Below are 55296 nucleotides of genomic sequence, written 5' to 3' on the forward strand. Positions count from 1 at the left end.
CCGGTATCTGGTTCTTGCCCTCCAGCCGTTCGCGCACGACACGCAGATGCATCTCGCCATGGCCCGACAGCACGGTTTCGGCCGAGTCCTGGTTGTGACGCAGGCTGAGCGACGGGTCTTCCTCGGCCAGCCGCTGTATGGCGGCCGACATCTTCACTTCGTCCTTGCGCTCCTTGGGGCGCAGTGCGAAGGCGAAGACCGGTTGCGGCGGCTCGAACTGGAACAGCTGTTTGGCGCCGCCCTTGGCCGAGCTCAGCGTCTGGCCGGTCTTGACCTCATCCAGCTTGCCCAGCGCCACCGTGTCACCGGCCTTGGCGATGGTCAGCTTGGACTGGTCCTTGCCGAGCATCCGGTAGATGCCGGAGACCTTGGCCGTGTCGCCGCCGGGCAGCCAGAGTTCGGAACCGTCGACGACCTGACCGGACAGGACGCGCGACACCGACAGCTTGCCGCCATGCGGCGTGTGGATGGTCTTCATCACCTGGACCAAGGTCGCGGCGCCGTCGGGTGCGCCGAGCCGCTTGCGGGTCGCCTCGATGTCCGGCGCGTCGTGGCGGATCGCCTTCAGGAGGCGCAGCACGCCGTTGCCCTTCTCGGCGGTGCCGATCAGCACTGGCGTTACCGCGCCGTCGCGCAGATCGGCGGCAAGGTCGTCGAAGATCGCGTCCTTGGGTGGCTCGATCTCCTCGAGCAGCTGTTCCATCAGATGGTCGTCATGGTCGGCCAGCGTTTCCAGCATGGAGAAGCGCGCCTCCAGTTCGCGCGCCTTGTCGTCGCCCGGTATCTGAGCCACCTCGCTTTCGGCATACTCGCGATAGATGTAGGCGCGCTCCAGCGCCAGATCGATCGAGCCGATGACGACGCCATCCTTGCGCAACGGAATCTGGCGCAACAGCAGCGGCACCGCGCTGGCCGGCTGCAGCATCTTCAGCGTGTCGCGCACGCCGGCGATTGCCTTGTCGACCTTGTTGAGGAACAGGATGCGCGGCACGCCGAGATCGTCGAGCTTGCGCATGATCAACTGCAGGGCGGGGATCTTCTTTTCGTCGGCCTCGGCTACGACCACCGCGAGGTCGCAGGCGGCCAGCACCGGCTCGGCCTCGAAGGAAAATTCGATGGAGCCGGGACAGTCGACGAAGGTGATCTGCTCGCCCATGAATTCAGCGGTGGCGATTGTCGCCTCGACGCTCATGGCGTGGGCGCGCGCCTCGGGCGAATGATCCGAAACGGTATTGCCTGATGAAACGGGATTTTGTCGGGGAATTGAGCCCGTACGGGCCAGTATGGCTTCGAGAAGTGTCGTCTTACCGCTTGCAAAGGGACCGACTATGGCAATGCATTTCGGTCCCGTGCGTCGTCCTCCGGCGCGAGTACCCATAACTGACCTCCACTCAGGCGTTTCCCGTAGGACCGACTGGCATGCATGGTTCAGGCGTGGTCAATCGGTCCTGAGCGGCGGCCGGCCTGTTCGACCGTCGCGGGCGGGGTTCTTTTCAAGTGCCACCTGCCCAAAGCCATCGTCCCACTTGTTTGCCGGCAGGGCAAGAAAAATAGAAATCTTCGCTGTGGCCTCAGGCGCTCAGCGCCAAGGGTTCGGCGTGGACGGCGCGCAGGGAAGCAACCTTGTCGCGCGGTGCCGGCCTGCCGAAGAAATAGCCCTGGAACCGATTGCAGCCGGCGGCCTTGGCGAGGGCGAACTCCTCTTGCGTCTCGACGCCTTCGGCGACGATAGTGACGTCCTGGATGCGCGCGATCTGCGCCAGCGCCGAAACGAAGATCTGCGCCACCTGGTCATGGGCGAGGCTGCGGATGTAGGAACGGTCGATCTTGATGCTGTCGATGGGCAAGGTCTTCAGATAGTTGAAGCCGCAATGGCCGGTGCCGAAATCGTCGAGCGCGATGTGGAAGCCGAGGCCGCGCAACGCTTCGAGGCGTCGCAGGATCTCGGGCGTCGCGGCGGTCGCCACCGTTTCGGTGATCTCGATGACGAATTGCGCGGCGGAACGGCCGGTCTCCTTCAACACGCGGTCGCACATGGTGACGATCTCGTCGCGCTTCAGCTGTTCGCCGGAGACGTTGATCGAGATGCGGCGACCGGGGAGGAAGTGGCCGATGTCGGCGCAAGCCCGCTTGAACACCCATTCGCCGAGCATGTCGATCAGGGTCGAGCGCTCGGCGATCGGAATGAATTCGGCCGGCGAGATCAGGCCGCGAACCGGATGGCGCCAGCGGATCAGCCCTTCGAAACCATAAGCGGATCCGTCCGGGTTGACGATGGGCTGGTAGTGCAGTTCGAGTTCGCCGAGATAGACGGCCGCACGCAGTTCCCGTTCGATCAGGCGGCGGTAGCGCTTGTCGGACAGCATCTCCTCGTCGAACACGGTGACGCGGCCACGGCCCGCCGCCTTGCTTTCATAGAGCGCCAGGTCGGCAACCAGCATCAGTTCCGTCGTGTTGGAGGCATGTGTCGGCGCCAGTGCCACGCCGATGGAAATGGAGAGCGGGATGGTCTTGCCCTCATGCGATTTGCCGGCCCGCATGGTGTCGAGCAATTGCCTGACATCCTTGTTGATGGCGGCGAGATCGCCGTGGGGAATGATGACGCCGAACTCGTCGCCGCCGAGCCGTCCGACCAGGCCGCCGGCAAAGATGCGCTCTGACGTCTTGACCAGATATGCCAAGGCGAGGTCGCCGAACTGATGCCCGAACGTATCGTTGAGCTGCTTGAAATGATCGACGTCGATCAGCAGCAAGGTCGCATCGCGCCGGTCGCGCATGCTGCCGAGACTGTCATGAAGCGCTTCCAGGAAATAGCGGCGGGTCATCGCCCCCGTCATCGCGTCCCTGGTCAGGAAATGATGTTTTTCCGCCTCGGCGACGGCCGCCGACCGCAAGCGATGGACGACGCTGCTGCGCATATACATCAGCGCCAGCAGGGCCAGGCCGGTGGCCAGGATCGAGACGGTGAAGGAGGCGCCCGAGGGCAGGTTTTGCGAGATGTCGAAAGCGCCGAGCACCGCGGCACCGATGCTGATCAAAAGCAACAATTGAATGCCGCGATAGATGCGGCCGCTGTGGTCCCTGATCGTCGCCAGTATGCTCATCTCATCACCCCTACACCCCGCCGGCAAGGGCTAGAGGGCAGGCGTTAAAAAGCCCTTGAGGCGGCCACGCCTGGTCGGCGATTTGGCCGCCAGTCCCGGTGATCGAACGTTCATGGTTAAGAAGCCTGCCGCGGATGCCGTCAGGATGGCGGAGAAGGTTGATCGCAGTTGCACGGCGCGGCATATCGGAGGAAGGTGCCGGCTTGCGCCAATGTCATTTGCGCCAACGCCCGGACAGGCGGTGTTCTGCCGCCAGCCGGTCAGAGATCAAGGACCATCGACCATGAAGATCATTGCCTGTGGCAGCGTGCCAACCGTCATAGCGCCCGAAAAATACTTCACCGGCCGGGTGCTGCAGACGCCCATCATCGAGAAAGAGGCACCGGCGCGGCTACGGGCCACGCTGGTCAGCTTTGAGCCGGGCGCGCGCACCCACTGGCATACGCATCCGCTTGGCCAGACGCTCTATGTCACCGTGGGCGCCGGGCTTGCCCAGACATGGGGCGAACCGGTTCAGGAGATCAGGGCCGGCGACGTCATATCCTTTGCGCCAGGCGAAAAGCACTGGCATGGCGCGGCGCCGAAATCGGCGATGACGCATATCGCCATGCAGGAGGCGCTCGACGATGTCCATGTCGATTGGCTGGAGCCGGTCAGCGGCGAGCAGTATGGCAAGTGATGTTATCTGGCCAATACGAAAAACCCGGCGTCGAGCCGGGTTTTCATTGATTGCGATGCCATGCGCCGATCAGGTCAACGAGGCGGTAAAGCGCTGGATGCGCGTGCAGGCTTCCTCCAACAGCGTCTCCGAGGTGGCGTAGGAGATGCGGAAGTTGGGGCCAAGGCCGAAAGCCGAGCCGAACACCACCGCGACACCCTCGGCCTCGAGCAGCTCCGAGCAGAAAGTCTCGTCGGTGTCGATCAGCTTGCCGGCCTTGGTCCTCTTGCCGATCAGCTGGGCGCAGGAGGGATAGACATAGAAGGCGCCTTCCGGCGACGGGCAGGTTATGCCGCGCGCCTGGTTGAGCATCGACACGACGAGGTCGCGCCGCCCTTGAAAGATCGCCTTGTTCCTGGCGATGAAGTCCTGCGGGCCGTTGAGCGCCTCGACGGAGGCCCACTGCGCGATGGTGCAGGCGCCCGATGTCTGCTGGCCCTGGATCATGTCCATCGCCTTGATCAGCGCGACCGGACCGGCTGCATAGCCGATGCGCCAGCCGGTCATGGCATAGGCTTTCGATACGCCGTTCATGGTCAGCGTGCGCTCGTAGAGCTTCGGCTCGACCTCGGCGATGGTCTTGAAGACGAAATCGCCATAGGTCAGGTGCTCGTACATGTCGTCGGTCAGCGTCCAGACATGCGGATGCTTCAACAGCACATCGGCCAGCGCGCGCAGTTCGGCTTCCGTGTAGGCGGCGCCAGACGGGTTCGACGGCGAGTTCATCAGCAACCATTTGGTCTTCGGCGTGATCGCCTTTTCCAGCACGGAAGCGGTCAGCTTGAAGCCGTTGTCGATCGAGGTGTCGGCAAACACCGAGGTGCCGCCGCAGATCGCCACCATCTCGGGGTAGCTGACCCAGTAGGGGCGGGGGATGACGACCTCGTCGCCGGGGTTCAGCGTCGCCATGAAGGCGTTGAACAGGATCTGCTTGCCGCCGGTGCCGACGATGGTCTGCTCGGGCTTGTAGTCGAGATTGTTCTCACGCTTGAATTTCTTCGCGATCGCCTCGCGCAGCGGCACAATGCCCGAAACCGGCGGATACTTGGTCTCGCCACGACGGATCGCCTCGATCGCCGCATTCTTGATGTTGTCGGGCGTGTCGAAATCCGGTTCACCGGCGCCGAGGCCGATAATGTCACGGCCGGCATTTTTCAGCTCGCGCGCTTTCTGCGTCACCGCGATGGTGGCAGAAGGCTTCACGCGGGAAAGGGTGTCCGCAAGAAAGGCCATGACCAGATATCTCCAAACTAGGTCGGCGCGGGCCGGGAGCGGCCGCGGCGCTTCTCATGTCGCATGATTTCGCGCAGTGCAAGCATTGTCGGCTGATCCAGGTCTCAAGGAGCTGTGATCGGCAACAATAAATTCATTAACAGACGGTAGAGGCTTGAGTGGCAGGATCGCAATCCAATTGCGGAGCGAGGAACCGTGTCGCGCAGCGTCGGGCTTGCCCACATCATCCGTCAGGACGACGGCACCTCCACCGGTGTCTGGGGCATCTACACGCTGCAAAGCGCCTTCCAGCCGATCTTCGCCTTCAACGAAGGCAAGCTGTCGGTGGCCGCGTTCGAAGGGCTGATCCGGCCGTTCCGTGACGGCGAGCCGCAATCGCCGATGAATTTCTTCTCGACCTGCCCGGCCGCCGACCGTCTGCACATCGAGGCGCTGACCAGGACGCTGCATCTTCTGAACGCCGGCGCCTGCCTGCCGCAGGAGGCGTCGATCTTCGTCAATTTCGATCCGTCGGTGTTCACCGAACGCACCGTTGCCGACGCCGCCTTGCGCGAAATGCGGCTGGTGCTGCATGAGGCCGGCATCGATCCGCGCCGTGTCGTCTGCGAGGTGACCGAGCAGCGGTCGGCATCGCAGGAAACCCTGCACAACTTTGTCGCGGCGCTGAGAGCCAACGGCTTTCGCATCGCCGTCGACGATTATGGCGCCGACGATTCCGACATCAACCGCATCAAGGAGCTGAAGCCGGATATCGTCAAGTTCGATGCCTTCTGGATCACGCAACTGATGGAATCCGGTGCCGGCTTCGCGTTGCTGACCACCATGGTGAAAAGCTTCGAGGAGCAAGGCATCCGCACGGTATTCGAGGGCATCGAGGAGGGCTGGCAATTGGAGCTTGCCGAGAAGTCAGGGGCGTCGATGGTGCAGGGTTTCGTGCTGGCGCGGCCCGAACTGGCGCCGACCAGTTTTCGCGTCTTCGGCAAGACCAGGCAGGCACCTGTCGTTGCTGCCGTCGGCGACACGCCTGCTCCAGCCCCGGCACCGCATTCGGCGCGGCCGGTGAAGGCGTTCGGGCGCAGGGTGGCGTCATGAGGCCTGAACGGCGGCGCAATGTCGGCGATGCGATCCAGGTCGACGAAGTCGGCATCGAATACGGCATCTATGGCGAGTTCCGGCTGCGCAGCGCCTATCAGCCGATTTTGGCGCCGCGTGGTCGGTTCCTTCATGCTGTCGCGGTCGAAGCTCTGATCGAGCCGCACCGTGCCGGCCGGCCCGGCGCACCGCGGGTTTTCTTCGAAAGCATTGCCGCCTCGGACCGGCTGTTTGTCGAGACCATGTGCCGGGCGCTGCATCTCAGGAATTTTCGCAACATCGGCGTCGACGGGCTCGATCTGTTCTTCAACTACAATCCGCTGATCAACGACCATCCCGGGCGAGCGTTGGCCGAGATCCGGCTGATGACCAGGCATCTCGCCGATTTCGGCCTCGCGCCGGCCATGCTGGTCTGCGAAATCACCGAACAGGCCGCCGATGACGCGCTTCTTGCCCGGTTGGCGCGCGAAATGCGGCGCGACGGCATCCGCATCGCCATCGACGATTTCGGCACCGGGCACTCGACCGAGGAGCGGGTGAGCCTGCTCAGGCCCGATATCGTCAAGATCGACGGCACCTGGTTCGCCGAGTTCTGCCGCCACGCTGCCGCCGAGCGGTTCTTCCGCCCGCTGGTTTCCAGCCTGCATGACCGTGGCGCCAAGGTGCTGGTCGAGGGCATCGAGCAGCCCACCCATCTGCGCGTCGCGCTCGAAGGCGGCGTCGACCTGCTGCAGGGTTTTCTTCTCGCCCGCCCCGCGCTTGCCGGCACGGTATTCGAGGAAAAACCGCTGGTCATCGATACGCTGCTGGGCAGGGACAACAAGGTCGTGCCCCTTTTTGGCTAGGGCATGCCGACGATTGGTGCCGTGAGCGCCCTTGGACGCTTTGCATCAGCGGCGCTGATGGTCGTACCAAAACAAATCATTGGTTGAGGACGCCGCCGCTGCGATAGTTGCGCCAGTGGAGACAGCGCTCGGGGGAATAGCCATGATACTGTACAGCATGATCGACAGCGGCAATTGCTACAAGCCGCGCCTGCTGATGGCCAAGCTTGGCCTTGCGTTCACCACTATCGAGGTGAGCTCGCACACCGGCGACACGCGCAAAGCCGATTTTGTCGCCAAGAACCCGAACGCCATGGTGCCGCTGCTCGAACTCGATGACGGCCGGCGGCTGGCCGAATCCAATGCCATCCTGCTCTATCTCGCCGAAGGCACGCGCTTCCTGCCGGTCGACAGATATGAGCGCGGGCTCGCCTACCAATGGCTGTTCTTCGAACAGTACAGCCACGAACCCTACATCGCCGTGCGCAAGGCGCTGCTGACCTTTCCAGAAAGAGCCGCGGATGCAACGCCGGAGCGGCTGGCGGTGACGCTGGAGCGCGGCAACAAGGCGCTCGGCGTGATGAACAAGCATCTGGAAAACAACGCCTTCTTCGCCGGTGGCGCGCTCAGCGTCGCCGATATCGCGCTCTATGCCTATACGCATACGGCAGAGCAGGGCGGCTTCCAGCTCGACGCCTATCCGGCGGTGGCGGCGTGGCTGAAAAGGGTGGAGGCCGATCCGGGGCATGTGCCGATCGAGTGGGTGGGATAAGCAACGCCGACGATTGGCGAAAGCCGTACCACAGCGTCCTTCTCCCCGTCTCTATACGGGGAGAAGATGGCGGCAGCCAGATGAGGGGCGGCGCCAACCTTTCCTAGTCAGTACTATACTAAATGGGCAGTTCTGAAGCGTCGGCGCTGCCCCTCATCGCCCTGCCGGGCACTTCTCCCCGTATAGAGACGGGGAGAAGGATGCTGTATCGCCGGCAGCGCTCAACCCCAGACAGCAAAAAGGCGGGATAAATCCCGCCTTCCCATGCTTGGTAGCCTGATCGGGAGCGTCCGGTCCGGGCTGGCAGCTATCTGCTGATCCAGCTTGTCGGGTCTTTCCGCTCCAGCGCGCTTCTCGCGCGACTGTCAGTACATCCGTGACTTGCCGCGCGCCCCGAACTCTCGCCCGGCGCGCGCACTTCGCAAAATCAGGCTGCCTTGCTCAGAGATCCAGCGGACGACTTGCCAGTGCGGCGGTCCTGCTCGATCTCGAAGTTGATCTTCTGGCCTTCGACCAGGGTCGACAGTCCAGCACGCTCGACAGCGGAGATGTGGACGAAAACGTCCGCGCCGCCCGCGTCAGGCTGAATGAAGCCGAAGCCCTTGGTGGCGTTGAACCACTTGACCGTTCCAGTTGCCATTTTAGATAGTCCTTCAACATTTGCTTTAGTTTGACCAGACCGAGGTCCAGCCGGTGTGCATCGAGATTTTGGAGATAGACGTCAGCAAACGCGAAGATCGCGAGGCCCGGATCGATCGGCCGAAATATCAATGGAACGCATATAGGCTGGTTTCGCATAAAAAACAAGACTGCGTGAGAAAGCCGTGATCGCGGCGCTGCCCAACGGCTGCCCCAATCTGCTGAAAACGTTGCGACAGATCACGCTGTCCTCGAGCGGCGGATCAGGGGAGAGGACCATGAAAACCATTCTGCTTGCCGCCTGCCTGACGCTGGTGGCCGCCGAGGCGCAGGCGGTCTCGCGCTACGATCCGACCCGCATGAGTTGCGGCAAGGTTCAGGCGACGATCGCCCGGCAGGGCGCCGTCATACTGCGCTACCAGTCGACACGTGTGCCGGGATTGCCGCTCTATGACCGCTATGTGCAGAGCCAGCAATTCTGCACCATGGGCGAGGTGAGGACGCGCGCCTACGTGCCGAGCGCCGACACCAAGTCCTGCCCGGTCTACAATTGCAAGCGGCCGGACAATGACCGGCATTTCCGCCGGCGGTTCTTCCATAACAATTAAGGGCTTCTCAACCGGCAGCGATTGCTCTCAATCTCGAATGTGTTCCATGAGCATGGACACGAACTGCGTCACTTTTTGTGGGCGAAAGCGCGCCGCCGGATAAACCACGTGAATGCCGCCCGAGGGCAGCTCCCAGTCCGGCAGCATATGGACGAGGCGACCCTGCGACAGATAATCGACGACGAGATAGTCCGGCAAAACCGCCACCCCGCCGCCGGCCAGCGTGGCTTCCAGTACCGCCGGGGTTGAGTTGATGGAGAACGCCTCGCGCATGGTGACGGTGCGAGGCTCAAAATCATCTCGCGTGAAGCTCCAGGTAAAGGGCTTGCGCAGCACGGCATTGGCAACGAGCGGCAAGGGAGAAAGATCTTCTGGCTTGTCCACCCTGACCCCGGCGGCGAAATCCCGCGACGCGACCAGAATTTGCCGGAAAGTGCCTATGCGGCGGGCCTGCTGGCTGGAGTCTTCAAGCCAGCCAACCCGGATGGACAGGTCTATCTTGTTGCCGATCAAATCAATTATGGCATCGGAAATGAACAGTTCGACGCCGCAGGCAGGAAATTTCTGGCGAAAGCGGGCGGCGATCGGGGCCAGCACGATCGCGCCATAGTCATTGGATGCGGAAACGCGCAGCACACCAGCCACTTCGGTATTGATCTCGCCGACCTCAGCGACTGCCTCTTCAACATCCCGCAGGATCAGAACGCAGCGTGCGTGCAAAAGGCGGCCTGCTTCGGTCGGCTCGAGCCGCCGCGTCGTACGCACGAGAAGCGCGGTCTTAAGCTCGGTTTCAAGGCGGGCGACCTGTTGGCTGACGACGGCTTTCGTGATGCCAAGTCGCTCGGCTGCCCGGGTAAACGAGCCTGCGTCGATCACGGTGGCAAAATAGGCGAGGCGGTTGAGGTTGATTGGTTCCACGTGACGCCTCAGATTGTAAGCTTATGCCATACAGTGTGTATTATTATAGACAATTTATCAATTAATCCAGTGGAGGTACCTTCCGCGCTGTTCGCTCAACCAGAGACGGACCCGCGGACTGCCATCGCGGCCTGACCTCATTCACGCACCGGAGATATTCCATGTTCACGAGGAGACAGATCATGAAGACCTCATTGGCCCTTGGCGCAACCGCCGTTTTCGCCCCCATCGACAGCAGCCAGGCCGCCAGCGCCAAGCTTGGCTGGAAACATTTCCCGGCAGGTCCAAACGGCTTCTTCCGTGCTCCGGTGCTGCTGTCGGGACCGAGCGAAGCCCTGTTGATCGACGGCGGCTTCACCTATCCGGACGGCAGGGCGCTCGCCGATGCCATCAAGGCAACCGGCAAGAAGCTGACCACCATCTACGTCACTCAGTCCGATCCCGATTACTACTTCAGCCTGAAGCCGGTGCGGGAGGCCTTCCCGGAAGCAAAAGTGATCGCTGCCTCCACCACGCTGGACGCCATCAAGGGCAATGTGGAAAAGAAGCTCGCCGTCTGGGGCCCACAATTGAAGGAAAATGGTCCGCAGGCGCTGTCCGACATCGTCTTCCCGGAGGCCTTCGACGGCGCAAAGCTGACCGTCGATGGCGAGACTGTCGAGATCGTCAATGCGGAACAAGGACTAGCCAACCGCCGATATCTGTTCGTGCCGTCGCTCAATGCCGTTTTCGGCGGGGTGATGATCTTCTCGGGCGTTCATGTCTGGACCGCTGACACGCAAACCAAGGAAAGCCGCGCCGCTTGGGTCAAGACGCTGGATGCGATCGCTGCCCGCAAGCCCGCCGTCGTGGTGCCTGGCCACATGGCCCTCGATGCCGCGATCGGTCCTTCGGCCGTGGAGTTCACCAGGTCCTATCTGCTCGCCTTCGAGGAAGAGCTGGACAAGGCGGCCGACAGCGCCGCGTTGAAGGCAGCCATGGAGGCCCGCTTCCCCGGCCTCGGTATGGGTGTAGCCCTCGATATCGGATCCAAGGTCGCCAAGGGCGAGATGAAGTGGGGCTGAGATGGCGACGAACCTCGATTTGATCCGCAGAACCTACGAGGGAACTTCCGAGGAGAACGGCCGCAATCTGCTGGCCGTTCTTTCCCCCGATATCGAATGGACCGAGGCGGAAGGATTCCCCTATGCCGGCACCTATGTCGGTGTCGACGCCCTGATGCAGGGTGTCTTCAAGCGGCTTGGCTCGGAATGGACCGGGTATCACGCCGACGTGCACAGCTTCATTGCCGATGGCGAGCGGGTGGCGGCCTTCGGCGTGTATTCCGGTACGTACAAGGCGACAGGAAAATCCATGACGGCTCCCTTCGCTCACCTCTACGAACTGCGGGACGGCAAGATCATCCGTATGCGGCAGTATGTCGATACGGTGCTCGTCGCGCGCGCACTGACCTGACAACCACACAACCCAAGGAGACATCGATGCTGCAACTTAAATCCTTTGCGGCCGCTGCTTTCGCAGTCGTGGCCCTTGCCGCCGTCGCAAATGCGGGAACACCAAGCCCGTCAAGGCAGTGCAGCAACAGGAACTAACCCAGAAAAACAAGGCGCTCGTCCTGAAGGCCTATCAAGCGCTGTTCGGCGATCATGATCTCACCGCGCTGGACCGTTATTGGGCCGAGGCTTACATTCAGCATAACCCGACGATGACGGATGGCCGAGACTCGGTCAAAAAGCTTCTCAAAAGCGTGGGAGTTGCTCATTGGCCGAAACAGACGGTCGACTTCAAGCGGGTGGTCGCCGAAGGCGACCTCGTCATGACCCAGGTCGTTCAGCCTAAAACAGCTGACACGCCCGAAACCGTCATCATGGATATTTTCCGCGTTAAAAACGGTAAGATCGCCGAGCATTGGGACGTGATGCAGCCAGTGCCTGCCAACCCGGCCAACAAGCGCCCGATGTACTGATCCAGGCTTCTAGTCCGGCACCGGCAACCACTCAAAACCCGAAGGAAACCTGCGCCGGTGGCGGCGGGCCGACGCGCACGCCTTCCATGGCCAGCATCTTCTCCTTGGTGACCGAGCCGCCCGGCGCCGAGAAGCCGCCGATCTTGCCGCCGGCGGCAAGGATGCGATGGCAAGGGATGACCAGCGGCACCGGATTGGCGCCAAGCGCCGCCCCGGTCTCACGGGCGAGCCCTGCATGGCCGGCGGTTTTTGCCAGCTCGCCATAGGTGGTAGTTTCGCCGAAGGACAGTTTTCGCGCCGCGTCGTAAATGGCGAGGCGGAAATCGTCGACGCCGTCGAGATCGACCGGCACGCCGGAGAAATCGACGTCCTCGCCCGCCGCATAGGCTTTGATCGCTGCGATCAGCTCGACCACCCATGGCGGCTGCGCCGTGGAGGCGGAAACGCCGCCATGGCGCAGCAGGCGCCGCTCCACCGCCTCGCGGCTGCGTTCGGGCAGGCAGAGCCGGATCAGGCCCTTTTCGCTCCACGCAATGCCCATGAAACCGATCACTGTTTCTAACACTGCGTGGCCGGCCGTGATCGAAGCTGTCGTGTCCATCATGCGTTCCTTTCCGCAAAGTGGCGAAAACCGGGATTCGTCCCAGTACATATCCAGAACAATATGGCATCACCGCCCGCGTCTCGCCACCCGAAAACCACCTGGTAGCCCCGATTGCCGGTCATGAATCGCTGGTGTAAGGGATTTCTTAACAACCCGACAAATCGGACCCGAGCGCGGCTTGCCAGCAAAACTCAACCTTATCGCGATCGGCGTGATCCTGGCCGCCGCCGGCATCAGCGGCTGCACGTCGACCTCGCAGATGAAATCTGCGCCTGCTCTTACCGAAACCGCGACCGTCGCCGGCACTGACGCCGGCTTCACCGTGCCGCTGCCGGAGACCGTTTCGGTGCTGCCGGAATCATCCGGTATTGCCCCCGTTCAGACAGCCGAGCTGCCGCTCGATCCCACCGCGCAACCGGCGGCAGTGACCGCCGCCTTCGCCGGTTCGACGCCGGCGGCACCAGCCGTGCCCGCCGTGATGACCGCCAATGCCTGGCAGGCGCCGCCGCCGGCAAATGCGAGCGAGCCGGTCAAGGCGGCCGAGAGCTATACGACCGCGGGGCTCGTCATGCCGGCGACCGCCAAGGGCGACCGGATGCCCGGCGTCCAGCAGGTCGCCTATGTCGTGCCGCAGAATCCGGCCGCCCTGGTGCAGGGTCCGGTCGGGCCGACGGAAGAACACGCGACGGGCGTGCGTGGCGATGTCGAGCGGCTGATCGAGAAATATGCCGCACTCTACCAAGTGCCGGTGGACCTGGTGCGCCATGTCGTCAACCGCGAGAGCACCTTCAACCCGAAAGCCTACAATAATGGCCATTGGGGGCTGATGCAGATCAAGCACGCGACGGCGCGCGGCATGGGCTATGACGGACCGGCCAAGGGCCTGTTCGACGCCGAGACCAATCTGAAATATGCGGTCAAATATCTGCGCGGCGCCTGGCTGGTGGCGGGCGGCAATGCCAAGAAGGCCGACTGGCTCTACCAGACCGGCTACTATTTCGACGCCAAGCGCAAGGGCCTGCTCGAGGCAACCGGCCTCGGTGTCGACCGCAAGCGCCGCCGCCTGCAGCCCGACGCCTGAGCGCGATGCCTGAACCGCGCCCGCCGGCTCTGAACGACATCCGGCTGCGCAAGATCCTCGACGAGACGCTGGTTCCGCCGCATTGGCCGGACGGTTTTGTCATGCGTAGCTTCGAGCCCGGTGATGCGCTGCCCCTGCATGCGCTGTTGACCGAGGTGTTCGACGACGGTGCCGATGGTCCGTTCGACGAGTGGTGGCCGCGTATCGCGGACGATCCCGAATTCGACCCGGCACTGTGCTTCCTCGTCATCGACGCCAAGGGCCGGCTGGCGGCGGCGGCGCTGTGCTGGACCCGCGCCTTCGTGAAGGACCTTGCCGTTCATCCCGAGGCGCGTGGCAAGGGTATTGGCGAGGCGCTGATGTGGCACGCCTTCGCCATTTTTCACGAACGCGGCGCCGATCATGTCGACCTCAAGACCAACACGGTCGAGAATCCCGCCGCCGTCCGGCTCTACGAGCGGCTGGGGATGATGCCTGTCGCCTGGGAAGGCTAAAGCGCGTCGCGTTTGAACGGATTCAGGCGACGCGCTTTAGGTCTTTGTTTTTAGGCATGTCGTTTTCCCAAAACCGAGGTCACTTTTGGGCGACATGCATTAGGGTGTGCTGATATTCAGGTGATACCGGCCTGAAAAGCGACGGTTCCCTGCGCTTCCCCGTTCTACTGCATCGCAGTAGAACGGTGCTCATGTACTTCAAGTACGCTCCGCTCCGGTTCTCGGTATCAGCCGCTTTCGACTCGGCCTGACCTGAATCTCAACACACCCTAATGCATGTCGCCCCACGCAGGAATGGCGTGATTTGGGAACCCAAAGCGCTGCTTCGCATTCAATGGAAGGTGGGGTCTGACAAGCTGCCGGCGCGTGGGAGGATTTTCCGTCGCCGACCGCAGAGGACATCCACCATCATGAAGCTTTTTCACGCACTCCTGGCGCTCGGCGTCGCCACCATGCTGGTTGGCACGCCGGCGCGGGCCGTCGAGCTGTCGATCGTGTCGGGCGATACCGGCGACGGCATCAAGGTGCTGCGCGAGATCCTCGACCGTTACGAGAAAGACAGCGGCAACAAGGTCAGCATCGTCGTCATGCCGACGTCCGGGACCGACCAGTTCGGCCAGTACCGGCTTTGGCTCGCCGCGGGAAACAGCGACATCGACGTCTACCAGACCGATGTCATCTGGGCGCCGCAGCTTGCCAGCCAGCTCGTGGATTTGACCGCAGCGACCAAGGACATCGTAGCTGAGCATTTCCCATCGATCATCCAGTCGCAGACCGTCAATGGCAAGCTCGTCGCCTTGCCGATCTTCACCGATGCGCCGGCGCTCTACTACCGCAAGGATCTCCTCGACAAATATGGCGCCAAGGCGCCAGCCACCTGGAAGGAACTGGCAGACACCGCCAAGCTGGTCATGGACAAGGAGCGTGCGGCCGGCAATCGGGATATCTGGGGCTTCGTCTTCCAGGGCAATGCCTATGAGGGGCTGACCTGCGACGCGCTCGAATGGGTGATGTCGAATGGCGGCGGCCAGATCATCGAGCCGGACGGCTCCATCTCCATCAACAACCCAAAAGCGGCGGCGATGCTCGATATGATCAAGGGCTGGGTCGGGACCATCGCGCCTCCCGGCGTACTCGCCTACCAGGAAGAGGAATCGCGCGGCGTCTGGCAGACCGGCAACGCGGTCTTCATGCGCAACTGGCCCTATGCCTATGCACTCGGCAACGGCGAGGGCTCGCCGATCACGGGCAAGTTCGACGTGGCACCGCTGCCGGCCGGCACCGGCGAAGGCGCCCGAGCGGTCGCGACCCTGGGCGGCTGGAACCTCGCCGTCTCCAAATATTCGAAGCATCCGGATGCCGCGATCGAGCTGGTCAAGTTCATCGCCTCGCCCGCGATGCAGAAATACCGGACGCTGAAGACGTCCAACCTGCCGACTATCCAGGCGCTCTATGACGATGCCGACATCGCCAGGGAACAGCCGATTGTTCCGCGCTGGAAGCGGATCTTTCTCAATGCGGTGCCGCGCCCCTCGGCCGCGACCAGGATCAAATACAACGAGGCGTCGAGCCAGTTCTGGAACGCCGTTCACAACACGCTCTCGGGCGACGGCACTGCCGCCGACAATCTGGCCGACCTCGAAGCGATGCTGACCAAGCTGAAGGGCCGGGGCTGGTGACGCGACGATGCCGGGGCATCCGCCCGGCGGGACCACAACGAGCGGGTGCGAGATGACAAGAATGAAACCGCTACCTGAAACAGCCAGGGCTGCGCACTCGCCGTTGACGGCACAGCGCGTTCGCTCGGCGTGGCTTTTCCTGGCGCCAATGCTTCTGGTGCTCGCCGCGGCGGCCGGCTGGCCGCTTGCCCGCACGGTCTATTTCAGCTTCACCGACGCCTCGCTGGCCGACCTCGACGCGCGCCAATGGGTCGGCTTTGCCAATTACTTCTCGGTGCTGCACATGCCGAGCGGCCGCAACCTCTACGATGGTCTGCTCGTCGACCCGGTCTGGTGGCGTGCCGTCTGGAACACGGTGCGTTTCACTGTGATTTCGGTGACCTGCGAGACCACCCTCGGCATGATCGTTGCCCTGGTTCTCAATGCCGAATTCCCAGGCCGCGGCATCGTCAGGGCGGCGATCCTGATCCCTTGGGCTATCCCGACGATCGTCTCGGCGAAGATGTGGCAATGGATGCTCAACGACCAGTTCGGCATCATCAACGTCGTGCTGCTCAACCTCGGCCTGATCAGCGGCAAGATCGCCTGGACGGCCAACGCCGACACGGCGATGGCGGCGGTCCTCATCGTCGATATCTGGAAGGCGACACCGTTCATGACGCTGCTCATCCTGGCCGCGCTGCAGATGCTGCCGAGGGAGATCATAGAGGTCGCCAGGCTAGACGGCGCCAATCCGTGGCAGATCTTCTGGCGGGTGACCTTGCCGCTCATCCGCCCGGCGGTGATGGTGGCCGTGATCTTCCGCGCGCTCGATGCACTGCGCATCTTCGACCTGATCTATGTGCTGACGCCCAACAATGTGCACACCAAGTCGATGTCGGTGTTCGCCCGCGAGAACCTGTTCGAGTTCGACAAGTTCGCCTATGGCTCCGCCGCCTCGACCTTGCTCTTCCTGATCCTCGCTCTGCTCACCATCGTCACCATCCGGATCGGCCGGATAAGCCTGGACGGAGGCCGCTGATATGTGGATCCTGAAGCGCACGGCCTTTTACCTGCTGGTCGGGGGGATCGTCTTCGTCGCGGTGTTCCCGTTCTACTACGCCATCGTCACCAGCCTGAAATCGGGGACCGATCTGTTTCGGGCCGATCTGTGGCCGACGACGATCAGTCTCGCAAACTACAAGAGCGTGCTGACCGAGGGCAGCTTCGTAAGAAACCTGTTGAACTCGCTCTTCGTCTCCGGCGCGGTCGTCGGGCTGTCGCTGTTGCTCGGGGTCACCGCCGCCTATGCGCTGGCACGTATTCGATTCCGCGGCCGCTCGGCCCTGCTGTTCACAATCCTGTCGGTGTCGATGTTCCCGCAGGTGGCACTGCTGGCCGGGCTGTTCGAACTGGTCCGCATGTTCGGTCTCTACAATTCGCTGTTCGCGCTGATCTTCTCCTACATGATCTTCACCTTGCCGTTCACCGTCTGGGTGCTCACCACCTTCGTCCGCGATCTGCCGGTCGAGGTCGAGGAGGCGGCGATCCTCGACGGCGCGACGCCGTGGATCATCATCACGCGTGTCTTCCTGCCGCTGATGTGGCCGGCGCTGGCGACCACCGGCCTGCTGGCCTTCATCGGCGCGTGGAACGAGTTCCTGTTTGCGCTGACATTCACCTCCAACAACGCACAGCGGACCGTGCCGGTGGCGATCGCGCTGCTCTCCGGCAACTCGCAGTTCGAGATCCCATGGGGCAACATCATGGCGGCATCGGTGATCGTCACGGTGCCGCTGGTGGTGCTGGTCCTGATCTTCCAGCGCAAGATCGTCTCCGGCCTCACCGCCGGCGGGGTTAAAGGGTGAGGAGTGGTCGGCGAAGTTCTCAGATGTCCGGCGCGTTGCCGATCTTCCGCTTGAGATCAATTGCCCAGGCATTGTCGGCCACCACTTGCGGGCAGCGCAGGGACGCCGGCGCTGCGACCCAAGGCGCCGGTCGCTCCATGTCGATTGGCGTCAGCGGGTTTTCCAGCGCATTGTGAACCGCTTCACATAGGCGGCCGCCGGCCAATGCTAACGTTGCGTCACTACACCATTTCAGCCGATCCGGGATCGTCGATTGGCTGGGCACAGGAGGAGGCTGCACCGGCTTGCGTCAGCTCCTCCATGGCGGGTTCCGGGGCGGGTTTCGGAACCCGCCTTCTTGCGCGATCTTCTAGATATCCGGTGCGTTGCCGATCTTCTTCTTCAGCTCCAGCGCCCAGGCGCGGCCCTCGTCGCCGCCCCACAGCAGCCAGGCGATATAGCCGGCCGACGGGTTTTGCTCATTGCCGTAGTTCTTGCCGCGCTTGTCGATCTCGTGGCGGGCGAAATAGCTGACCATACGGCGGATGGTGGAGGGGGCGAGCTTTTCGCGGTTCTTCAGTTCGGTGGCGCGGGCGACGCCAATCTCGGTGCCGCCACGGCCAAATTCTTCGCGCAGCCTGAGGCCCTTGGCGGCATTGTCGGCCACCACTTGCGGGCAGCGCAGGTCGATCTCGCCGTCGTGCATTTTGTCCCCCAGGCTGGGCAGGCTTTAACCCGCGGTGAGAATGCGGGAAAGCCGGACGGGTTCCACATCCGAGGAATTCGGAAAGAAACTGTCCACCAAGGCGGCAGGTCGCACCTTGCCTGCACTCATCCGGTTGCTAAGCTTCGCCCGCGTGGGGCTTTGCTAGAACCGGAGGAAATATGATGCGGCTTCTGCTCTCCAGCCTTGCCACCCTGATACTTGCCGCTCCGCTCTTTGTCGGCGCCGCACGAGCCGCCGACGACTGCGCCAATGCGCAGGACCAGGCGACCATGGACGAATGCGCCGGCAAGGATTTCGACGCGGCCGACAAGAAGCTCAACGAGGCCTACAGGCAGATCGCGGGCCGGCTGAAGGACAATGCTGGGTCGAAGAAACTTCTGGTCGATGCACAGCGCGCCTGGGTCGCCTTCCGCGACGCCGAATGCGCCTTCCAGGGCGGCCCACCCGAAACCGCCGGCAGCGTCCGTCCGATGGTGGTCGCCAATTGCCAGGCGGGGCTCACCAACCTCAGGCTGAAGGATTTTCAGGGCTATCTCCATTGCGAGGAAGGTGTCCTGGACTGTCCGGTGCCGGCGGCGCAGTAGCGTACTCCGACGCTCGGGAAGGTTTGGCCCGTCATCGCCGCGCGCGTGCAAGAATGTCGGAACCGATCGTCGCCAAACGTCCTTGGGTCGCAGAGCAACCGCGCCGGTACGCCGGCGCCGCGACTTGAAGGAGCCGACCATGATCACCTTTCCCAACGAATCCGCCAGATACCGCACCGCGCGCGAAAAACTGCTGCGCAAGGAAATCGAGCTGCGCCGCGTCATGGAGGAGGTCGCCGAGGCTCGGCGCGCGCTGCCGCCGGGCGGGCTGATCCGCCAGGACTATGAGTTCGACGCGCTGGATACCGAGGGAAGGCCCGCCAAGGTCAAATTTTCGGAGCTGTTCGCGCCGGGCAAGGACAGCTTGATCCTCTACAACATGATGTTTCCGCGCCACCCGCAGGAGACGCGCGAGGTTGCAACCAGCGGCGGCACGGCGAAGCTCGCCCGGCCGGACCAGCCATGCCCGTCCTGCACGGCGTTGCTCGACCAGTTCGACGGCGCGGTCGGCCATCTCGAAGCCGCCGGCCTCAATTTCGCTGTGGTGGCCAAGACCGCACTCGAAAACCTGGTCACGCTCGGCCGAGACAGAGGCTGGCGCAACATGCGGCTGGTGTCGTCGGCCGGCAACAGCTTCAAGCGCGACTACAATGCCGAGGATGCCGACGGCGCGCAGATCCCGCTGCTGTCGGTGTTCCATCGCGACGCCGACGGCATCCGCCATTTCTGGTCGTCGGAGCTCGGCTTCGCACCGTCGGAGCCCGGCCAGGACCCGCGCGCCATCGGCACCTGCGAGATCCTGTGGAATTTGATGGATTTCACGCCGGAAGGGCGGCCAGAGTGGAACGAGCAGCTGCAGTATGGGGAGGCGTGTTGCCACTGAGGGGCCGGGCGAAGCGCAACCTCACCGCATCTGCCGCGTTGGACCTTCGAGGATCCAACACGGAGAGTATCGATGAGACGCCATCTCACCATTGCCACGCTGGCCCTTCTGGCCGGCGTGCCCGCGGCTTTCGCCCAACAGTCCTTGCCTGCCGACGTGCCACCGGTTTCGGGCAACAAGGTCGACACCGAGACGTTCTCCAGGTCGCTGGTCAGCGCCAACCGCTTCAAGATCGAGAGCAGCAAGCTGGCCGAGGAGAAGGGTGTCGCCGCCGACGTCAGGGAATTCGCCGCGCTGATGGTCAAGGACCACACCAGGGCCGGCCAGGATTTCGTGGCAGCGCTGGAGAGGAGCCAGACCACCGCGTCGGTGACCCCGGAAGGCCCGCCGCTGCTGCCGAAGGACCAGGCGATGCTGGACCAGCTCAAGGCGCTGGATGGCGAGGCCTTCCAGGCCAAATACATCACCTTGCAGACCGAGGCGCACAAGCAGGCGGTGGCGCTGTTTTCCACCTACGCGCGATCGGGCGACGACCCGGCGCTGAAGGAGTTCGCCAAGAAGACGCTGCCGACGCTGAAGATGCATGAGAAGCGTCTGAGGGATGTGGCGGCGGCGCATTAACGCGTGCCAATATTCAGGTGATGCCGGCCTGCAAACGATGGTTTCCGCTCCGGTTCTCGGAAACCATCGTTTTAGGCTCGGCCTGACCTGAATCTCAACACACGTCGGCGGCCATTGTGAGGGAAGGCACCCATGCCCAAGATCGACCTGTCCGCCGTGCCCGTCCGCAAAGGCTCCGGCTACCCTGCGCCCTTCGATGCCCCCTGCGCCACCCGCACGCGTCGCCGCCTGGGCGATGCCGGTGGCCTCACCGATTTCGGTGTCAACCTGATGACATTGCCATCAGGCGGCTGGTCCAGCCAGCGCCACTGGCACAGCCATGAGGACGAGTTCGTCTATCTGCTGGAGGGCGAACTGACGCTGGTCGAGGATGGCGGCGAGACGCTGCTCAGGGCCGGCGATTGCGCGACGTTTGCCAAGAACAGCGGCAACGGTCACCACCTGATCAACCGGTCCGCCACGACCGCGCTTTATCTGGAGGTCGGCTCGCGCTTTCAGGACGATGTCATCACTTGCTCCGACATCGACATGATGAGCCCGAGCTCCGACGGGCGTTTCCTGCACAAGGATGGCACGCCGTATCCGGGGCAGGGGTGAGCCCTGGACTATGGTTCGGCGCTGGCGTTCCACCGGCGGAAGGATAAGCTCCCGGCAATTACAGGATGGCGCCAAGGCCCCCTCATCCGACCGCTTCGCGGCCACCTTCTCCCCGAGGGGAGAAGAGGGAAGCGTTGGCGCTGCAAGTTTCCTCTCCCCTCGGGGAGAGGTCAGCCGAGCGAAGCGGAGGCTGGGTGAGGGGGCTTGCGCGACGATCCTGCAAACCCAGGGAGGAGTGCCATGAAGAAGGAAATCATCGAAGTGCCGGTGCTGTCGGCCGCCGTGCGCGCGCTCGGCGTGCCGCTGTCGCTGGTGACCAGGGCCGCGGGGCTGGTCTTCGTCTCCGGCACGCCGCCGCTCGACATCTCGACCGGCAGGCTGGTCAAGGGCGACATCGAAACGCAGACCGAAGCGTCGCTGAAGGCGCTGAAGCACTGCCTGGAAGCGGCCGGCACTTCGCTGGACAATGTGGTGATGGTGCGCATCTACGCCGTCAATTCCGGCTTCTACAACGCCATCAACCGTGTCTATGCCAAGCATTTTCCCGAAAACCCGCCATCGCGGACCTTCGTGCCGGTGGCGTCATGGCCGATGGAGTTCGACATCGAAATCGAGTGCGTGGCAACGGCTTGAACCCTGGACCATGCGTCGGCGCTGGCGTTCCGCCAGTGCCGGGATAAGCTCCCGCCAATTGAAGGTTGGCGCAAAGGCCCCCTCATCCGACCGCTTCGCGGCCACCTGTGCCTGGGCGAGTCACTTGCCTCGCCCGTCCTTCGGACCCCCGAGGGGAGAAGAGGTTGCGTTGGCGCTGGTTGGCGCCCGACGCTGACGGGCTCCTCTCCCCTCGGGGAGAGGTCAGCCGAGCGAAGCGGAGGCTGGGTGAGGGGGCCTTGGCGCCAGCCCATCTAAACCAGAGGGAGGATCACCATGAAGAAAGAAATCATCGAAGTGCCGGTCATGTCGGCCAAGGTGCGGGCGCTCGGCCTGCCCTGTTCGACAGCGGTGAAGGCCAACGGCTTCGTGTTCATTTCGGCGACGCCGCCGGTGGACATGGTGACCGGCGAGATGGTGCGCGGCGACATCGAGGTGCAGGCCGAGGCGTCGCTGAAGGCGCTGAAACATTGCCTGGAAGCGGCCGGCACCTCGCTGGACAATGTGGTGATGGTGCGCATCTACGCCGTCAACTCCGGCTTCTACAACGCTATCAACCGGGTCTATGCGAAGTACTTCAGCACGAACCCGCCGGCGCGGAGTTTTGTGCCGGTGGCGTCATGGCCGATGGAGTTTGATATCGAGATCGAGTGCGTCGCGGTGGCGTGAGCTGGGTCTCCCTTCTCCCAAGGCTGGGTCAGGTTCGTACCGGATTCGGCCTTTCTGATTTGCGACACGCATGCCCTTCAACGCAGTCGCCGTTTGCCTGCGCTGTGCAGCGGCGTTAGGTTGCCCACGGGTGGTCCGGTGCCTCCACGCGCCAACGCGACTGCTCGAGGAAGCTGGAACCATGAGCACGAGCCCACTACGCGTGGCGGTCGTTGGTGGCGGGATCGGCGGCGCCGCCACCGCTGCCGCCCTGCTTCAACGTGGCATGGACGTCCGTCTCTACGAGCAGGCGGCGGTGCTGGCCGAGGTTGGCGCCGGCGTCGCGATCCAACCGAACGGTGTGCGGATGCTTCGGCGGCTCGGCCTCGGTGACGAGTTGATCCGTTCGGGTGCCAGATGGATCGACCCACAGTTTCGTCGCGCCGATGGCTCCTATGCGGCTGCGATGTGGCCGCCCGAGCTTGCCGGCCAGATCGAGTTTTACGGCATGCACCGCGCCGATTTGCTGGCAATGTTCGTCGACCGGCTACCTGCCGACATCGTCAAGGCTGGCCACAGATGCATCGCCTTCGAGCAGGATGATGATGAGGCCGTCATCACTTTCGCCAATGGTGTGCGCAGCACGGCCGACGTCGTGATCGCGGCTGACGGCATCCATTCGACCCTTCAGCAGTTCGTCGTCGCTCCGTCCGCCCCGCTCTATTCGGGATCGGTCGCCTATCGAGGGGTGATATCGGCGGCTGGTGTCTCGTGGTCGCCAGGAGCGATGCGCAACTGGCTCGGTGCAGGCAGGCATTTCCTCGTCTTCCCGGTGCGCGCCGGACAGCTCATCAACTACGTCGGCTTCGTCACGACCGATGAGCCGATGAAGGAGTCATGGTCGGCACGGGGCGATCCCGCCGCCCTTGCCCGGGAGTTCGCCGGCTGGGATCCAATGGTCGAGACGATCATTGCCCAGGTGAAAGCGACGTTTCGGTGGGGCCTGTTCGATCGCGAGCCACTCGCAGCCTGGACGCGCGGGCGCCTGACCCTTTTGGGTGACGCCGCCCACCCGATGCTGCCGCATATCGGGCAAGGAGCCAATCAGGCGATCGAGGACGCCGTTGCCTTGGCGACGGTGCTGAGCCACGCAGACCGCAAGTCAGCCCCACGGGCGCTGCTGCTCTACGAGCAACTGCGGCGCGAGCGCACTGCCGGCGTCCAGCGCATGTCGCGCGTGAGTGGTGCTCGCTATGACGCCTCTAGCGGCGACTTGCATAGCCGCGACCGCAAGCTTGACGCCCAGCGGCAGGAACGCGCCTGGGTCTGGAATTACGACGCCTATGCCGAAGCCGAGGCCGCCGCCGCGTCGCTCTAAAGCGCGTCGCGTTTGAGCGGATTCAGGCGACGCGCTTTAGGTCTTTGCTTTATGCATGTTGTTCTCGCAAAACCGGGGCCACTTTTGCGCGATGCATTAGGCAAAATACTCCTGCAACGGCCTCACTTCGAGGCTCCCCGCCTTCAGCGCCGCAATCGCTTCCGCCACCGCGGCCGCTCCCGACAGCGTCGTGTAATACGGCACCTTCTGCATCAGCGTGGCGCGGCGCAGTGACTTCGAATCCGACACCGCCTTCTGGCCATCCGTCGTGTTGAAGACGATCTGCACCTGGCGGTTGCGGATGGCGTCTTCGATGTGTGGGCGGCCTTCCAGCACCTTGTTGATTTTTTGCGCGTCGACACCGTTTTCGGCGAGGAAGCGGGCCGTGCCTGATGTGGCCAGCACCTTGAAGCCGAGGCCGGCGAGGCGCTTGACTGCCGGCAAGATGCCTTTCTTGTCCTCGTCGCGCACCGAAACGAACAGCGTGCCGGAGCGCGGCAGGTCGACGCCGGCGCCCAGCTGGCTCTTGGCGAAGGCCAGCGCGAAGTCGCGGTCGAGGCCCATGACCTCGCCGGTCGAGCGCATTTCCGGGCCGAGCAGGATATCGACGCCGGGGAAACGGGCGAAGGGGAACACCGCTTCCTTGACCGCGATGTGACCGGGGTTCCTGGGGTCTGGCATGGCGCCGTAATGGGCGAAGGCGTCTTCCAGTGTCTCGCCGGCCATGATGCGGGCCGCGATCTTCGCGATGGGACGCCCGATGGTCTTGGCGACGAAAGGCACGGTGCGCGAGGCGCGCGGGTTGACCTCCAGCACATAGACCGTGCCGTCCTTGATCGCGTACTGCACGTTCATCAGCCCGCCGACATTGAGCGCGCGGGCCAGGGCCGCCGTCTGGCGCTCCAGCTCGTCGACCAGCTCCGAAGGCAGCGAGTGCACCGGCAGCGAGCAGGCACTGTCGCCCGAATGGATGCCGGCCTCCTCGATATGCTCCAATATGCCGGAGACGAAGGTCGACTTGCCGTCGCACAGGCAGTCGACATCGACCTCGATGGCGCCACTGAGATAGGTGTCGAACAGCAGCGGGTTCTTGCCCAAGAGCGTGTTGATCTGGCCGGTCTTGTCGTTGGGGTATTTCTGCTTGATGTCCTCCGGCACCAGGCCGGGCACGGTGTCGAGCAGATAGGATTGCAGCATGCTCTCATCATGGATGATCTGCATGGCGCGGCCGCCAAGCACATAGGACGGGCGCACGACCAAGGGGAAGCCGAGCTCGCCGGCAACGAGGCGGGCCTGCTCGACCGAATAGGCGATGCCGTTCTTCGGCTGGGTCAGACCGAGCTTGTGCAGCAGCTTCTGGAAGCGGTCGCGGTCTTCGGCCAGATCGATCATGTCGGGCGAGGTGCCGAGGATCGGGATGCCGGCTTTTTCCAGCGCATCGGCGAGCTTCAGCGGTGTCTGGCCGCCGAACTGGACGATGACGCCGACCAACTCGCCCGACGCCTGCTCGGCGCGCAGGATCTCCAGCACGTCCTCCGCCGTCAGCGGCTCGAAATAGAGCCGATCGGAGGTGTCGTAGTCGGTCGACACGGTCTCGGGGTTGCAGTTGATCATGATCGCTTCGTAGCCGGCGTCGCGCAGCGCAAAGGCCGCATGGCAGCAGCAATAGTCGAACTCGATGCCCTGGCCGATGCGGTTGGGGCCGCCGCCGAGGATGACGACTTTTTTCCGCGACGAGACCTGCGCCTCGTTGGCCAGCGCGCCGGCGAACGGCACTTCATAGGTCGAGTACATGTAGGCGGTGGGCGAGGCGAACTCGGCCGCGCAGGTGTCGATGCGCTTATAAACCGGATGAACGTCGAGCTTTTCGCGAATCTTCGCAATCACTTCGACGTCTGTTTTCGTCAATGACGCGAGGCGGGCGTCCGAGAAACCCATCGCTTTCAGCATGCGCAGATTGACGGCGTCCTCGGGGATGCCGTGCTCGCGGATGCGGGCCTCCATGGCGACGATGCCGGCGATCTGCTCGAGGAACCACGGGTCGATCTTGCACATGGCGTGCACGTCTTCCAGCGAGGTGCCCATGCGGATTGCCTGCGCCACCATGCGCAGCCGGTCGGGCGTCGGCGTGCCGAGTGCGGCGCGAATGGCGTTGCGGTCGTCGGCGTGGTTGGCGGTCGCGGCACCGTAGCCGAGGCCGGGGATCTCGATCTCATCAAGGCCCGTCAGGCCGGTCTCCAGTCCACGCAGAGCCTTCTGCAGCGATTCCTGAAAGGTGCGGCCGATGGCCATGACTTCGCCGACCGACTTCATGGCGGTGGTCAGCACCGGCTCGGCGCCGGGGAATTTCTCGAAGGCAAAACGCGGGATCTTCGTCACGACGTAATCGATCGACGGCTCGAAGGAGGCAGGCGTGGCGCCGCCGGTGATGTCGTTCTCCAGCTCGTCCAGCGTGTAGCCGACGGCGAGCTTTGCGGCGATCTTGGCGATCGGGAAACCGGTCGCCTTCGAAGCCAAGGCAGATGAGCGCGAGACGCGCGGGTTCATCTCGATGACCACCAGGCGGCCATCGGCCGGGTTGACGGCGAACTGCACGTTGGAGCCGCCGGTCTCGACGCCGATCTCGCGCAGCACCGCGATCGAGGCGTTGCGCATCATCTGGTATTCTTTGTCGGTGAGCGTCAGAGCAGGGGCGACGGTGATCGAGTCGCCGGTGTGCACGCCCATCGGGTCGATGTTCTCGATCGAGCAGACGATGATGCAATTGTCCGCCTTGTCGCGGACGACCTCCATCTCATACTCCTTCCAGCCGAGCACGCTCTCCTCGATCAGCACTTCGGTGGTCGGCGAGGCGTCGAGGCCGGACTGGACGATTTCGTAGAATTCGGCGCGGTTGTAGGCGATGCCGCCGCCGGTGCCGCCCATGGTGAAGGACGGGCGGATGATGGCGGGCAGGCCGACATGGTCGAGCGCTTGTGCTGCGATCGCCATGCCATGGCTGATGTAGCGCTGCTTGCGGTCGCCTTCGCCGAGGTTCCAGCGGGTTTCCAGTGCGTCGAGCGCGGCGTCGAGATCGGCGGGGGCCTCGGCCTTGACCGCGGCGCGCTCGGCCTCATGCGTCTTGCGGTCGGTGTTCTTGACGTCGGTGGCGTTGGCCAGCATCGACTTCGGCGTTTCCAGCCCGATCTTCTTCATCGCCTCGCGAAACAGCGCGCGGTCCTCGGCCTTGTCGATGGCCGTTGCATCGGCGCCGATCATCTCGACATTGTAGCGCTCGAGCACGCCCATGCGGCGCAGCGACAAAGCGGTGTTGAGCGCGGTCTGGCCGCCCATGGTCGGCAGCAGCGCGTCGGGCCGTTCCTTGGCAATGATCTTGGCGACGACTTCAGGCGTGATCGGCTCGATATAGGTGGCGTCGGCCAGTTCCGGGTCGGTCATGATGGTGGCCGGGTTGGAATTGACCAGGATGACGCGAAAACCCTCTTCCTTCAGCGCCTTGCAGGCCTGGGTGCCGGAATAGTCGAACTCGCAGGCCTGGCCGATGACGATGGGGCCGGCCCCGATGATCAGGATCGACTTGATGTCAGTGCGTCTTGGCATGTCATAGGTCCGTTTGGCGGGCGGCTTGCACAAAAAACCGGGACGGGAAGACCCGGCCGGTTGTGCTCGCGATTCTGGTATCAGGCTAGGAGGGCCTTATAGGGAAGAGTTTTGCGGGATGTAACCCCGAAAATGAGGGATTGGGCAGTAGGGCAGTAGGGCAGTAGGGCAGTAGGGCAGTAGGGCAGTAGGGCAGTAGGATGGCTTCGTGCGCCTTCTAAAACATACTGCCTTACTGCCCTACTGCCTTACTCCCCTAAATTCTAATCCCCCAGCGCCAGCTGATCCGTGATCTCGAAGCGTTCGGACACGCCGACGCGGATCATGTTCAGGCTGCCTTCGCGGGTGAAGCGGAAGTCGCTGGGCGCGTCGGAGCCTGCCGGCTGGCCGGCGACGAAGGAGATGATACGCGTGCCGCCGTCTGGCCAGGTGATCGTGACGTCGGCCTTGTCGCTGCCCTTGCGCACGACGCTGACCGCGCAACGCGTCATCGGTTCGCCGACATAGCGGGCACACGGAATTTCATTGGCGGCATGGCCGGACGGCGGTTCCAGCCGCGCGACGGTCTGCGAGTCAGGTGGCGGGGCAGTGGATGCCCGGGCCGCGACCGGCTCTTCGATCTCGCCGGTCGTCGGGTTTTCCTGCGCAGCGAAAGCCAGGCCGTAGGCATCCTGCATGGCCGTCCGGCCGATTTCGGCGGCTGATTTCTGCGTGCTTTCGGCGCCGGTCACCGGATCGGCGCCGCCAAGCCGCGCCGTCAGGTCGGGCGGTGGCTGTGGCTGTGCAGGGATATCCGAGCCGGTGGCGACAGCATCCGCGCTGTTTGCCGCGGCCGGCGCATCGGCCGGTTTTGTCTCGCCTTCGACATAGGGGGCCGGATTGAGCGGGATGAGGTAGCGCGCCGGCGCCCATCCGCTGGCCTTCGGATCGTCGGATTCAACCTTGCACCACTGATGGCCGTCAATGTCGTTGCAACCGAGATTTTTCACACGCGCACCACTGGCCAGGCGTGTCTCGGTCTTGCCGATCGGCGATGGCTTGGTGCGGAGATTGAGAAGATCATCCGGCGCCAGGCCGGTCACGATGGAGATGACGAGTTCCGGCGCCTCTTCGGCCATCTCTTCAGCCATAGTGGGGGCAATGGCCAGCCATGCCGCCATCAGCAGCGGCACAGCAATCAGCGCATGCAGGGTTGTTCGGAGCGTAACTGTGCGCCTCATCATTTGGCCGTGCGCGGATACTCAAAGACACCATGCCGCGACGGATCGAGCCCGCCGCATGCCCGGCCGGTTTTATAAGGGACGACGCGTCGCCATGTAAGTCCGAAAATTCGACCGCCGTTTCGCCCGTGCCAGCCCAGCCCGCCAGACCGTGAGCAAGCTCAGCCTGAGGCATGAGCAAGCTCAGCCTGACATAAATCCGGTCCTGAGCCCGTGAGCCCATTCCGGCCGGCCCGCTTGTTCGGCCTGTCTGGCCGCGGCCTCATGGTCGTAGTCGACGGCGATGGCCTCGAAGCGGTCGGGCTGACCCGCGCCGCCCAAGGTGACGATGCCATAGCGCGCATGCGGCGAGCCCTGCTCGGAAACATGGGCCGGCGGCGTCGAATCGTCGTAGGCAGGGCAGCCGATGCTACCCGGGTTGAAGATGACGGGACCGTCGGGGATGCGGATCAGTTCCGGGCGGTGGCTGTGGCCGCACAGCGCGATGCGGTAGGCGGGGTCGAGCACCTTCAGCCGGCGCCGGATTGCCGCCAGCGGCGCGCGCACCAACTGGCCATTGACGATCGTATCGGCGAGATATTTCTCGTCGTGGTCGGGGCGGGCGTGGAAGGCGATGACGCAGGGAGTGATCTCCAGCGTCAGCGGCTGGGCGAAAAGCACCTGGCGCTGTGTCTCGGTCAGCCGCTCCTGCGCATAGACATCGGAGGCCCACATGGTCTCGTCGGCCGGGTCGGCGGCGACGCGGCGGTCGTGGTTGCCGCGCACCGTCGGCAGGTTCAGCGCCTGCAGCCGCGCAAACGTCTCGCGCGGCCACAGCGGGCCGGACACGCTGTCGCCGAGATTGACGGTCAGATCGGCGCCGCCGCGCCGCCGCAGATCCTCCAGCGCAGCGTCTAGCGCCAGCACATTGCCATGGATATCGGCGAGGACGGCGATGCGCATAAGAGGAGCTCCGGTGGTGAGGCAGCGTTTCCTCTCCCCCGTTTTGCGGGAGCGAGGAACATCCTCAGGCGTGGATTTCGATGTCGTGGCCGCCGACCGCCGGCAGGGCCGGATCGTCGCCGGCGGCGGCGATGACGCTGTCGAGCAGGCCGGGGAAGCGGGCGTCGAGATCGGCGCGGCGCAGCGTGATCATGCGGTTGGTTCCGACCACCTCGGCGCGGGTGACGCCGGCCTCGCGCAGTTTGGCCAGGTGGTAGCTCAGATTGGTCTTCGAGCCGAGATCGAGGAACTGGCTGCAGTTCAGCGGCACGCCTTGCTTGCTGGCGAGATAGCGCACGATGGCGAGCCGGGTCGGGTCGCCGAGCACGCCAAGCACGATCGGCAGGCTGATCTGGTCCGTATTGGGGTGTGGCAAGGTCATGGCTCGAAACTAAGCACAGTCGGGGCCGATTTCAACGCATCCGTCCTTTTGTGCCCGTACACACTGTTTCTCCGCTTCGCGACCGTGCTGACCGACCGTGCTGACACAGGGCTGTCAGGAGGGTTCTGCTATTTTCCCCTGACTTCATTGACATCATGCCCTGTTATGTCCAATTGTTCAATAACTTTTGAACTAAGGATATCAGCCATGGACAAGCGCCTCTTCTGGCTTGCGCTCGGATCGTTCACGATCTCGACCGAAGGCTTTGTCATCTCCAGCCTTCTGCCCGATATCGCGGCGGACGCCGGCATCTCCATTCCGCTGGCCGGCACGCTGATCACCGCCTTCGCACTCGCTTACGCGGTCGGTACGCCGATCCTGGCGACGCTGACCGGCGAATGGGACCGGCGCCGCGTCATCCTGTGGACGCTGGTGTTCTTCGTGCTCGGCAACATCGCCGCCGCCCTGAGCTCCTCCTTCGAACTGCTGCTGATCGCGCGCATCGTCATGGCGCTGTCGTCGGGCCTGTTCGCGGCAACCGCGCAAGGCACCGCGGTGGCGCTGGTCGATGACCATCACCGGGCGCGTGCCATCGCCGTCGTCGTGGGCGGCACGACAGTGGCCGTTGCGGTCGGCGCACCGCTCGGCGCCCTTGTTGCGGCCTTCGCCGGCTGGCGCGGCACCTTCTATGCCATCGCCGGGCTCGGTGCGCTTGCCGGTGCGATCCTGTGGTACCGACTGCCGCAGGGCATCGTTGGCACCAGGCTGCCCTTGAAGCGCAGGCTGGCGGCTGCGATGCGTCCAGGCGTGATGCCGATCCTTTTGACGACAGTGCTGGCGCTGATCGGCGCCTTCACCGTCTTTGCCTATGTCGCGCCATTGGCCATCGAGGGCGGCGGGCTCAGCCAGATCGCGCTGCCCGGCATGCTGCTCGCCTTCGGCGTCGGTGCCGTCATCGGCAACATTGCCGGCGGCCAGGCAGCCGATCGGTTCGGCGCGACGCATACCGTTGGCTGGTCGCTGGCGCTGAGCGCCGCCATGCTGGTCTTGCTGTCGGTCATACCGGCCTTCCTGCCGCACCATATTGCCGGGCCGGCGCTGATGGCGATGATGGTGCCGTGGGGCATCGTCGGCTGGGCGTTCCCACCAGCGCAGGCGAGCCGCATCATCAAGCTGGCGCCCGATGCCGCCCCGATCGTGCTGTCGCTCAACGCCTCGGCGCTCTATCTCGGCGTGGCGCTGGGCGCCGTGGTCGGTGGTGCGGTGCTGCGCTACGGCGCGCCGGCCGATCTCGGCCTAGTCGCCGCGATCTTCCCGATCATCGCGCTGGGCGTCGTACTGGCCGGCCGCTGGGTGGCCCGGCCGGCCGCCATGCCGGCTGAGTAGGTCCTGTTGGCAACACCGGCCCAACGCCTCAGGGCGTGGCCGGCGGCAGATCGAAATCCAGCGCGGCGATCTCATCGAGAGCCGCGCGCAGCCTTTCCGCCTTGTCGTTGCCGGCCACGTCCTCGAAACGCTGCTGGGCGATGTGCCACAGCTTCATCGCCTCATCGAGCTTGACCAGACCCTGCGGCGTCAACCGCACGCGCTTGATGCGGCGGTCGTCCGGGTCGGCGAAGGTCTCGACATAGCCGTCGCGGATCAGCGGCTTCAGCGTATGGCCGAGCGCCGACAGGTCCATGATCAGCGACGCGGCGATGGCGCCCATCGCCGGCTCGTCGCCGATATGGATCTGGTAGAGCAGGCCCTGCTGCGTGGCCTTCAGGCCCGAAGGAGCCATGACATCATCATAGAACTGGCCGAGCTTGCGCGCCGCTCGACGCAGCATAGCGTTGTTGCAGAGGGTCAGGCCGGGCAGGGTGTCCTTTGACATGATGGGTCCTTGGCGCCGACGAATGATATCCGGCCGCTGCCTCCCAAATAATCCTCGTTGCGATCATTGACAAGATAGTGGCATATGCCTATTTCGCCATTAGTGGTATATGCCACTAATTGAAATCAGATAGCTTTGCCGGCAAGGCGAGGGTGATTGCCCACGGTACCGGCGGCCAGGTCGAAACGAAGCAAATCAGTCGAAGAAGGAACAGGACAATGAGTGGACAGAGCAACAAGGGCACGGCGGTCGTCACCGGTGCTTCGGCGGGCATCGGCGCGGTCTATGCGGACCGGCTGGCAGGGCAGGGCTACGATTTGGTGCTGGTGGCGCGGCGCGCCGACCGGCTGGAAGAGCTGGCCGAGAAGCTGCGTTATGCCTACGGCCGCAAGGTCAGCGTGATCAGCGCCGATCTCGCCGACGACAATGACGTCCGCCGCGTCGAGCAGGCAGTATCAGCCGACGAGAGCGTGACGCTGCTGGTCAACAATGCCGGCATTGGTGGTGCGCAGGTGGTGGCGACGGCAGACGCCGATGCGGCCGAGCGCATGATCAAGGTCAATGTCATCGCCTTGACACGCCTGACCCGCGCCGTGCTGCCGGGGTTTTTGGCGCGCAACCGTGGCGCCGTCGTCAACATCGCCTCGGTGCTCGCCTTCGACACCTCGTTCGGCGGCATCTACAGCGGCACCAAGGCCTATGTCGTCAACTTCACCGAGGCCCTGCAGCGCGAGGTCGCGGGTACCAAGGTGAAGGCCCAGGTGGTGCTGCCCGGCGCGACCCGGACAGATTTCTGGGAAATTGCCGGCAGCGATATCGACCAGCTTCCGAAGGAAATCATCATGACGGCCGACGATCTGGTCGATGCCGCACTTGTCGGCCTGGCCAAGGGCGAAGCCGTTACCGTGCCGGGGCTTGCCGACGCCGCCAAGCTCGACACGTTCCTTGGCGCACGGCAGGCCTTCTACGGCAGCCTGCACGCCGACAAGCCAGCGGCACGCTACGCGGCTTGAAGCAAGGCGTGGCGGTTGGCATTACGCCGACCGCCACATCGGGACGATCGAGGCGGCCAGCACCAGTCCCAGCACGATGTTGAGCGCGCGCCATTGCCATTCGGTCTTGAGCAGCCGGGCCAGCAGCATGCCGGCCACGCACCAAAGCGACAGCGAGGCGGCGGCGGCGAGGCCGAAGGTGGCGCCGAGCAGCAGCGCGAGTTGCATCGGCCCGCTGGCCAGGGCCGCGAACGAGGCTGCGGCGCCCAGCCCCATCGCCCAGCCCTTGGGGTTCATCCATTGGATGCCGGCGCCGCCGAGAAAGCTGTTCGGTCTGGCCATGGTCACATCCAGATTGGGCGGTCCGCTGCGACCGATCTTGATCGCCAGCCAGACGAGATAGAGCGAGCCGATGACCTTCATCGCCAGCTGCAGCGAGGGCACGGCAAGCAGCAGGCCGGCGAGCCCGGCGGCAGCGGCACCCGTCACCGTGGCAAGGCCAGCGGCGCTGCCGACCAGCAAGGGCACGGAACGGCGAAAGCCGAACTGCGCGCCGGATGCGGTCGACAGGGTCGTGGCGATGCCGGGCGTGGTGGTGGCAACGATGGCAAACAGGACGAGAGGGATGATGGGCTCGAACATGCAGCTTCCTCTGTGGGACCGCCATCGTAGCCATGCACTAACTTCAGTAAATGCAATGTTTGCTATGCTTGGCATTAGGATACATAATGCCAAGCATGATCCGAAATCTCGACATGGCGCTGATCCGCACCTTCGTGACCGTCGCCGACAAGGCCAGTATGACGGCGGCGGCCAACGCGCTGCACCTGACGCAAGGTGCTGTCAGCCAGCAGGTCAAGCGGCTCGAGGAGGCGCTCGGTTCCAGCCTGTTTGAGCGCGATCGGCGCGGCTTGCGGTTGACGCGTGCCGGCGAACAGCTGTTCGGCAAGGGCAAGCGCCTGCTTGGCCTGAATGACGAAATCTGGGCCGAAATGGCAGGTACGCCGATGGTCGGGCAGGTGCGGCTCGGCGTGCCTTACGACCTTGTCGGCACCTTGCTGGCGCCGGTGCTGAAAACCTATGCCGAGACCTATCCGCAGGTCGAGATATCGTTGGTCTGCGCCTCGTCGCCGGAACTGACTGCTGCCCTTGCGGCCGGGACCATCGACCTTGCGGTGATCGAGGAACGCGTCGGTCCGTCGGCGGGCGAATGCCTTGCCATCGACCGGCTGGTCTGGGTCGGCGCCAAGGGCGGCGTTGCCCGCGCCAAGCGGCCGCTGCCGGTGTCGATCGTCGCCGACACCTGCGCTTTCCGCCCAGCGGTGCTGGCGGCGCTCAGCGAGCATGGGCTGGAGTGGCGCACGGTGTTCGAAAACGGCAACATCGACGCGACGACGGCGACGGTGCGGTCGGACCTTGCGGTGACCACCTGGCTGGCCTCCACGGTGCCGGCCGATCTCGACATATTGCCATCTGAGTCAGGCCTACCGCCGCTGCCGAATTTTGCCATCAACCTGCATCTTCCGAGGCATGGGGTAGGCCCGGCGGCGCAGGAATTCGCGCGGCATATCCGCGAGGGGCTGGCACGGCGGCCGCAGGCGGCTTGAACGCTTCGCTCCGCTGGAGCACCCCTCATCCGTCTCGGCGCTGCGCGCCGATCCACCTTCTCCCACAAGGGGAGAAGGCAAGATTGCGCGCATGTCCCTGCCAATTACCGACGTTAAAGATTGGCCGAGCCACATGCCCCAGGCTCCGCCTTCTCTCCTTGTGGGAGAAGGTGGCCGAGCGAAGCTCGGTCGGATGAGAGGTGCTCCAGCTTGGCGCCACGTTTCGGCAGTTCTATTTCCAGTTCTTGCGCCGCTCGATCTCGGCGTCGGATGGCTCGCCTGTGACAAACGACCCGGTCTTGATCTCGCTGGATCGTTCGTAGGTCGCCATGATGACGCCGGTGCTGGAGGCCTGCGACTTGATAAGCTTGAAGGCGGCCGGCATCGCGCCATCGCCGAACAGCCGCTTGCCCTTGCCCAGCAATAGCGGGAAGATCATCAGCCGGATCTCGTCGATCAGCCCGTTGGCGAGCAAGGTCTGGATCAGATTGCCAGATCCCTGGATGAGCAAGTCAGGTCCATCCTCCTGCTTGAGGCGGCGCAACGTCGCGACGATATCCGGCCCAAGCGATTGCGTGTTCTGCCAGGTGAGAGTGTCAGGCCGATGCGTCGCCACATATTTGGTCGCAGGGTTGAAGGCATCCGCGATCGGATCTTTCTGATACGGCCAGTACGCGGCGAAGATGTCGTAGGTTCTGCGGCCGAGCAGCAGGGCGAAGGGTTTGGAGAAGAGTTCATCCATTGCCACGCCCGCCACCTCGTCAAAGTAGTGGAAGGTCCAGCCGCCGAACTTAAAGCCGCCGACCGGGTCCTCTTCCGGACCGCCGGGCGCCTGCATGACGCCGTCGAGGCTGACGAATGTCGCAGCGATGATCTTTCTCATTCCAATCTCCCGTTTCTTCAACCCACGCCGTCGTGGCCGGACTTCAACCCAAGGACGGGCGACCGCCTACCGGTCCGACAGGACATGTGAAATTTTGGCAAGCCACCGTCATTTGCGAGGTCCGGTGCGCGGTCTGGCGTCGAGACTTTTCGACGAGAACCAGACATCGCCGAAGATGGCGGTGGCGGTGCGGTCCGGCGCCTTGTCCTGCACCAGCCAGATCGAGCGGCTGCTCGCGGCCTGCTCGCGCGTCGGGATCGTCGCCGCAGGGTCGGCAATCGAGGCGCCGACACAGGGAATGAACCACGATCGCATGAACGGATCGCAGGCGAAGCCGTTTTCGGTGCGGGTCACCATCACCGCCAGCGGGACGCGCTCGGCCGGGCGCCAGGGAAAGATCATGCGGCCGCGTGGCCGCAACGCCTTCAGCCACCCAGCCGGCGGTGCAGCAACGCCCGCATTGACATAGATGATGTCGGATGCCGGCAACGGCGTCGTCACGGCATCGCCATGGACGACCGTTACATTGCCATAGGCTTCGAGATTTTGTCGCGCGAGATCGGCCAGCTTTTCGTCGAGTTCGAAAGCGGTGACGGTGCCGCTGGGCGACACCAGCCTGGCCAGCGCCGCGGTGTAGTAGCCGGTGCCGGCGCCGATATGGCAAACGGCTTCGCCGGGTTTTGGTGCGAGCTTTCCGATCCACATGGCGTGCAGGAACGGCTCGCCATTGTTGATGCCCTTGTCGTCGTCGAGCGCCACCAGCACGTTCTGGTAGATGTGGGCCGGATCGGCGCTCGGCGTCGTGACCTTGCCGTTGCCGGCGATGATCGTCCACGGTCCGGGACCGAGAAACGCTTCGCGCGGCACCTCGGCGAAAACCGTCTCCAGGCGCGGATCGGGCGAGGAGGCGTTGGCGGCCATCAGCCGCGCGTAGAATTTCCTGATGTCTTCGATCCGGGTCATGATGCCGGAGAACATAGCGCGGATTGCCGATTTGTCGCGAGGCTACCCTCTGCGCAGAGGGCAGCCGGCTCTCGGCGAGGCGGCGCTCAGCCGACCCCGAATATGGTATCGTAAAGCAGCTTGAAGTTAAGCACCAGGATGATCGCGGCAACCACCCAGGCAAGGGCTGCGACGCCGCGCGGAATGGCGAGGTTGCCCATCTTCTTCTTGTCTGAGACGAACTGTACCAGTGGGACGACCGCGAAGGGCAACTGCATCGACAGGATCACCTGGCTGAACACCAGCAACTGGCCGGTGCCCTTTTCGCCATAGAGCGCGGTGACGATCACCACCGGGACGATGGCGAGGCCGCGCGTCAGGAGCCGGCGTGCCCAGTTGGGAATGCGCAGGCGCAGGAAGCCTTCCATGATGATCTGGCCGGCAAGCGTTGCGGTCACCGTCGAGTTCAGGCCGGATGCCAGTAGAGCGACGGCGAACAGGATCGATGCGATGCTGAGGCCGAGCAGCGGCGACAGCAGCTCGAAGGCCTGGCTGATTTCGGCGACATCCTGGTGGCCGGTGTTGTGGAAGGCGACTGCCGATACGATCAGGATCGAGGCGTTGACGAACAAAGCCAGCATCAGGGCGATGGTCGAGTCCGTCGTTGCCCATTTGATGGCGTCGCGCTTGCCCTTGTCGGTGCGTTCATAGGCGCGGGTCTGCACGATCGAGGAGTGCAGATAGAGATTATGCGGCATGACGGTGGCGCCGATGATGCCGATGGCGATGTAGAGCATCGCCGGATTTGTGACGATTTCCGACGACGGCACGAACATGGCATGCAGGATCGAGCCGGCCGGCGGGGCGGCGACGAAGATTTGGATGGCGAAGCAGCTGAAGATGATGATCAAAAGCGCGATGACGAAGGCTTCGAGATAGCGGAAGCCCTTGTTCATCAGCAGAAGCACGAGGAAGGCGTCGAGCGCCGTCAGCATCGCGCCGCCGATCAGAGGAATGCCGAACAGAAGCTGCAGCGCGATCGCCGTGCCGATGACCTCGGCCAGGTCGCAAGCGATGATGGCCAGCTCGCAGGCGATCCACAGCACGAAGTTGACCGGACGCGGATAATAGGCGCGGCAGGCCTGGGCAAGGTCGCGGCCGGTGGCGATGCCGAGCCGTGCTGCCAGCGCCTGCAGCAGGATCGCCATCAGGTTGGACAGCATGATGATGAACAGCAGCGTGTAGCCGAACTGCGCGCCGCCGGCGAGGTCGGTCGCCCAGTTGCCTGGGTCCATATAGCCGACCGAGACCATGTAGCCGGGACCCATGAAGGCGAACAGGCGACGGAACCAGACGCCCGAATTCGGCACCGCGATGGAGGAATTGACTTCGCGCAGGCTGGGCTGTTCGTCCTCGTCGGGCCCGGCGAACCGCCATGAGGAACGGGAGGCTGTGGCTTCGGCTTCGGACATGAGGGGAGGCTTTCCGCGAAACTGGGCGATGTTCCCTTAAGCTATGCCATGGCTCAACATTATGCAATATGCTATATTTCATTGTTCGTGCTTTTTATTGAGCTGCTGCCAATGTGCGAAAGGGGGCAGGCGGTTGCGCCTGTGGGGGAATGCAAATAAACGGCCTGAAGAATCAGAGCCCGTGCTATAAAAGCAGCGACGGCTAAAACTCCGAGGAGGAGCGCGTAGTGGCGCTGAAGAACAGACCAGTCCCGCGCGAGCCACTGCCTGACGCCAACGTCCATTCGGAGGGCTTCCGGCAGACGCGCGAAGCGCGCCGCAGCGCGCTTGTCGAGGACTATGTCGAGTTGATCGCCGACCTGATCGAGGACGGCAACGAGGCGCGCCAGGTCGACATCGCAGCAAGGCTTGGCGTTGCCCAGCCGACCGTGGCCAAGATGCTGAGCAGGCTGTGCGCCGACGGTCTGGTGTCGCGAAAACCCTATCGCGGCGTGTTCCTGACCGATGCCGGGCGCAAGGTCGCGGAGGAAAGCCGCATCCGCCACCACACGGTGGAAGCCTTTTTGCGCTCGCTCGGCGTCAGTGCCGAAACGGCGCGCATCGATGCCGAGGGTATCGAGCATCATGTCAGCGCCGAGACGCTGGAAGCTTTTCGGAAGGCGATGACGGCGGCGCGCTGAGCCGCACCCGCCGCCGGATTTCCACTGCCTCCGGAACCCTCGCACGCCAAGCACGTTGCTTCTGACACCCGCGCAAGTCGCGCGGCAAGGGAGGAAGCGATGGGCGTTGAACAGGCACCGACCGCAAAGGGCAAGCAAGCGGCCAAGGGACTGAAACAGGCGGCGGCGAAGGACGAGCGCAAGACCGAGGCCGAAACCGGCCATCCGCTGAAAAAGGGCGCGGCGCGTTTCGAGGAGCGTTCGAAGAGCTCCGACGGCAAGAGTGCCGGCGCCAAGCAGAAAGATTAGACGTCTGTCAGGCCGACGTCAGCGGTTTTGGGTGAAAGCCGTCGGTCGAGACGTGGTGGCGCTTCAGCAAACCGTTCTCTCACTCACGGACATCCTGCACCCAGCTGCGCGGGTGGCCGTCGACGCGGAACTGGAAGATGAAATAGGGCGGGATGCAGGTGCCCTTGCCGGCTTTTGCTTGCGCCAGATCGTCATAGCCTGCCGTGCAGATATAGTCCTCGCGGCAGGGATGGGCCTTGTCGCAGGCGCGCAGGCCGGCGGTCTTGGTGAACTCCCTGGTGCAGAATTTGTGGTCCTTGCCCGACGCGACACAGTCGTTGAAGCCGGTCTTGGCCAATCTGCCGCACGTCGCCTCGTCGGGAAGCTTGTCGCAGCTTGCCTTGCTCAGCATGCCGCCGGGAAAGCCGCCGGTCTTCTGCTGCGGATTGTCGTAGCGCTGGCGCGCGGCACCATAGCCGGCGAGCTTCACTAAGGGTTTCTTGTCCCTTGCCGGGTCGATGGCGCAGGCCTTGGCGGTGGCCGGCGACAGGCGGCAATACTGGTCGTTACCCCAGGTCGACATTTTGATCTCGCCGAACTCGACGGGATCACCTACCGCCGTGCCGGCCTCGCTGACGCAGGTGCCGAAGCCCGGATGGATGGCGCTTTCATGGACGCCAGCGCAGCGCAGGCCCGCGCCGCAGCTCCAGTCCTTGAAGCTTGGATCCTCGCCGCGATAGCAGATCGAGCCCCAGCCATTGTAGAGGTCGGTGCCTTTCAGCGCCGCGGCATATTTCGCATCAGGTCGGGCGGCGAAGCCTCTGACGAAATCCGGATGGCCGCCGGCGGCGAACTGCTCGACGATGGCGCGGCGGCGCGGCAGGTCGGCGAAGAAGACGGCCGAGCCCGGCACGAAGACGGCGTTGCGGCGCGGCTCGCTGGCCGGATCGGCGCCGGTGTAGTGGAAACCGGCTATGCCATGGGTCTGATGGCAGCCGGTGCAGCTCATCTCGTTGAGTCGCAATTCGAAGCCGGCCACCGACTTGATGGTCGAGAGCGTGTTGCCTTTGGCGACATAGTCCCTGAGCGCCTTGTCGATGTCGGCGTCGTCGACCAGCCCGTAGGCGATGTTGTTCTGCGACCGGCTCAGCCCGCCGGGTGCAACGGAGACGGCGCTCTTGGCCAGGAATTTTTCGTCGATGACCAGCCGGCCATGATCGAGGTCGTAGATGTTGCGGTCGGTGAGCAGCCATTTGGTGAAGGACGGCTTGTCGGCCAGCACGGTGGCGCGGTCGATCTGGTTTTCCATCTTCGCTTCATAGAAGCTGGACGTCGCCGGATCCCATTTGAAGATCTTCAGCAGATACTCGGCGTGGCCGCCGAAATCGCGCCGCGTCGAGGCCGACAGCCTGAGCACCTGCATGTTGAGTTCGAGGCGCATGATCTGCGACGAATTCAGCATGGCGCCTGACAGCGGCCCTTCGTCGGAGCGCAGCCAGGCGGCAAGCTGGTCGGGTGGTAGGTCCTTCTGGCCGGCGGCGAGCCAGCGCTGGGCAACATCGGCGCAGGACACATCGGTGGCGCTTGGCAGGTCCTTCGAGGCGCGGGCCTGCGCCTGCCTGGGTTTGGCGTTGAACACCAGGCTCATGGTCAGCGGCAGGCGCGAGGAAATGCGCTGGCTTGCCTTTCCCTTGGCCGGCTTTTCCGCCACCGAATAGTGGAAGCGGTAGATCAGCCGGATCTCGCCGCATTCGGTGTGGCCGAGATAGCCGCGATCCATGCGGTTGACGACGCCGGTGAGGTCCAGCGTCGAGCCGTCGTCATCGATGTATTTCGGGTTGAATTTCTGGCTGGCGTCCTTCGACTTCGCCATGGCAGCGACATAGGGGTCCGGACTGGTCTTCGGTTCGTCGGCGATCTGCTGTTTGACGGTGTCGCGCACCGTCGCCAGTGCCGGCACCGAAAACAGGCCGCGATTGTCGACCTCACGGGTGAGGCCGAGTGCCGGTCCGAGCAGACGGCTGATCGAGAGGCCGCCGCGCTCGAGCGCCTGCAAGGTGGCGGGGTCGGTGACGGCAACGCTGGAATCGAGCGTCACCGCGCCGGCGGCCCGCAAGCCGAGGCAAAACAACGCCGCAATCAGCGACAGGAACGAACCGATCCTCCTCAAGCCCAATACATCCCCCATTGTACGGGCAATGCTACAGGCCTCGCACACTCTCGACCAGAGCGCTGAGGCCGCCATGCCAGCACCGCTGCGGTCTGGAAAAATGCTGTGACTTGGCGCAACCATTGGGATAATTGTTTGTTGGGTTGAGCCGGCCTTGCCGGACAACGGGGAAGTTCGCAGCGCGAGGAGTTGCCATGCTCTGGAAGGGCCGTCGTCAGAGTGACAATATCGAGGACGACCGCAGCGACAGCGGCGGTGGCGGACTCGGTGGCGGCAGCCCTGGTCAGTTCCGCATTCCGATCGGCGGCCGCGCCGGTGGCGGCGGCAGCATCTTCCTTGTCATCCTGGTGGTGCTGGCTGGATGGTATTTCGGCTTCGATCCGTCGACGATCCTGGGTGGCGGCGATGGCGGCCTGCTGCCGGGCGGCGGCGGCCAGATCACCGACAACAGCGGCGGTAGCCAGGACAGCGGCGCCACACCGGCCAATGACGAGATGAAGCAGTTCGTGGCCACCGTGTTGGCCGAGACCGAGGACACCTGGACCGGCATCTTCAAATCGCAGGGGCTGACCTATGAGGACCCGAAGCTGGTGCTGTTTTCCGGCCAGGTCCGCTCAGCCTGCGGCTTTGCCTCCGCGGCGGCCGGACCGTTTTATTGTCCCGGCGACCACAAGGTCTATCTCGACATGACCTTCTTCCAGCAGCTCGACCAGCAGTTTGGCGCTTCGGGCGAATTCGCCCGCGCCTATGTGATCGCGCATGAGGTCGGCCACCACGTGCAGAACCTGACCGGCATCATGTCCAAGTTCAACCAGATGCGGCAAGGCATGAGCGAAGCCGACGCCAACCAGATGTCGGTACGCATCGAGCTTCAGGCCGACTGCTTCGCCGGCGTGTGGGCCCACTACACCGCGCAGAAGGGCATATTGGAGCAGGGCGACATCGAGAGCGCTCTGAACGCCGCCAAGCAGATTGGCGACGACACGCTGCAGAAGAAGACGCAGGGCTATGTCGTGCCGGAAAGCTTCAACCACGGCACCTCGCAGCAGCGGCAGACCTGGCTGGCGCGCGGCTACAAGAGCGGCAAGCTTTCGGATTGCAACACGCTGAGCGGCCCGATTTGACGAGACTGTTTCCCGAGATGACCTGACGGCCAAGACGCCGTCAGGGGATGTCAGGATGAAAGAATCCGGCCTGTTCCCTTATTGTTCCTTGCGGCCGGCTCGCCTATAAGGTGCGTCCGCCTGCGCCCCAGGGCGAGCAGAGGAGCTTGACCCATCATGATCGACCCCAAAACCGCCAGACGGGGCCTTGCGCTCGTCTTCACCACGCTGCTGCTCGACATTATCGGCTTCGGCATGATCATGCCGGTGCTGCCGGCCTATCTCCGGGAATTGACCGGGGTCAGCATCAGCGGAGCGGCGATCGAAGGCGGCTGGCTATTCTTCGTCTATGCGGCGATGCAGTTCTTCTTCGCGCCCATCATGGGCGGCTTGAGCGATCGGTTCGGACGCCGGCCGATCCTGCTCGCCTCGGTGCTGACGTTTTCCATCGACAATCTGATCTGCGCCGTCGCCTGGTCCTATCCGATGCTGTTCATCGGGCGCGTGCTGGCCGGCATTTCGGGCGCCAGCTATTCGACGACATCGGCCTTCATCGCCGACATTTCGAACGATGAGAACCGGGCGAAGAATTTCGGCCTGCTTGGCATCGCCTTCGGCGTCGGCTTCGTCATCGGGCCGGTCCTGGGCGGGCTGCTCGGCACGTTCGGACCCCGCGTGCCGTTCTATTTCGCCGCCGGGCTTGCCTTCGTGAACTTCCTGATTGCGTTGTTCTTCCTGCCGGAAACGCTCGATGACAAGCATCGCCGCCGCTTCGAGTGGAAACGCGCCAACCCTGTCGGCACGCTTCTGCAGATGCGCCAATACAAGGGCATCGGCTGGATCGGGCTCACCTTCTTCCTGATGACGCTCGGCCACATGATGTATCCGGCGGTCTGGTCGTTCGTTTCCAATTATCGCTATGGCTGGAGCGAGCAGCAGATCGGTTTCTCACTCGGCGCCTTCGGCCTGTGCGGAGCGATCGTCATGGCGACGGTGCTGCCGCGCGTGATCCCCAGGCTTGGCGAGTGGAAGACGGCGGTAATCGGTCTTGCCTTCACCGCGCTCAGCGCCTTCGGCTACGCCTTCGCGTCGCAAGGCTGGATGATCTATGCGGTGATCGTCGTCGGCTGTCTCGAAGCGCTGGCCGATCCGCCGCTGAGGAGCCTCGCCGCTGCCAAGGTGCCGCCTTCGGCGCAGGGTGAGTTGCAGGGCGCGATGACCTCGATCTTCTCGATCACCTCGATCATCACGCCGCTGCTCTATACCGCGATCTTTTCGTGGTTCACTGGGGCAAGCGCGCCGGTGACCTTCGGCGGCGCGCCCTATCTGGTTGGTGCGTGTTTCCTGACACTGGCAGTCATCGTCTTCGTCACGAAAGTGGCAAGGCCCGTGGCGCGCACGAATGTCACCGCCGGTGTTGCCGAAAATGGAGCACAGATATGAGCCATGACAGCCGCATCCGGTGCGAGGCTATGAGAGGTTTGCGCCGCCCCTCATTGCCCTGTCGGGCATTTCTCCCCGTATAGTGACGGGGAGAAAGACGCCGTTTTCGCTGCTTTCGCTAATCGTCGACGTTGCAATAAGAGCGCCGAGGTCGCCACAGCTCCCTTCTCCCCGTTCACGGGGAGAAGATGCCGGCAGGCAGATGAGGGGCAGCGCTAACGGATCGAGTTAAGCCCGCTCGGCCAGCAATTCCTCGCCACGCTTTTCGCGGATCAAATTGACGAAGCGGCGGAACAGATAGTGCGAATCCTGCGGGCCGGGTGAAGCCTCGGGATGATGCTGGACCGAGAACACCGGCCGGCCGGTGAGCGTGATGCCGCAGTTCGAACCGTCGAATAGCGAGACGTGGGTTTCCTCGACGCCTGAAGGCAGCGAGTCGGCATCGACGGCAAAGCCGTGGTTCATCGAGACGATCTCGACCTTGCCAGTGGTGTGATCCTTGACCGGATGGTTGGCGCCGTGATGGCCCTGGTGCATCTTGGCGGTCTTGCCGCCGAGCGCCAGCGCCAGCATCTGATGGCCGAGGCAGATGCCGAACACCGGGATGTCGGTTTTCAACAGGTCCTGGATGACAGGCACGGCATAGTCGCCCGTGGCTTCCGGATCACCGGGGCCGTTGGAGAGGAAGATGCCGTCCGGCTGCATGGCGAGGATTTCCTCGGCACCGGTCTTGGCGGGCACCACGGTGACCTTGGCGCCAAGGCCGGCGAGCAGGCGCAATATGTTGCGCTTGACGCCGTAGTCGATGGCAACGACATGCATGGTCGGCTCGGCCTGTTCGCCAAAGCCTTCATTCCAAACCCAGGGCGTCTCGCGCCAGACGGAGGACTGGCCCGACGTGACTTCCTTGGCGAGGTCAAGCCCGATCAGGCCCGACCATGCGGCGGCGCGGCGCTTCAGATCGTCGAGGTCGAACACGCCGTCGGGCGCATGCGCGATGACGGCATTGGGCATGCCCTTTTCGCGGATCAGCGCGGTGAGCGCGCGCGTGTCGATGCCCGAGAGCGCCACGATGCCACGCTTCTTCAGCCATTGGTCGAGACCGGTGCCGGCGCGGTAGTTGGACGGGTTGGTGACATCGGCCTTGAACACGGCGCCGACGGCGCCGGCGCGGGCGGCTGGATTGAGGTCCTCGATGTCCTCGTCATTGGTACCGATGTTGCCGATATGCGGGAAGGTGAAGGTGACGATCTGGCCGGCATAGGACGGGTCGGTGAGGATTTCCTGGTAGCCGGTGAGTGCCGTGTTGAAGCAGACTTCGGCTACGGCGGAGCCGGTGGCGCCGAGACCGCGACCTTCGATGACGGTGCCGTCGGCCAGCACCAACAGCGCGGTCGGCTTTTCTGTTGCCCAGGCGGGCGTCGAGGCGGCGGTCATCTCGGCCATGGCGGCACTCCTATCGGGTTGCGCGCTTCCATAGGCCAAGGGGCCATCCGCGCAGCAAACGGCGCCAAGCGGCGATTTCGCAGCTTCCACGCAGTCAAGCTTCAGTTCATGCAAGGCCCAGTACATAGGGGAAGGGGCCAGGGCGGTCAATGATCATGCGAAATGCGGCCCCGATTTATTTCATCGAGCAATATCATAGGCTTGCCCTGACATATCAGGGTTTGCGTTGGCTCGCACCCGGCGCTATTGTCCGCGCCGATCGAAGGAGAATGCACCATGCGCGGCAAAATCGCCGAATCCCTGAAGAGCGCGATGAAGGCGCAGGACAAGCACCGGCTGCCGACATTGCGGCTGATCCAGGCCGCCATTCACGACCGCGACATCGCCAATCGCGGTTCGGCCAAGGAGCCGGCCAGCGACGAGGAGATCCTGCAGATCCTGGCCAAGATGGTGAAGCAGCGCGAGGAATCGGCCAAGGCCTTCGACGACGGCAAGCGGCCGGAACTGGCCGCGCAGGAGCGCGGCGAGATGGAAATCATCCGCGCCTTCCTGCCGACGCAGCTGGACGATGCCGCCATCCAGGCTGCGGCACGCGAGGCGATCGCGGCGACGGGAGCGGCCAGCCAGAAGGACATGGGCAAGGTGATCGCCGCGCTGAAGCAGAAATATGCCGGCCAGATGGATTTCGGCAAGGCGAGCGGCATCGTCAAGAACCTGTTGCAGTAGGCTTTCCCGCCCCGTCGGTAGTGATGCGCGGAGGCGAGGTTGGAGATCAAGGCAAAGGCAAACCCGGTTCTTGCCAGTTGCGTTAGCGACCCCTGCCGGTTTTACGGCCCCTTGCAGATCGGCACCGGCTGCGGCGGCGGTGCCGGGTGATCCTTCCTGTATTGAGCGATGATCGGCTCGAGGGTCTTTCGCGGCCAGAATTTCGGCGTGCCGATTTCCTTCAGGCAGGATGCGTTCCAATAGGCGCCCGACTGCGAACGGTTGGACGCTACCGCGGCGATGTCGCGCGATTCAGGGTAGATGTAGAGCGTCGTCGGGTTGTCCTTCACCATCGAGATGATCTGTTGCGCGTCCGCCGGCGACCAGCTGGTGCAGCCATTGCTGCGGCCGCCGGCATAGTCCACCAGCTTGCCGAACGGCACATAACCGTCGTGGTCGGCATGCGAGCTGTTCGGGCTTTTGCGCAGGCACATGCCGTGCAGCACCTGGGCCGCGTGGCCGCCGATCACCCTCTGTCTGGCGTTCGCAGCTTCGCCTTCGCCGTCGAACTGGATGAAGGTGCGCTGGAAAGCCACGTCCTGTTTCGCACCGGTGCGGTAGTAGCCTTTGAACGAGGTTTTCGCCTCGCGGGTCATGTAGCCGCCGCCGGCCGTCAACGATGAATCCATCGCATTGCCGAAGTTCTTCGCGCATCGTTTGCCATTCGAAAAATCGACAGTGCCTTTCAGGTTGCGGCCGCCGCCATGACCCGACGAGATCGCGCGAAACGACTGGCTGGCTTCGCATATGACGTAATACCGGCGCCCGAGCACGCCATTACCCAGATCGCCGGGGCGTGTGGCATCCATGGCGAAGTAGCAGGGGTTCTTGACGGCACCTTGCGCGACCTTCATCAGGTAAAGCGCGCGCGCTCGTTCCAGAACCACCTGTGAGATCTGACCGTCGCTGTCGCCAACATGGGCCTGCAGCCAGGCTGGAACGCCTGATGGTGCGGCAGAGGATCGAGCCGACACCGTCAAGGCAATGACGGCGACGAGGAGGCTGAGGATCGGGACGATGCCCAGGGGGACGAATCTCAGCCGCACGGGTTCACTTCTCCTGCCAAGACCGTTTCCTTGCGGTGTTGCCGCCGGGAATCAATCATAAAGGGCCTCGCATTATCAGGCGAAACACATCTTGTTTAGCGCCCCCTTTGTTTAGCGCGCTCTGCCGAAGCCCGCACAAAGAGCCCATGAAAGGAGGTCGATGCGCGCAAACGCGACCTACGCCGACATGCTGGCTCCAGGCTTGCGGCGAACGTCTCCGCATCTTTGACTGTCCGCGATTTTCGTTCCCTACGGATTGAGCTATCATTTGATTCTGGCGCGGCCCGCGCCTCCTCCCTCCGCTGGGAAAGCATAATTCGTGCGGGGCTATCCGATCATCGAAACCGACTGTCCGAGCACTTGGCATAAGGAGGGGTTGCGAAAACCGCTCGCACCAGGAGGTTTTGCAATGAAGCTATCTGCGCCCGTCTACCATTTGAAGCGTCAAGCCAGGTTGTTGTCCCGCGAGGGCAAGATTGCGCTCCACGAAGCGCTTGATCGTGTTGCAGTACAGGAAGGTTTCAGCAGCTGGAGCCTGCTTGCAGCCAAGGCAGCCGAGGTGGGGCCTGCCGGAACATTGTTTGCGCAACTGGCGCCCGGCGATCTCGTTCTGGTGGGTGCACGACCCGGCCACGGCAAAACGCTGATGAGCCTCGAACTCGCAATCGAAGCCATGAAGTCCGGCCATCGCGGCGTGTTCTTCACGTTGGAATATACGCAACGAGATGTGCTCGACCGGTTTCGCGCCATCGGGGCGGATCCTGCACGGTTCAACGACCAGTTCGTCTTCGATAATTCCGACGCCGTCAGCGCCGACTACATCGTCAGGACGTTGAGCTCGGCGCCGCGCGGCACGTTGGTGGTGATCGATTATCTGCAACTGCTCGATCAGAAGCGGGAGAACCCGGACCTGATGGCGCAGGTCCGCACGCTCAAGGCCTTTGCCCGCGACAGGGGATTGATCCTCGTCTTCATCTCGCAGATCGATCGGTCATACGATCCGGCGAAGAAGCCGGTTCCCGATATCAGCGATGTCCGGTTGCCGAACCCTTTGGATCTGTCGCTGTTCAACAAGACATGCTTCCTGAACAGGGGCGAAATCCGGTTCCAGGCAGCGAACTGACGGATCTGTCGAGCAACCTCATTGGGCGGCTGCCGTCAGGTTCAGGAGGTGCGCGACCGATGCAGGATTGTGCTGCGCGCGCAGCGCGTCGGCCGACTGGCGAACGATTTCGGAAATCCGCAGCAGCTGTTTGGCGATCGGGCTGGTGTTGCGCCAGACCATGCCGATCGTGCGCGAGGGCTGGGGACTTCTGAAACGCGCAATGGAAACCGGCGCCGAGCGCGTCTCCACCGCCACGGCCATTTCGGGGATCAAGGTGACACCGATGCCGGCACCGACCATCTGCACCAGGGTCGACAGCGAGCTGCCGTCCAGCAACTCGCGCGGCCGTGCCGAATGCATGCTGCAGAACGACAGCGCCTGGTCGCGGAAGCAATGGCCTTCTTCCAGAAGAAGCAGCCGCATTTCGCGCAGCATCTCGCGATTGGGCACCGGCTTTCCCTCGTCCTCGCCGGGCCGGACCAGGACGAAGTTCTCGGCAAACAGCACGACCTCCGTCAACGACGGTTCGGACACCGGCAGTGCGACGATAGCCGCATCGAGCCGACCGTCGGCCAGTTCCTGGATCAGCTTTTGCGTCAGCGTCTCGCGCACATGGATGTCGAGGCCGTCATGCATGCGCGAAAGGTTGCCGATGATGGTTGGCAAGAGGTAGGGCGCGACCGTCGGGATGACGCCGATGCGCAGCCGGCCGACCAGCCTGTCACGCGAAGAGCGGGCGAGATCAGCCAGTTCGTCCACCGAGCGCAGGATGTCGCGTACGCGCAGGGCAAACTCCTCGCCGAAATTGGTCAGCCGGACTTGGCGCGGGCCTCTTTCGAACAGTTCGGTGCCGAGCGTCTCTTCCAATTCCTTGATTTGCACCGAAATGGCAGGCTGGGAGATCGCACAGGCATCCGCGGCGCGTCCGAAATGGTTGTGCCGCGCCAGCGCCTCGAAATAGCGCAACTGCTTGAGGGTCAGGTTTGCCATAAGCGCACCTTATCTCTGTGATCAGTAAATCCAACTTAAATTAATCGAGCCGCTTTGCTATAGAGTCTGGTAGGGAGATGAAAGGCAGCCGACGCCACACAGTCCGCATCATCGGTGCGGGCGTGCGTTCGGGGCTGTTTTTGTTTCAACACAATCTTGTCCAGGGCAGGCTCAGGGCAGTAGGACATTTCGCATATTCGGGCTCCTCACCGTCGCGGCGGCCGTGGAGCCGTCTCGAAGGGCATTCCAGGCCCTTGTTCACGCAGCCGTTGAGGCAAAGCTCAACACAGCCACGATCGGAGAAAAACATGGACGCCAACACAGACGATAACAGCAAGGGCAAATGCCCGGTCGTGCACACTGCCGTTGGCAGGGTCAACCGCGACTGGTGGCCGAATCAGCTTAATGTCCAGGTTCTCCACCAGCAGTCGCCGCTGTCCGATCCGATGGGCGAGGCGTTCGACTATGCCGAGGAATTCAAAAGCCTCGACCTCGACGCCGTCATCAAGGACCTGCATGCGCTGATGACGGACTCGCAGGAGTGGTGGCCGGCCGACTTCGGCCATTACGGGCCGCTGTTCATCCGCATGGCCTGGCACAGCGCCGGCACCTACCGCATCGCCGATGGCCGTGGCGGCGCCGGGGCCGGCCAGCAGCGCTTCGCGCCGCTGAACAGCTGGCCGGATAACGTCAACCTCGACAAGGCGCGCCGGCTGTTGTGGCCGATCAAGCAGAAATACGGCCGCAAGATCTCATGGGCCGATCTTCTGATCCTGACGGGCAACGTCGCGCTGGAATCGATGGGCTTCAAGACCTTCGGGTTCGCCGGCGGCCGCGCCGACGTGTGGGAGCCCGAAGAAGACATCTACTGGGGCCCCGAGGGCAAGTGGCTCGCCGACGAGCGCTACAGCGGCGACCGCGATCTGCAGAACCCGCTTGGCGCCGTGCAGATGGGCCTGATCTACGTCAATCCGGAAGGACCGAACGGCAAGCCTGATCCGCTGGCCTCGGCGCGCGATATCAGAGACACCTTCGTGCGCATGGCGATGAACGACGAGGAGACCGTAGCCCTCATCGCCGGCGGCCACACATTCGGCAAGACCCATGGCGCCGGCGACGCAACGCTGGTCGGCGTCGAGCCGGAAGGCGCTGACATCGAGCAGCAGGGCCTCGGCTGGGCGAGCAAGTTCGGCACCGGCAAGGGTGGCGACGCCATCGGCAGCGGCCTTGAGGTGACCTGGACGACGACACCGACGAAGTGGAGCAACGACTTCTTCGACAATCTGTTCGGCTTCGACTGGGAACTGACCAAGAGCCCAGCCGGCGCACACCAGTGGACGCCGAAGGGCGGCGCGGGTGCCGGCACCGTGCCGGATGCGCACAACGCTGCAAAGCGCCACGCGCCCTCCATGCTGACCAGCGATCTCGCCCTGCGTTTCGATCCTTCCTACGAGACGATCTCGCGGCGCTTCCATGAGAATCCGGATCAGTTCGCCGACGCGTTCGCCCGCGCCTGGTACAAGCTGACCCATCGCGACATGGGCCCGCTTGTGCGCTATCTCGGCCCGTTGGTTCCGAAGGAAGAGCTGCCCTGGCAGGACGTCATTCCGGCGGTCGATCACGTGCTGATCGACGAAGAGGACGCTGCAGCGCTCAAGGCCAAGATCCTGGCGTCCGGCCTGTCGGTGTCGCAGCTGGTCTCGGTGGCATGGGCGTCGGCCTCGACCTTCCGTGGCTCCGACAAGCGTGGTGGCGCCAATGGCGCGCGCATCCGCCTTGCGCCGCAGAAGGACTGGGCCGTCAATCAGCCGGCTGAGCTCGCCAAGGTGCTCGACAAGCTCGAAGCGATCCAGAAGGACTTCAATGCTTCGCAGACCGGCAGCAAGAAGGTCTCGCTTGCCGACCTGATCGTTCTCGGTGGCGGTGCTGCTGTCGAGAAGGCCGCGAAGGCCGCCGGCCACAGCGTGGACGTTCCCTTCTGGCCGGGCCGTATGGACGCCTCGCAGGAGCAGACGGATGTCCACTCCTTCGCGCCGCTGGAACCGACGGTTGACGGCTTCCGCAACTATGTAAGCGGCAAGCAGCGGCTGACCGTCGAGGAGGCGCTGGTCGACCGTGCGCAGCTGCTGACGCTGACCGCGCCGGAGATGACGGTTCTCGTCGGCGGCCTGCGCGTTCTCGGCGCCAATGCCGGGCAGTCCAAGCACGGCGTTTTCACCAAGCAGCCGGAAACGCTGAGCAACGACTTCTTCGTCAACCTGCTCGACATGGGCACGGATTGGAAGGCGGCATCGGAGGCCAAGGACGTGTTCGAAGGCCGCGACCGCAAGACCGGCGAAGTCAAGTGGACCGGCACCCGCGCCGATCTGATCTTCGGTTCGCACTCACAGCTGCGGGCGCTGGCCGAAGTCTATGCAACGGCGGACGCCAAGGCGAAATTCGCCAGGGATTTCGTCGTGGCATGGACCAAGGTGATGAACGCCGACCGCTTCGACATCGCCTGAGCTTGCCAATGGCACTCCGGCGCGGCCGCGCCGGAGTGCCCGTCCTCCCAAGGACTTAAGATCGGGGCCGCGTTTCCAGCGATGGGAGCGCGGCCCTTGTCGTAAGAGGCAGCGCTTTGGTGGATCGTGCCTTCCCGGGCAAGGATGCTATTTTACCGGCGTAGCGTCTCCACGGTGTAACATGATCGAAATCGTCAAACCCGCGCTTGAACATTTGCCGTCCTACAAGGCGGCGCTCGAACGCGGCTGGTCGCCGGACAATGTGCGGTTGCTGGAAGCGACGCGCGAGCAGCTTGCGGCGATCGAGAAGGATCCGGTGGCTTTTCTCGCCGACCTCGATGATCCCCAGGCCAAGGGCGGCCCGATCGCCTTGCCTGACGGGACGAAAGTACCGCGCTTGCCGGGCTTCCGCCGCTGGATCTGGGACGGCGAAGCGTCGGGCTCGATCGGCTTTCGCTGGCAGAAGGGCACTGCGGAACTGCCGCCGCATGTGCTCGGTCATATCGGCTATGCAGTGGTGCCGTGGAAGCGGCGGCGCGGTTACGCCACCGAGGCGCTGCGGTTGATGCTGGATGATGCGAGGGCGATTGGCCTGCCCCATGTCGAGATCACCGCCAAGCCGGGCAATCCGGCCTCGCACAAGGTGATCCTGGCCAATGGCGGCAAGCTCGTCGAACGCTTCTTCGAGGACGCCGCCTATGGTGGGGTGGAGAGTTTGCGGTTTCGGATCGAGCTGTAGCTCGCTTTATCGCTTTTCGGCCTGATCGCGCAGCCAGTCGGCGAGCGACGTGCGACGCGTGCCAGCCCTGCCTGTGAAGGCCTGGGCGGACAGCATGGAGTTCAACACAGCTTCCTGCGTGGCCTCCGCCGCTGCCCGCAAAAGGATGTCGATGCGCGCTTCGTTGAGGGTGAGCAACGGCACCAGGTCGCGGGCTTCGTCGTGGTCGACCATGTTGCCGGTGCTGAAGGCGATGGCGATGTCGCCGCTGCCATGGCCCCAGAAGGAGCCGAGCCTTGCGATGCCTGCTCCGGTGCGGCGCGCCACGCGCTCGAGCTGGCGGTGTTCGAGCGGCACATCGGTTGCCAGAATAACCATGATCGAGCCGCGTTCGGCCCGGTCCGATTGCCCGGGATCGGGCCTGCGCCCATCGGGGAGCACGAGGTCTCCGGACTTGCCGAAATTAGACAGGACGAGAACGCCAAGATGACGTTCGCCGCCGGCCGCGATCTTTCTGGACGCCGAGCCGATGCCGCCCTTGAAGCCGAAGCAGCTCATTCCCGTCCCGGCGCCGACGTTGCCCTGTTCGACCGCGCCTTCATGCGCATCCGCCAGCGCCGCAAGGGCGTGTTCCTCTGATATCGCCAGTGCCTGGATGTCGTTCAGTGGCCCGTCATTGCACTCGCCCACCACCGGGTTGACGGTGCCGGTCGAGCGGCCGATGTCCGGGTTCAGGCGGATGGCGTCGCGGATCAGCGCCGTTGCGCAGGTGCCGACCGAGAGCGTGTTGGTCAGGAGGATCGGGGTTTCGATGGTGCCGAGTTCCTGCACCTGCGTCAGGCCGACCGTCTTGCCGAAGCCGTTGATGACATGGCTGGCCGCGATCACCTTGTTGCGAAATATATTGCCGCCATGCGGCAGGATGGCAGTCACGCCGGTGTTGATGTCGCCGTTGCGTAGCGTGCAGTGACCGACACGGACGCCAGGCACGTCGGTGATCGCATTGTTGGCGCCCGTCGGCAGGATGCCGCAGGTCAAGCCGAAATCGCCGACAGTCCTGGTCATGCCTGCTCCTGGCTCACAAACGACCCGCGTCCAGGTCGAGGTCCGCGCCGGGACCCTATTGGAGTGTCAACCATGCTCGTCAGCGCACAGCGCGTGGTCGGACAGGGCGCGGATGACGTAGCAGTCGCCGACCGTCTTGCCATTGCAGCAGGTGGCGATGCGTTCGAGCTCGGCCTCCAGCCGCTTCAGCTGGGCAATCTTCTCCCGCACCGAGATCAGTTGTTCCTCGGCGATCCGGTCGGCGTGTCCGCAGGGCTGCTCGGGGTGGGCGCTCAACTCGATCAGCGAGCGGATGTCCTCGACCGCGAAGCCGAGGTCGCGGGCGTGGCGGATGAAGGCCAGCCGCTCCAGCTCCTGCCTGGAATAGCGGCGCTGGTTGCCTTCCGAGCGCTCGGGTGCCGCAACAAGGCCCATCTGCTCGTAGTAGCGGATGGTCGGCACCTTGACCCCGGTGCGGCGCGAGAGATCACCGATGGAAAACATGAATTTGCCTCTTGAAGCTCTAGTGACTAGAGCAATTACAGTGCCTGACATCAGCATTCAAGACCCATGCGGCGACGCCAAGCGGACAAGACAGACAGGTGATGTGATGACGACGCCCCTCAGGCAGACACGGTTCAAGATCGGCGGCATGGACTGCGCCTCCTGTGCGGCCAAGATCGATACGGCGGTGCGTCGCCTCGACGGCGTCGACGATGTCTCGGTTTCGGTGACCGGCGCCAGCATGACGGTCAGCCATGGCGGTTCGCTCAACGATGGCAAGGTGCTGCAGCAGGTGGCGCGGCTCGGCTACGGCATCGTCAAGGCCGAAGCCAAGACCGATGGGCGGGCTTCAGTGGCCTCGGCGCATGACCACGCTGACCAGAAGGGCCACGATCACGCCGGCGACGATCATGAGCATGGCGGCGAACAGGTCGCCAACGAGGCTGCCGGGTCATCTCATCTCCACAGTGATGTCGAGCCGGGGCAGGCGTGGTGGCGCTCCCGCCGTGCAGCGCTGACTCTGGCTTGCGCGGCGGCGCTTGTTGCCGCCTATGGCATCGGCCATCTGTTCCCAGTAGCCGAGCGCTGGGTGTTCCTGGGCGCGCTGTTGGTCGGCCTGGTGCCGATCGCGCGGCGCGCGCTGATGGCGGCATTGGCCGGCACGCCGTTCTCGATCGAGATGCTGATGACCATCGCGGCGACAGGCGCTGTGATGATCGGCGCCACGGAAGAAGCCGCCGCCGTGGTGGTGCTGTTCCTGATCGGCGAACTTCTGGAAGGTGTCGCCGCCGGCCGCGCCCGGGCGAGCATCCAGGGACTTGCCGATCTCGTGCCGAAGACAGCGCTGGTCGAGCGGGCGGGCGGCACATCAGAGGTTCCAGCCGAAGACCTTGCGGTCGGCGACGTCATCGTGGCGCGGCCGGGCGACCGCATCCCTGCCGATGGCGAGATCGTCGAGGGGTCTGGTGACATCGACGAGGCGCCGGTGACCGGCGAGAGCACGCCGAAGCGCAAGGGTGTTGCGGACGCCGTCTTCGCCGGCACGATCAGCATCGACGGAGTGCTCAAGGTTCGCGTGACCGCAGCCGCGTCGGACAACACCATCGCCCGGATCGTGCGGCTTGTGGAGGAGGCGCAGGAGGCCAAGGCGCCGACCGAGCGCTTCATCGACCGCTTCTCGCGCACCTACACGCCGGCCGTGCTGGCGGTCGGCGCACTGGTGGCGCTGCTGCCGCCGCTGCTTGCCGGCGGCGATTGGAACGAATGGATCTACAAGGGCCTGGCGATCCTGCTGATCGGCTGCCCCTGCGCCCTGGTCATCTCGACGCCGGCGGCGATCGCCGCAGGGCTGGCGACCGGCGCGCGGCATGGTCTGTTGATGAAGGGTGGTGCCGTGCTGGAAGGCTTTCGCCGGATCACGGCGGTGGCCTTCGACAAGACCGGCACGCTGACCGCGGGCAAGCCTGTCGTCACCGACATCGTGGCCTATGGCCGCGAGGAACGCACCGTGCTGGCGTTGGCGGCAGCGCTGGAGCAGGGCTCCAGCCATCCGCTGGCTATGGCGATCCTGTCGAGGGCCAAGGCCGACAAGGCGCCGGTGCCGCCGGCCTTGGCGGCGAAGGCGATCTCGGGCAAGGGTGTCGAGGGCAGCGTCGGCGGCGTTGCCGTCTTCCTAGGCTCCGGCCAGGCGGCGGGCGAACGCGCCGACATGACCGAGGCGCAGCGCCTCGCCGTCGACAGCCTCAATGGCCAGGGCAAGACCGTCTCGGTGCTGGTGGCCGATGGCGTGGTGGCCGGGCTGATCGCCATGCGCGACGAGCCGCGGCAGGATGCGGCGGCCGGGATCGCGGCGCTCAAGGCTGAGGGCATCCGTGCGGTGATGCTGACCGGCGACAACCGCCGCACGGCCGAA

At 63.9% G+C, this 55296-nt stretch carries 55 protein-coding genes (2 of these 55 cut by a window edge); 32 read left to right on the forward strand and 23 right to left on the reverse strand.

The genetic code is table 11. The features are described 5' to 3' along the window. Positions 1–1378, reverse strand: partial view of an elongation factor G gene (locus C8D77_RS05190; protein WP_109659921.1) — the 5' portion only. The gene continues 674 nt to the left of window position 1, outside the view; the window shows 1378 of its 2052 coding nt (coding positions 1–1378); it begins with the start codon at positions 1376–1378; its stop codon lies beyond the left edge, outside the window. Positions 1379–1571: 193 nt separating this feature from the next. Continuing rightward, complete coding sequence (locus C8D77_RS05195; RefSeq protein ID WP_109659923.1) at positions 1572–3104, reverse strand: putative bifunctional diguanylate cyclase/phosphodiesterase; 1533 nt, start codon at positions 3102–3104, stop codon at positions 1572–1574. 283 nt (positions 3105–3387) lie between these two features. Between C8D77_RS05195 and C8D77_RS05200 the strand changes: the two genes are divergently transcribed. Next, positions 3388–3783, forward strand: a complete 396-nt coding sequence (locus C8D77_RS05200; RefSeq protein ID WP_109659925.1) for a (R)-mandelonitrile lyase — start codon at positions 3388–3390, stop codon at positions 3781–3783. 69 nt (positions 3784–3852) lie between these two features. Here C8D77_RS05200 and C8D77_RS05205 read toward each other — a convergent pair whose 3' ends face one another. Continuing rightward, positions 3853–5055, reverse strand: a complete 1203-nt coding sequence (locus C8D77_RS05205; RefSeq protein ID WP_109659927.1) for a pyridoxal phosphate-dependent aminotransferase — start codon at positions 5053–5055, stop codon at positions 3853–3855. 195 nt (positions 5056–5250) lie between these two features. Here C8D77_RS05205 and C8D77_RS05210 point away from each other — a divergent pair, with 195 nt between their 5' ends. The 3 genes from C8D77_RS05210 (at position 5251) to C8D77_RS05220 (ending at position 7743) form a co-directional block, all read left to right on the forward strand. After that, positions 5251–6147 carry an EAL domain-containing protein gene (locus C8D77_RS05210; RefSeq protein ID WP_109659929.1) on the forward strand — a complete coding sequence of 299 codons (897 nt, stop codon included), beginning with the start codon at positions 5251–5253 and terminating at the stop codon, positions 6145–6147. Then, positions 6144–6992, forward strand: coding sequence for an EAL domain-containing protein (locus C8D77_RS05215; RefSeq protein WP_109659931.1), 849 nt, complete (start codon positions 6144–6146; stop codon positions 6990–6992). The genes C8D77_RS05210 and C8D77_RS05215 overlap by 4 nt, the downstream gene beginning before the upstream one ends. 142 nt (positions 6993–7134) lie before the next feature. Beyond that, the gene (locus C8D77_RS05220) at positions 7135–7743 is read left to right on the forward strand and encodes a glutathione S-transferase family protein (protein ID WP_109659933.1); all 609 of its coding nucleotides are present in this window, start codon (positions 7135–7137) and stop codon (positions 7741–7743) included. A 427-nt stretch (positions 7744–8170) separates the two neighbouring features. Here the strand turns inward: C8D77_RS05220 and C8D77_RS05225 are convergent, their stop codons facing one another. Then, a complete protein-coding gene (locus C8D77_RS05225) occupies positions 8171–8383 on the reverse strand; it encodes a cold-shock protein (RefSeq protein ID WP_010910991.1) in 213 nt (70 codons plus the stop codon). A 277-nt stretch (positions 8384–8660) separates the two neighbouring features. Between C8D77_RS05225 and C8D77_RS05230 the strand changes: the two genes are divergently transcribed. Beyond that, positions 8661–8990 carry a hypothetical protein gene (locus C8D77_RS05230; RefSeq protein WP_109661289.1) on the forward strand — a complete coding sequence of 110 codons (330 nt, stop codon included), beginning with the start codon at positions 8661–8663 and terminating at the stop codon, positions 8988–8990. A gap of 27 nt (positions 8991–9017) precedes the next feature. Here C8D77_RS05230 and C8D77_RS05235 read toward each other — a convergent pair whose 3' ends face one another. Further along, entirely contained in the window at positions 9018–9908 is an 891-nt protein-coding gene (locus C8D77_RS05235) for a LysR family transcriptional regulator (protein ID WP_109659935.1), read from the reverse strand. Positions 9909–10069: 161 nt separating this feature from the next. Here C8D77_RS05235 and C8D77_RS05240 point away from each other — a divergent pair, with 161 nt between their 5' ends. The 3 genes from C8D77_RS05240 to C8D77_RS05250 all read left to right on the forward strand — a co-directional run bounded on the left by C8D77_RS05240 (position 10070) and on the right by C8D77_RS05250 (position 11874). Then, positions 10070–10972, forward strand: a complete 903-nt coding sequence (locus C8D77_RS05240) for an MBL fold metallo-hydrolase (RefSeq protein ID WP_170136669.1) — start codon at positions 10070–10072, stop codon at positions 10970–10972. Between the two features lies 1 nt (position 10973). Then, positions 10974–11363, forward strand: coding sequence for a nuclear transport factor 2 family protein (locus tag C8D77_RS05245; protein ID WP_109659940.1), 390 nt, complete (start codon positions 10974–10976; stop codon positions 11361–11363). A gap of 118 nt (positions 11364–11481) precedes the next feature. Continuing rightward, the gene (locus C8D77_RS05250; RefSeq protein WP_245462902.1) at positions 11482–11874 is read left to right on the forward strand and encodes a nuclear transport factor 2 family protein; all 393 of its coding nucleotides are present in this window, start codon (positions 11482–11484) and stop codon (positions 11872–11874) included. A 31-nt stretch (positions 11875–11905) separates the two neighbouring features. Here C8D77_RS05250 and C8D77_RS05255 read toward each other — a convergent pair whose 3' ends face one another. Beyond that, on the reverse strand, positions 11906–12475 hold the full coding sequence (locus tag C8D77_RS05255) for a methylated-DNA--[protein]-cysteine S-methyltransferase (RefSeq protein ID WP_109659942.1): 570 nt from the start codon (positions 12473–12475) through the stop codon (positions 11906–11908). A 181-nt stretch (positions 12476–12656) separates the two neighbouring features. Between C8D77_RS05255 and C8D77_RS05260 the strand changes: the two genes are divergently transcribed. The 5 genes from C8D77_RS05260 to C8D77_RS05280 all read left to right on the forward strand — a co-directional run bounded on the left by C8D77_RS05260 (position 12657) and on the right by C8D77_RS05280 (position 17579). Then, positions 12657–13559 (forward strand): lytic transglycosylase domain-containing protein, encoded by a 903-nt coding sequence (locus tag C8D77_RS05260; RefSeq protein WP_109659944.1) that lies wholly within the window; start codon positions 12657–12659, stop codon positions 13557–13559. Between the two features lie 5 nt (positions 13560–13564). After that, a complete protein-coding gene (locus C8D77_RS05265; RefSeq protein ID WP_109659946.1) occupies positions 13565–14053 on the forward strand; it encodes a GNAT family N-acetyltransferase in 489 nt (162 codons plus the stop codon). Between the two features lie 410 nt (positions 14054–14463). Next, positions 14464–15732 carry an ABC transporter substrate-binding protein gene (locus C8D77_RS05270; protein ID WP_109659948.1) on the forward strand — a complete coding sequence of 423 codons (1269 nt, stop codon included), beginning with the start codon at positions 14464–14466 and terminating at the stop codon, positions 15730–15732. 52 nt (positions 15733–15784) lie between these two features. After that, entirely contained in the window at positions 15785–16753 is a 969-nt protein-coding gene (locus tag C8D77_RS05275; RefSeq protein WP_109659950.1) for a carbohydrate ABC transporter permease, read from the forward strand. 1 nt (position 16754) lies between these two features. Then, positions 16755–17579 (forward strand): carbohydrate ABC transporter permease, encoded by an 825-nt coding sequence (locus tag C8D77_RS05280; protein ID WP_109659952.1) that lies wholly within the window; start codon positions 16755–16757, stop codon positions 17577–17579. Between the two features lie 19 nt (positions 17580–17598). Here C8D77_RS05280 and C8D77_RS05285 read toward each other — a convergent pair whose 3' ends face one another. Together C8D77_RS05285 and C8D77_RS05290 are read right to left on the reverse strand one after the other, a co-directional pair. Beyond that, the gene (locus tag C8D77_RS05285) at positions 17599–17859 is read right to left on the reverse strand and encodes a hypothetical protein (protein WP_146211764.1); all 261 of its coding nucleotides are present in this window, start codon (positions 17857–17859) and stop codon (positions 17599–17601) included. Positions 17860–17928: 69 nt separating this feature from the next. Continuing rightward, positions 17929–18264 carry a hypothetical protein gene (locus tag C8D77_RS05290; RefSeq protein WP_109659956.1) on the reverse strand — a complete coding sequence of 112 codons (336 nt, stop codon included), beginning with the start codon at positions 18262–18264 and terminating at the stop codon, positions 17929–17931. A gap of 182 nt (positions 18265–18446) precedes the next feature. Here C8D77_RS05290 and C8D77_RS05295 point away from each other — a divergent pair, with 182 nt between their 5' ends. From C8D77_RS05295 to C8D77_RS05325, 7 genes are all read left to right on the forward strand, one after another. Next, positions 18447–18869: a lysozyme inhibitor LprI family protein gene (locus C8D77_RS05295; RefSeq protein ID WP_109661291.1), complete on the forward strand. Its 423-nt coding sequence runs from the start codon at positions 18447–18449 to the stop codon at positions 18867–18869. A 139-nt stretch (positions 18870–19008) separates the two neighbouring features. Then, entirely contained in the window at positions 19009–19752 is a 744-nt protein-coding gene (locus C8D77_RS05300; RefSeq protein WP_170136670.1) for a DUF899 family protein, read from the forward strand. A gap of 72 nt (positions 19753–19824) precedes the next feature. Continuing rightward, entirely contained in the window at positions 19825–20373 is a 549-nt protein-coding gene (locus C8D77_RS05305) for a DUF4142 domain-containing protein (RefSeq protein ID WP_109659959.1), read from the forward strand. A 132-nt stretch (positions 20374–20505) separates the two neighbouring features. Further along, positions 20506–20970, forward strand: a complete 465-nt coding sequence (locus C8D77_RS05310) for a cupin domain-containing protein (RefSeq protein WP_109659961.1) — start codon at positions 20506–20508, stop codon at positions 20968–20970. Between the two features lie 240 nt (positions 20971–21210). Continuing rightward, positions 21211–21603, forward strand: a complete 393-nt coding sequence (locus tag C8D77_RS05315; protein ID WP_109659963.1) for a RidA family protein — start codon at positions 21211–21213, stop codon at positions 21601–21603. 294 nt (positions 21604–21897) lie between these two features. Next, complete coding sequence (locus tag C8D77_RS05320; RefSeq protein WP_109659965.1) at positions 21898–22290, forward strand: Rid family hydrolase; 393 nt, start codon at positions 21898–21900, stop codon at positions 22288–22290. A 181-nt stretch (positions 22291–22471) separates the two neighbouring features. Beyond that, complete coding sequence (locus C8D77_RS05325) at positions 22472–23647, forward strand: FAD-dependent monooxygenase (protein WP_109659967.1); 1176 nt, start codon at positions 22472–22474, stop codon at positions 23645–23647. A 96-nt stretch (positions 23648–23743) separates the two neighbouring features. Here the strand turns inward: C8D77_RS05325 and carB are convergent, their stop codons facing one another. The 4 genes from carB to C8D77_RS05345 all read right to left on the reverse strand — a co-directional run bounded on the left by carB (position 23744) and on the right by C8D77_RS05345 (position 29830). After that, complete coding sequence (gene carB / locus C8D77_RS05330; protein WP_109661293.1) at positions 23744–27247, reverse strand: carbamoyl-phosphate synthase large subunit; 3504 nt, start codon at positions 27245–27247, stop codon at positions 23744–23746. A gap of 263 nt (positions 27248–27510) precedes the next feature. Beyond that, entirely contained in the window at positions 27511–28467 is a 957-nt protein-coding gene (locus C8D77_RS05335) for an SH3 domain-containing protein (protein ID WP_342770030.1), read from the reverse strand. 183 nt (positions 28468–28650) lie between these two features. Beyond that, a complete protein-coding gene (locus tag C8D77_RS05340; protein WP_109659971.1) occupies positions 28651–29409 on the reverse strand; it encodes a metallophosphoesterase family protein in 759 nt (252 codons plus the stop codon). Positions 29410–29473: 64 nt separating this feature from the next. After that, positions 29474–29830, reverse strand: a complete 357-nt coding sequence (locus tag C8D77_RS05345; protein ID WP_109659972.1) for an ArsR/SmtB family transcription factor — start codon at positions 29828–29830, stop codon at positions 29474–29476. Between the two features lie 207 nt (positions 29831–30037). Between C8D77_RS05345 and C8D77_RS05350 the strand changes: the two genes are divergently transcribed. Beyond that, a complete protein-coding gene (locus C8D77_RS05350) occupies positions 30038–31216 on the forward strand; it encodes an MFS transporter (RefSeq protein ID WP_109659974.1) in 1179 nt (392 codons plus the stop codon). A 28-nt stretch (positions 31217–31244) separates the two neighbouring features. Here the strand turns inward: C8D77_RS05350 and C8D77_RS05355 are convergent, their stop codons facing one another. After that, entirely contained in the window at positions 31245–31703 is a 459-nt protein-coding gene (locus C8D77_RS05355; protein ID WP_109659977.1) for a MarR family winged helix-turn-helix transcriptional regulator, read from the reverse strand. Between the two features lie 218 nt (positions 31704–31921). Between C8D77_RS05355 and C8D77_RS05360 the strand changes: the two genes are divergently transcribed. Then, a complete protein-coding gene (locus tag C8D77_RS05360) occupies positions 31922–32716 on the forward strand; it encodes an SDR family NAD(P)-dependent oxidoreductase (RefSeq protein ID WP_109659978.1) in 795 nt (264 codons plus the stop codon). Between the two features lie 21 nt (positions 32717–32737). Here C8D77_RS05360 and C8D77_RS05365 read toward each other — a convergent pair whose 3' ends face one another. Next, positions 32738–33337, reverse strand: coding sequence for a LysE family translocator (locus C8D77_RS05365; RefSeq protein WP_109659980.1), 600 nt, complete (start codon positions 33335–33337; stop codon positions 32738–32740). Positions 33338–33432: 95 nt separating this feature from the next. Here C8D77_RS05365 and C8D77_RS05370 point away from each other — a divergent pair, with 95 nt between their 5' ends. Further along, positions 33433–34302, forward strand: a complete 870-nt coding sequence (locus tag C8D77_RS05370; RefSeq protein WP_109661295.1) for a LysR substrate-binding domain-containing protein — start codon at positions 33433–33435, stop codon at positions 34300–34302. Positions 34303–34534: 232 nt separating this feature from the next. On the opposite strand, the gene C8D77_RS05375 is transcribed toward C8D77_RS05370, so the two are convergent. The 3 genes from C8D77_RS05375 to C8D77_RS05385 all read right to left on the reverse strand — a co-directional run bounded on the left by C8D77_RS05375 (position 34535) and on the right by C8D77_RS05385 (position 37599). Further along, a complete protein-coding gene (locus C8D77_RS05375; RefSeq protein WP_109659982.1) occupies positions 34535–35185 on the reverse strand; it encodes a dihydrofolate reductase family protein in 651 nt (216 codons plus the stop codon). 108 nt (positions 35186–35293) lie between these two features. Next, a complete protein-coding gene (locus tag C8D77_RS05380) occupies positions 35294–36148 on the reverse strand; it encodes a protein-L-isoaspartate O-methyltransferase family protein (protein WP_164757763.1) in 855 nt (284 codons plus the stop codon). A gap of 86 nt (positions 36149–36234) precedes the next feature. Beyond that, positions 36235–37599 (reverse strand): Nramp family divalent metal transporter, encoded by a 1365-nt coding sequence (locus C8D77_RS05385; RefSeq protein ID WP_109659987.1) that lies wholly within the window; start codon positions 37597–37599, stop codon positions 36235–36237. A gap of 227 nt (positions 37600–37826) precedes the next feature. Between C8D77_RS05385 and mntR the strand changes: the two genes are divergently transcribed. After that, positions 37827–38279 carry a manganese-binding transcriptional regulator MntR gene (gene mntR, locus C8D77_RS05390; protein ID WP_109659988.1) on the forward strand — a complete coding sequence of 151 codons (453 nt, stop codon included), beginning with the start codon at positions 37827–37829 and terminating at the stop codon, positions 38277–38279. A gap of 99 nt (positions 38280–38378) precedes the next feature. Continuing rightward, positions 38379–38567 carry a hypothetical protein gene (locus C8D77_RS05395; RefSeq protein WP_109659990.1) on the forward strand — a complete coding sequence of 63 codons (189 nt, stop codon included), beginning with the start codon at positions 38379–38381 and terminating at the stop codon, positions 38565–38567. A gap of 79 nt (positions 38568–38646) precedes the next feature. Here the strand turns inward: C8D77_RS05395 and C8D77_RS05400 are convergent, their stop codons facing one another. After that, positions 38647–40716 (reverse strand): hypothetical protein, encoded by a 2070-nt coding sequence (locus C8D77_RS05400; protein WP_245951639.1) that lies wholly within the window; start codon positions 40714–40716, stop codon positions 38647–38649. 194 nt (positions 40717–40910) lie between these two features. Here C8D77_RS05400 and ypfJ point away from each other — a divergent pair, with 194 nt between their 5' ends. Together ypfJ and C8D77_RS05410 are read left to right on the forward strand one after the other, a co-directional pair. Next, positions 40911–41840 carry a KPN_02809 family neutral zinc metallopeptidase gene (gene ypfJ, locus C8D77_RS05405; RefSeq protein ID WP_109659994.1) on the forward strand — a complete coding sequence of 310 codons (930 nt, stop codon included), beginning with the start codon at positions 40911–40913 and terminating at the stop codon, positions 41838–41840. 156 nt (positions 41841–41996) lie between these two features. Further along, positions 41997–43262: a TCR/Tet family MFS transporter gene (locus tag C8D77_RS05410; protein WP_109659996.1), complete on the forward strand. Its 1266-nt coding sequence runs from the start codon at positions 41997–41999 to the stop codon at positions 43260–43262. Between the two features lie 228 nt (positions 43263–43490). On the opposite strand, the gene carA is transcribed toward C8D77_RS05410, so the two are convergent. Next, positions 43491–44708 (reverse strand): glutamine-hydrolyzing carbamoyl-phosphate synthase small subunit, encoded by a 1218-nt coding sequence (carA, locus tag C8D77_RS05415; RefSeq protein WP_109661297.1) that lies wholly within the window; start codon positions 44706–44708, stop codon positions 43491–43493. A gap of 276 nt (positions 44709–44984) precedes the next feature. On the opposite strand from carA, the gene C8D77_RS05420 reads away from it, so the two are divergent. Continuing rightward, complete coding sequence (locus tag C8D77_RS05420; protein WP_109661299.1) at positions 44985–45434, forward strand: GatB/YqeY domain-containing protein; 450 nt, start codon at positions 44985–44987, stop codon at positions 45432–45434. A gap of 101 nt (positions 45435–45535) precedes the next feature. Here the strand turns inward: C8D77_RS05420 and C8D77_RS05425 are convergent, their stop codons facing one another. Further along, a complete protein-coding gene (locus C8D77_RS05425) occupies positions 45536–46519 on the reverse strand; it encodes a hypothetical protein (protein ID WP_109659998.1) in 984 nt (327 codons plus the stop codon). 409 nt (positions 46520–46928) lie between these two features. Between C8D77_RS05425 and C8D77_RS05430 the strand changes: the two genes are divergently transcribed. Then, a complete protein-coding gene (locus tag C8D77_RS05430; protein ID WP_109660000.1) occupies positions 46929–47642 on the forward strand; it encodes a DNA helicase in 714 nt (237 codons plus the stop codon). An 18-nt stretch (positions 47643–47660) separates the two neighbouring features. Here the strand turns inward: C8D77_RS05430 and C8D77_RS05435 are convergent, their stop codons facing one another. Beyond that, complete coding sequence (locus C8D77_RS05435) at positions 47661–48614, reverse strand: hydrogen peroxide-inducible genes activator (protein ID WP_109660002.1); 954 nt, start codon at positions 48612–48614, stop codon at positions 47661–47663. A 308-nt stretch (positions 48615–48922) separates the two neighbouring features. Between C8D77_RS05435 and katG the strand changes: the two genes are divergently transcribed. Next, entirely contained in the window at positions 48923–51118 is a 2196-nt protein-coding gene (gene katG, locus C8D77_RS05440) for a catalase/peroxidase HPI (protein WP_109660005.1), read from the forward strand. A 181-nt stretch (positions 51119–51299) separates the two neighbouring features. After that, positions 51300–51857, forward strand: coding sequence for a GNAT family N-acetyltransferase (locus C8D77_RS05445; protein WP_109660006.1), 558 nt, complete (start codon positions 51300–51302; stop codon positions 51855–51857). 6 nt (positions 51858–51863) lie between these two features. Here the strand turns inward: C8D77_RS05445 and C8D77_RS05450 are convergent, their stop codons facing one another. Both C8D77_RS05450 and C8D77_RS05455 read right to left on the reverse strand, forming a co-directional pair. Continuing rightward, positions 51864–52901, reverse strand: coding sequence for a DmpA family aminopeptidase (locus C8D77_RS05450; RefSeq protein ID WP_109660008.1), 1038 nt, complete (start codon positions 52899–52901; stop codon positions 51864–51866). Positions 52902–52967: 66 nt separating this feature from the next. Beyond that, positions 52968–53384: a MerR family transcriptional regulator gene (locus C8D77_RS05455; RefSeq protein WP_109660010.1), complete on the reverse strand. Its 417-nt coding sequence runs from the start codon at positions 53382–53384 to the stop codon at positions 52968–52970. Positions 53385–53490: 106 nt separating this feature from the next. On the opposite strand from C8D77_RS05455, the gene C8D77_RS05460 reads away from it, so the two are divergent. After that, a protein-coding gene (locus C8D77_RS05460; RefSeq protein ID WP_109660012.1) for a heavy metal translocating P-type ATPase crosses the window boundary here: on the forward strand, positions 53491–55296 show its 5' portion. Its footprint extends 432 nt past the window's final position; the window shows 1806 of its 2238 coding nt (coding positions 1–1806); its start codon is at positions 53491–53493; the stop codon falls past the right edge of the window.

Source organism: Mesorhizobium loti (genome assembly GCF_003148495.1).
In the GTDB taxonomy this organism is placed as follows: domain Bacteria; phylum Pseudomonadota; class Alphaproteobacteria; order Rhizobiales; family Rhizobiaceae; genus Mesorhizobium; species Mesorhizobium loti.

What these genes read in the sequence shown, in the direction of transcription:
- C8D77_RS05220 (WP_109659933.1), top strand. Translation starts at nt 7,135, where the DNA reads ATGATACTGTACAGCATGATCGACAGCGGCAATTGCTACAAGCCGCGC.
- C8D77_RS05430 (WP_109660000.1), top strand. Translation starts at nt 46,929, where the DNA reads ATGAAGCTATCTGCGCCCGTCTACCATTTGAAGCGTCAAGCCAGGTTG.
- C8D77_RS05450 (WP_109660008.1), bottom strand. Translation starts at nt 52,901, where the DNA reads ATGACCAGGACTGTCGGCGATTTCGGCTTGACCTGCGGCATCCTGCCG.
- C8D77_RS05240 (WP_170136669.1), top strand. Translation starts at nt 10,070, where the DNA reads ATGTTCACGAGGAGACAGATCATGAAGACCTCATTGGCCCTTGGCGCA.
- C8D77_RS05385 (WP_109659987.1), bottom strand. Translation starts at nt 37,599, where the DNA reads ATGTCCGAAGCCGAAGCCACAGCCTCCCGTTCCTCATGGCGGTTCGCC.
- C8D77_RS05245 (WP_109659940.1), top strand. Translation starts at nt 10,974, where the DNA reads ATGGCGACGAACCTCGATTTGATCCGCAGAACCTACGAGGGAACTTCC.
- C8D77_RS05320 (WP_109659965.1), top strand. Translation starts at nt 21,898, where the DNA reads ATGAAGAAAGAAATCATCGAAGTGCCGGTCATGTCGGCCAAGGTGCGG.
- C8D77_RS05265 (WP_109659946.1), top strand. Translation starts at nt 13,565, where the DNA reads ATGCCTGAACCGCGCCCGCCGGCTCTGAACGACATCCGGCTGCGCAAG.
- C8D77_RS05310 (WP_109659961.1), top strand. Translation starts at nt 20,506, where the DNA reads ATGCCCAAGATCGACCTGTCCGCCGTGCCCGTCCGCAAAGGCTCCGGC.
- C8D77_RS05365 (WP_109659980.1), bottom strand. Translation starts at nt 33,337, where the DNA reads ATGTTCGAGCCCATCATCCCTCTCGTCCTGTTTGCCATCGTTGCCACC.
- C8D77_RS05305 (WP_109659959.1), top strand. Translation starts at nt 19,825, where the DNA reads ATGAGACGCCATCTCACCATTGCCACGCTGGCCCTTCTGGCCGGCGTG.
- C8D77_RS05375 (WP_109659982.1), bottom strand. Translation starts at nt 35,185, where the DNA reads ATGAGAAAGATCATCGCTGCGACATTCGTCAGCCTCGACGGCGTCATG.
- C8D77_RS05230 (WP_109661289.1), top strand. Translation starts at nt 8,661, where the DNA reads ATGAAAACCATTCTGCTTGCCGCCTGCCTGACGCTGGTGGCCGCCGAG.
- C8D77_RS05205 (WP_109659927.1), bottom strand. Translation starts at nt 5,055, where the DNA reads ATGGCCTTTCTTGCGGACACCCTTTCCCGCGTGAAGCCTTCTGCCACC.
- carB (WP_109661293.1), bottom strand. Translation starts at nt 27,247, where the DNA reads ATGCCAAGACGCACTGACATCAAGTCGATCCTGATCATCGGGGCCGGC.
- katG (WP_109660005.1), top strand. Translation starts at nt 48,923, where the DNA reads ATGGACGCCAACACAGACGATAACAGCAAGGGCAAATGCCCGGTCGTG.
- C8D77_RS05300 (WP_170136670.1), top strand. Translation starts at nt 19,009, where the DNA reads ATGATCACCTTTCCCAACGAATCCGCCAGATACCGCACCGCGCGCGAA.
- C8D77_RS05445 (WP_109660006.1), top strand. Translation starts at nt 51,300, where the DNA reads ATGATCGAAATCGTCAAACCCGCGCTTGAACATTTGCCGTCCTACAAG.
- C8D77_RS05410 (WP_109659996.1), top strand. Translation starts at nt 41,997, where the DNA reads ATGATCGACCCCAAAACCGCCAGACGGGGCCTTGCGCTCGTCTTCACC.
- C8D77_RS05395 (WP_109659990.1), top strand. Translation starts at nt 38,379, where the DNA reads ATGGGCGTTGAACAGGCACCGACCGCAAAGGGCAAGCAAGCGGCCAAG.
- C8D77_RS05435 (WP_109660002.1), bottom strand. Translation starts at nt 48,614, where the DNA reads ATGGCAAACCTGACCCTCAAGCAGTTGCGCTATTTCGAGGCGCTGGCG.
- C8D77_RS05225 (WP_010910991.1), bottom strand. Translation starts at nt 8,383, where the DNA reads ATGGCAACTGGAACGGTCAAGTGGTTCAACGCCACCAAGGGCTTCGGC.
- C8D77_RS05355 (WP_109659977.1), bottom strand. Translation starts at nt 31,703, where the DNA reads ATGTCAAAGGACACCCTGCCCGGCCTGACCCTCTGCAACAACGCTATG.
- C8D77_RS05280 (WP_109659952.1), top strand. Translation starts at nt 16,755, where the DNA reads ATGTGGATCCTGAAGCGCACGGCCTTTTACCTGCTGGTCGGGGGGATC.
- C8D77_RS05295 (WP_109661291.1), top strand. Translation starts at nt 18,447, where the DNA reads ATGCGGCTTCTGCTCTCCAGCCTTGCCACCCTGATACTTGCCGCTCCG.
- C8D77_RS05380 (WP_164757763.1), bottom strand. Translation starts at nt 36,148, where the DNA reads ATGACCCGGATCGAAGACATCAGGAAATTCTACGCGCGGCTGATGGCC.
- C8D77_RS05420 (WP_109661299.1), top strand. Translation starts at nt 44,985, where the DNA reads ATGCGCGGCAAAATCGCCGAATCCCTGAAGAGCGCGATGAAGGCGCAG.
- C8D77_RS05335 (WP_342770030.1), bottom strand. Translation starts at nt 28,467, where the DNA reads ATGAGGCGCACAGTTACGCTCCGAACAACCCTGCATGCGCTGATTGCT.
- carA (WP_109661297.1), bottom strand. Translation starts at nt 44,708, where the DNA reads ATGGCCGAGATGACCGCCGCCTCGACGCCCGCCTGGGCAACAGAAAAG.
- C8D77_RS05270 (WP_109659948.1), top strand. Translation starts at nt 14,464, where the DNA reads ATGAAGCTTTTTCACGCACTCCTGGCGCTCGGCGTCGCCACCATGCTG.
- C8D77_RS05275 (WP_109659950.1), top strand. Translation starts at nt 15,785, where the DNA reads ATGACAAGAATGAAACCGCTACCTGAAACAGCCAGGGCTGCGCACTCG.
- C8D77_RS05360 (WP_109659978.1), top strand. Translation starts at nt 31,922, where the DNA reads ATGAGTGGACAGAGCAACAAGGGCACGGCGGTCGTCACCGGTGCTTCG.
- C8D77_RS05350 (WP_109659974.1), top strand. Translation starts at nt 30,038, where the DNA reads ATGGACAAGCGCCTCTTCTGGCTTGCGCTCGGATCGTTCACGATCTCG.
- C8D77_RS05255 (WP_109659942.1), bottom strand. Translation starts at nt 12,475, where the DNA reads ATGGACACGACAGCTTCGATCACGGCCGGCCACGCAGTGTTAGAAACA.
- C8D77_RS05340 (WP_109659971.1), bottom strand. Translation starts at nt 29,409, where the DNA reads ATGCGCATCGCCGTCCTCGCCGATATCCATGGCAATGTGCTGGCGCTA.
- ypfJ (WP_109659994.1), top strand. Translation starts at nt 40,911, where the DNA reads ATGCTCTGGAAGGGCCGTCGTCAGAGTGACAATATCGAGGACGACCGC.
- C8D77_RS05315 (WP_109659963.1), top strand. Translation starts at nt 21,211, where the DNA reads ATGAAGAAGGAAATCATCGAAGTGCCGGTGCTGTCGGCCGCCGTGCGC.
- C8D77_RS05195 (WP_109659923.1), bottom strand. Translation starts at nt 3,104, where the DNA reads ATGAGCATACTGGCGACGATCAGGGACCACAGCGGCCGCATCTATCGC.
- C8D77_RS05455 (WP_109660010.1), bottom strand. Translation starts at nt 53,384, where the DNA reads ATGTTTTCCATCGGTGATCTCTCGCGCCGCACCGGGGTCAAGGTGCCG.
- C8D77_RS05370 (WP_109661295.1), top strand. Translation starts at nt 33,433, where the DNA reads ATGATCCGAAATCTCGACATGGCGCTGATCCGCACCTTCGTGACCGTC.
- C8D77_RS05200 (WP_109659925.1), top strand. Translation starts at nt 3,388, where the DNA reads ATGAAGATCATTGCCTGTGGCAGCGTGCCAACCGTCATAGCGCCCGAA.
- C8D77_RS05290 (WP_109659956.1), bottom strand. Translation starts at nt 18,264, where the DNA reads ATGCACGACGGCGAGATCGACCTGCGCTGCCCGCAAGTGGTGGCCGAC.
- C8D77_RS05325 (WP_109659967.1), top strand. Translation starts at nt 22,472, where the DNA reads ATGAGCACGAGCCCACTACGCGTGGCGGTCGTTGGTGGCGGGATCGGC.
- C8D77_RS05345 (WP_109659972.1), bottom strand. Translation starts at nt 29,830, where the DNA reads ATGACCTTGCCACACCCCAATACGGACCAGATCAGCCTGCCGATCGTG.
- C8D77_RS05215 (WP_109659931.1), top strand. Translation starts at nt 6,144, where the DNA reads ATGAGGCCTGAACGGCGGCGCAATGTCGGCGATGCGATCCAGGTCGAC.